Annotated in this window: 51 protein-coding genes and 1 pseudogene (1 of these 52 running past the window's edge); 24 read left to right on the top strand and 28 right to left on the bottom strand. The window is 59.9% G+C overall.

Translation table 11 applies throughout. The features are described 5' to 3' along the window. From GIW79_RS17410 to GIW79_RS17390, 5 genes are all read left to right on the top strand, one after another. Positions 1-318, top strand: the end of a protein-coding gene (locus tag GIW79_RS17410) for a cytochrome P450 (RefSeq protein WP_057975888.1). Its footprint begins 1,908 nt before the window's first position; the window shows 318 of its 2,226 coding nt (coding positions 1,909-2,226); its start codon lies off the left edge, out of view; the stop codon is at positions 316-318. Further along, positions 315-1,112 (top strand): class I SAM-dependent methyltransferase, encoded by a 798-nt coding sequence (locus tag GIW79_RS17405; RefSeq protein WP_054896525.1) that lies wholly within the window; start codon positions 315-317, stop codon positions 1,110-1,112. The genes GIW79_RS17410 and GIW79_RS17405 overlap by 4 nt, the downstream gene beginning before the upstream one ends. A 49-nt stretch (positions 1,113-1,161) precedes the next feature. Beyond that, positions 1,162-1,731 (top strand): isopentenyl-diphosphate Delta-isomerase, encoded by a 570-nt coding sequence (gene idi / locus GIW79_RS17400; RefSeq protein WP_054896524.1) that lies wholly within the window; start codon positions 1,162-1,164, stop codon positions 1,729-1,731. Positions 1,732-1,857: 126 nt separating this feature from the next. After that, positions 1,858-3,216 (top strand): M10 family metallopeptidase C-terminal domain-containing protein, encoded by a 1,359-nt coding sequence (locus GIW79_RS17395; protein WP_054896523.1) that lies wholly within the window; start codon positions 1,858-1,860, stop codon positions 3,214-3,216. 114 nt (positions 3,217-3,330) lie between these two features. Then, complete coding sequence (locus GIW79_RS17390; protein WP_054919033.1) at positions 3,331-4,002, top strand: DUF3313 domain-containing protein; 672 nt, start codon at positions 3,331-3,333, stop codon at positions 4,000-4,002. Positions 4,003-4,058: 56 nt separating this feature from the next. Here GIW79_RS17390 and GIW79_RS17385 read toward each other — a convergent pair whose 3' ends face one another. Then, the gene (locus GIW79_RS17385; RefSeq protein ID WP_089041740.1) at positions 4,059-5,459 is read right to left on the bottom strand and encodes a DUF1254 domain-containing protein; all 1,401 of its coding nucleotides are present in this window, start codon (positions 5,457-5,459) and stop codon (positions 4,059-4,061) included. 114 nt (positions 5,460-5,573) lie between these two features. Continuing rightward, positions 5,574-5,927, bottom strand: coding sequence for a response regulator (locus GIW79_RS17380; protein ID WP_236454225.1), 354 nt, complete (start codon positions 5,925-5,927; stop codon positions 5,574-5,576). Positions 5,928-6,189: 262 nt separating this feature from the next. Between GIW79_RS17380 and GIW79_RS17375 the strand changes: the two genes are divergently transcribed. The 5 genes from GIW79_RS17375 to GIW79_RS17355 all read left to right on the top strand — a co-directional run bounded on the left by GIW79_RS17375 (position 6,190) and on the right by GIW79_RS17355 (position 12,757). Continuing rightward, positions 6,190-9,687, top strand: coding sequence for a response regulator (locus tag GIW79_RS17375; RefSeq protein WP_236454228.1), 3,498 nt, complete (start codon positions 6,190-6,192; stop codon positions 9,685-9,687). After that, positions 9,688-10,518, top strand: coding sequence for a CheR family methyltransferase (locus tag GIW79_RS17370; RefSeq protein ID WP_019817062.1), 831 nt, complete (start codon positions 9,688-9,690; stop codon positions 10,516-10,518). Further along, complete coding sequence (locus GIW79_RS17365; protein WP_054896518.1) at positions 10,515-11,114, top strand: chemotaxis protein CheB; 600 nt, start codon at positions 10,515-10,517, stop codon at positions 11,112-11,114. The genes GIW79_RS17370 and GIW79_RS17365 overlap by 4 nt, the downstream gene beginning before the upstream one ends. Further along, positions 11,108-12,301: a hybrid sensor histidine kinase/response regulator gene (locus GIW79_RS17360; protein ID WP_034127459.1), complete on the top strand. Its 1,194-nt coding sequence runs from the start codon at positions 11,108-11,110 to the stop codon at positions 12,299-12,301. The genes GIW79_RS17365 and GIW79_RS17360 overlap by 7 nt, the downstream gene beginning before the upstream one ends. Before the next feature lie 78 nt (positions 12,302-12,379). Beyond that, positions 12,380-12,757 carry a response regulator gene (locus GIW79_RS17355; RefSeq protein WP_032897270.1) on the top strand — a complete coding sequence of 126 codons (378 nt, stop codon included), beginning with the start codon at positions 12,380-12,382 and terminating at the stop codon, positions 12,755-12,757. 61 nt (positions 12,758-12,818) lie between these two features. Here the strand turns inward: GIW79_RS17355 and GIW79_RS17350 are convergent, their stop codons facing one another. The 4 genes from GIW79_RS17350 to GIW79_RS17335 form a co-directional block, all read right to left on the bottom strand. Further along, the gene (locus GIW79_RS17350) at positions 12,819-14,489 is read right to left on the bottom strand and encodes an ATP-binding protein (RefSeq protein ID WP_034127458.1); all 1,671 of its coding nucleotides are present in this window, start codon (positions 14,487-14,489) and stop codon (positions 12,819-12,821) included. Continuing rightward, positions 14,489-15,988, bottom strand: coding sequence for an ATPase domain-containing protein (locus GIW79_RS17345; protein WP_034127457.1), 1,500 nt, complete (start codon positions 15,986-15,988; stop codon positions 14,489-14,491). The genes GIW79_RS17350 and GIW79_RS17345 overlap by 1 nt, the downstream gene beginning before the upstream one ends. Before the next feature lie 157 nt (positions 15,989-16,145). Continuing rightward, positions 16,146-17,204 (bottom strand): tetratricopeptide repeat protein, encoded by a 1,059-nt coding sequence (locus tag GIW79_RS17340; protein ID WP_054919022.1) that lies wholly within the window; start codon positions 17,202-17,204, stop codon positions 16,146-16,148. Positions 17,205-17,274: 70 nt separating this feature from the next. Next, the gene (locus GIW79_RS17335) at positions 17,275-18,168 is read right to left on the bottom strand and encodes a bestrophin family protein (RefSeq protein ID WP_054919016.1); all 894 of its coding nucleotides are present in this window, start codon (positions 18,166-18,168) and stop codon (positions 17,275-17,277) included. Positions 18,169-18,542: 374 nt separating this feature from the next. Between GIW79_RS17335 and GIW79_RS17330 the strand changes: the two genes are divergently transcribed. Genes GIW79_RS17330 through GIW79_RS17310 form a run of 5 tightly spaced genes read left to right on the top strand, consistent with a single transcriptional unit; the run spans position 18,543 to position 24,100 of the window. Next, positions 18,543-20,192, top strand: coding sequence for an AMP-binding protein (locus GIW79_RS17330; RefSeq protein ID WP_197900558.1), 1,650 nt, complete (start codon positions 18,543-18,545; stop codon positions 20,190-20,192). Between the two features lie 21 nt (positions 20,193-20,213). Then, entirely contained in the window at positions 20,214-20,981 is a 768-nt protein-coding gene (locus GIW79_RS17325; RefSeq protein WP_054896513.1) for an SDR family NAD(P)-dependent oxidoreductase, read from the top strand. Positions 20,982-20,993: 12 nt separating this feature from the next. Further along, on the top strand, positions 20,994-22,178 hold the full coding sequence (locus GIW79_RS17320) for an acetyl-CoA C-acyltransferase (RefSeq protein WP_054896512.1): 1,185 nt from the start codon (positions 20,994-20,996) through the stop codon (positions 22,176-22,178). A 9-nt stretch (positions 22,179-22,187) separates the two neighbouring features. Continuing rightward, the gene (locus GIW79_RS17315) at positions 22,188-23,315 is read left to right on the top strand and encodes an acyl-CoA dehydrogenase (protein ID WP_034127453.1); all 1,128 of its coding nucleotides are present in this window, start codon (positions 22,188-22,190) and stop codon (positions 23,313-23,315) included. A gap of 11 nt (positions 23,316-23,326) precedes the next feature. Further along, positions 23,327-24,100, top strand: a complete 774-nt coding sequence (locus GIW79_RS17310; RefSeq protein WP_054896511.1) for an enoyl-CoA hydratase — start codon at positions 23,327-23,329, stop codon at positions 24,098-24,100. Positions 24,101-24,349: 249 nt separating this feature from the next. Here the strand turns inward: GIW79_RS17310 and GIW79_RS17305 are convergent, their stop codons facing one another. The 12 genes from GIW79_RS17305 to arnC all read right to left on the bottom strand — a co-directional run bounded on the left by GIW79_RS17305 (position 24,350) and on the right by arnC (position 37,439). Continuing rightward, positions 24,350-25,501, bottom strand: coding sequence for an acyl-CoA dehydrogenase family protein (locus GIW79_RS17305; protein ID WP_034127451.1), 1,152 nt, complete (start codon positions 25,499-25,501; stop codon positions 24,350-24,352). Positions 25,502-25,504: 3 nt separating this feature from the next. After that, positions 25,505-26,608 (bottom strand): enoyl-CoA hydratase/isomerase family protein, encoded by a 1,104-nt coding sequence (locus GIW79_RS17300; RefSeq protein WP_236454234.1) that lies wholly within the window; start codon positions 26,606-26,608, stop codon positions 25,505-25,507. A gap of 130 nt (positions 26,609-26,738) precedes the next feature. Next, positions 26,739-27,449 (bottom strand): HPP family protein, encoded by a 711-nt coding sequence (locus GIW79_RS17295; protein ID WP_054896508.1) that lies wholly within the window; start codon positions 27,447-27,449, stop codon positions 26,739-26,741. Positions 27,450-27,615: 166 nt separating this feature from the next. Further along, positions 27,616-27,804, bottom strand: a complete 189-nt coding sequence (locus GIW79_RS17290; RefSeq protein ID WP_254989728.1) for a type VI secretion system contractile sheath small subunit — start codon at positions 27,802-27,804, stop codon at positions 27,616-27,618. A gap of 320 nt (positions 27,805-28,124) precedes the next feature. After that, positions 28,125-29,747 carry an ArnT family glycosyltransferase gene (locus GIW79_RS17285; protein WP_236454237.1) on the bottom strand — a complete coding sequence of 541 codons (1,623 nt, stop codon included), beginning with the start codon at positions 29,745-29,747 and terminating at the stop codon, positions 28,125-28,127. Next, positions 29,748-31,130 (bottom strand): UDP-glucose dehydrogenase family protein, encoded by a 1,383-nt coding sequence (locus tag GIW79_RS17280; protein ID WP_034127447.1) that lies wholly within the window; start codon positions 31,128-31,130, stop codon positions 29,748-29,750. Further along, positions 31,127-31,540, bottom strand: coding sequence for a 4-amino-4-deoxy-L-arabinose-phosphoundecaprenol flippase subunit ArnF (arnF, locus tag GIW79_RS17275; RefSeq protein ID WP_198791282.1), 414 nt, complete (start codon positions 31,538-31,540; stop codon positions 31,127-31,129). The genes GIW79_RS17280 and arnF overlap by 4 nt, the downstream gene beginning before the upstream one ends. After that, entirely contained in the window at positions 31,537-31,884 is a 348-nt protein-coding gene (arnE, locus tag GIW79_RS17270) for a 4-amino-4-deoxy-L-arabinose-phosphoundecaprenol flippase subunit ArnE (protein WP_198791281.1), read from the bottom strand. Before arnE ends, arnF begins: the two co-directional genes overlap by 4 nt. After that, positions 31,881-33,536, bottom strand: a complete 1,656-nt coding sequence (gene arnT / locus GIW79_RS17265) for a lipid IV(A) 4-amino-4-deoxy-L-arabinosyltransferase (protein WP_054896503.1) — start codon at positions 33,534-33,536, stop codon at positions 31,881-31,883. The genes arnE and arnT overlap by 4 nt, the downstream gene beginning before the upstream one ends. Further along, positions 33,533-34,417 carry a 4-deoxy-4-formamido-L-arabinose-phosphoundecaprenol deformylase gene (gene arnD / locus GIW79_RS17260; protein ID WP_236454240.1) on the bottom strand — a complete coding sequence of 295 codons (885 nt, stop codon included), beginning with the start codon at positions 34,415-34,417 and terminating at the stop codon, positions 33,533-33,535. The genes arnT and arnD overlap by 4 nt, the downstream gene beginning before the upstream one ends. Beyond that, a complete protein-coding gene (arnA, locus tag GIW79_RS17255; protein ID WP_054896501.1) occupies positions 34,417-36,408 on the bottom strand; it encodes a bifunctional UDP-4-amino-4-deoxy-L-arabinose formyltransferase/UDP-glucuronic acid oxidase ArnA in 1,992 nt (663 codons plus the stop codon). Before arnA ends, arnD begins: the two co-directional genes overlap by 1 nt. Next, entirely contained in the window at positions 36,405-37,439 is a 1,035-nt protein-coding gene (arnC, locus tag GIW79_RS17250) for an undecaprenyl-phosphate 4-deoxy-4-formamido-L-arabinose transferase (RefSeq protein ID WP_054896500.1), read from the bottom strand. Before arnC ends, arnA begins: the two co-directional genes overlap by 4 nt. A 411-nt stretch (positions 37,440-37,850) precedes the next feature. On the opposite strand from arnC, the gene GIW79_RS17245 reads away from it, so the two are divergent. Both GIW79_RS17245 and GIW79_RS17240 read left to right on the top strand, forming a co-directional pair. Further along, positions 37,851-38,663, top strand: coding sequence for a M949_RS01915 family surface polysaccharide biosynthesis protein (locus GIW79_RS17245; protein WP_236454242.1), 813 nt, complete (start codon positions 37,851-37,853; stop codon positions 38,661-38,663). A 108-nt stretch (positions 38,664-38,771) separates the two neighbouring features. Then, positions 38,772-39,686, top strand: coding sequence for a site-specific integrase (locus GIW79_RS17240; RefSeq protein ID WP_034127441.1), 915 nt, complete (start codon positions 38,772-38,774; stop codon positions 39,684-39,686). Positions 39,687-39,770: 84 nt separating this feature from the next. On the opposite strand, the gene GIW79_RS17235 is transcribed toward GIW79_RS17240, so the two are convergent. Next, positions 39,771-40,982 carry a multidrug effflux MFS transporter gene (locus tag GIW79_RS17235; protein ID WP_236454245.1) on the bottom strand — a complete coding sequence of 404 codons (1,212 nt, stop codon included), beginning with the start codon at positions 40,980-40,982 and terminating at the stop codon, positions 39,771-39,773. Between the two features lie 157 nt (positions 40,983-41,139). On the opposite strand from GIW79_RS17235, the pseudogene GIW79_RS29830 reads away from it, so the two are divergent. Then, a pseudogene (locus GIW79_RS29830) lies at positions 41,140-41,895 on the top strand (MCP four helix bundle domain-containing protein); the annotation flags it as partial. After that, positions 41,890-42,753, top strand: coding sequence for a methyl-accepting chemotaxis protein (locus tag GIW79_RS29825; protein ID WP_370694803.1), 864 nt, complete (start codon positions 41,890-41,892; stop codon positions 42,751-42,753). The pseudogene GIW79_RS29830 and the gene GIW79_RS29825, both read left to right, overlap by 6 nt. A 118-nt stretch (positions 42,754-42,871) precedes the next feature. Here GIW79_RS29825 and GIW79_RS17225 read toward each other — a convergent pair whose 3' ends face one another. Further along, complete coding sequence (locus GIW79_RS17225) at positions 42,872-43,210, bottom strand: hypothetical protein (RefSeq protein ID WP_057975923.1); 339 nt, start codon at positions 43,208-43,210, stop codon at positions 42,872-42,874. Positions 43,211-43,956: 746 nt separating this feature from the next. Between GIW79_RS17225 and GIW79_RS17220 the strand changes: the two genes are divergently transcribed. The 5 genes from GIW79_RS17220 (at position 43,957) to GIW79_RS17200 (ending at position 48,300) form a co-directional block, all read left to right on the top strand. Beyond that, positions 43,957-44,790 (top strand): phytanoyl-CoA dioxygenase family protein, encoded by an 834-nt coding sequence (locus GIW79_RS17220; protein ID WP_054896447.1) that lies wholly within the window; start codon positions 43,957-43,959, stop codon positions 44,788-44,790. Between the two features lie 13 nt (positions 44,791-44,803). Continuing rightward, a complete protein-coding gene (locus GIW79_RS17215; protein ID WP_054896446.1) occupies positions 44,804-45,220 on the top strand; it encodes a RidA family protein in 417 nt (138 codons plus the stop codon). A gap of 90 nt (positions 45,221-45,310) precedes the next feature. Next, positions 45,311-45,973 (top strand): TetR/AcrR family transcriptional regulator, encoded by a 663-nt coding sequence (locus GIW79_RS17210; protein ID WP_054896445.1) that lies wholly within the window; start codon positions 45,311-45,313, stop codon positions 45,971-45,973. Between the two features lie 186 nt (positions 45,974-46,159). After that, the gene (locus tag GIW79_RS17205; RefSeq protein WP_054918971.1) at positions 46,160-47,644 is read left to right on the top strand and encodes a flavin monoamine oxidase family protein; all 1,485 of its coding nucleotides are present in this window, start codon (positions 46,160-46,162) and stop codon (positions 47,642-47,644) included. After that, a complete protein-coding gene (locus tag GIW79_RS17200; protein WP_236454250.1) occupies positions 47,644-48,300 on the top strand; it encodes a c-type cytochrome in 657 nt (218 codons plus the stop codon). Before GIW79_RS17205 ends, GIW79_RS17200 begins: the two co-directional genes overlap by 1 nt. An 88-nt stretch (positions 48,301-48,388) precedes the next feature. Here GIW79_RS17200 and GIW79_RS17195 read toward each other — a convergent pair whose 3' ends face one another. The 8 genes from GIW79_RS17195 to GIW79_RS17160 form a co-directional block, all read right to left on the bottom strand. After that, on the bottom strand, positions 48,389-49,051 hold the full coding sequence (locus GIW79_RS17195) for a hypothetical protein (protein WP_236454252.1): 663 nt from the start codon (positions 49,049-49,051) through the stop codon (positions 48,389-48,391). A 39-nt stretch (positions 49,052-49,090) separates the two neighbouring features. After that, the gene (locus GIW79_RS17190; RefSeq protein WP_089041693.1) at positions 49,091-49,747 is read right to left on the bottom strand and encodes a c-type cytochrome; all 657 of its coding nucleotides are present in this window, start codon (positions 49,745-49,747) and stop codon (positions 49,091-49,093) included. Between the two features lie 9 nt (positions 49,748-49,756). After that, on the bottom strand, positions 49,757-51,229 hold the full coding sequence (locus GIW79_RS17185; protein ID WP_054896440.1) for a flavin monoamine oxidase family protein: 1,473 nt from the start codon (positions 51,227-51,229) through the stop codon (positions 49,757-49,759). A 191-nt stretch (positions 51,230-51,420) separates the two neighbouring features. Continuing rightward, the gene (locus tag GIW79_RS17180) at positions 51,421-52,788 is read right to left on the bottom strand and encodes an NAD(P)/FAD-dependent oxidoreductase (RefSeq protein ID WP_054896439.1); all 1,368 of its coding nucleotides are present in this window, start codon (positions 52,786-52,788) and stop codon (positions 51,421-51,423) included. An 11-nt stretch (positions 52,789-52,799) separates the two neighbouring features. Further along, the gene (locus GIW79_RS17175) at positions 52,800-54,038 is read right to left on the bottom strand and encodes a thiolase family protein (protein WP_089041691.1); all 1,239 of its coding nucleotides are present in this window, start codon (positions 54,036-54,038) and stop codon (positions 52,800-52,802) included. Between the two features lie 13 nt (positions 54,039-54,051). Beyond that, positions 54,052-55,611 carry an AMP-binding protein gene (locus GIW79_RS17170; protein ID WP_054896437.1) on the bottom strand — a complete coding sequence of 520 codons (1,560 nt, stop codon included), beginning with the start codon at positions 55,609-55,611 and terminating at the stop codon, positions 54,052-54,054. A 10-nt stretch (positions 55,612-55,621) separates the two neighbouring features. Beyond that, positions 55,622-56,755, bottom strand: coding sequence for a saccharopine dehydrogenase family protein (locus tag GIW79_RS17165; RefSeq protein ID WP_054896436.1), 1,134 nt, complete (start codon positions 56,753-56,755; stop codon positions 55,622-55,624). A 54-nt stretch (positions 56,756-56,809) separates the two neighbouring features. Continuing rightward, positions 56,810-57,671, bottom strand: an 862-nt coding sequence (locus tag GIW79_RS17160; RefSeq protein WP_236477392.1) for an acyl-CoA dehydrogenase family protein, incomplete at its 5' end; no start/stop codon positions are given.

Genomic DNA, 57,671 nt, shown 5'->3' with positions numbered 1-57,671 from the left:
CCGCTGCAACTGCCCTCGGGAACAATTCCGGGTGGCGCAACCCTGGCCTGCCTGATCGGTTCAGCCAACCGTGATCCGGCCCGGTTCAGCGACCCGGACACCTTCAATATGTTGCGCGCCGAACAGGCGACCAGCCATTTCGCTTTCGGAGCGGGGCGCCACTTCTGCCTGGGCTCCATGCTCGCCCGGATGGAGATCACGATCGGTGCGCGCATGCTGCTGCAGACCTTTCCCAACCTGCGCTGGGCTCCGGGGTTCAAGCCCGAAGAGCGCGGGTTTCTCAATCGCTGCCCTGATCAATTGGAGGTCGTGCTTTGACCACATCTGTTTCCACCGAGCAACCCGGCTACACCCGCAGCTATCTCGCGGACCAACACGCAGGCCAATTGGCGAGGTTGCAAACCCTGGAGCGCGCCTTTGACCCGTTAAGCCATAAGGTTTTTGAACGATTGGATCTGCCGGACGCGCCCGCCATCCTTGATCTGGGCGCCGGTGCCGGATCGCTCGCCGGCTGGTTGAGCCAGCGATATCCCGACGCAACGGTTACCGCCACGGATATCGATACCCGCTTCCTGGTCGATATCCCCGGCATCAAGGTGATGACCCACAATGTCACGACCGATGATTTTCCTGCCGCATCGTTTGACGTGGTGCACGCCCGGGCGTTGCTGTGCCACCTCACTGACCGCGAGGAGATAGTGACGCGAGCCGCCACTTGGTTACGTCCCGGAGGCTGGTTGGTGATCGAAGATGTGAGCCTGCAACCGAGCCTCAGAACGACGAACCCGTTGTTGCGCAAAGTAGCCCAGGCCGGAATCACACTGTTGGAGCAGTCCATCGGGTCTGACATGTTCTGGGCCGATCGACTGCCTGATCGGCTACGTGACCGGGGGCTTGTCAACGTGGGGCATCGCACCCTCGAAGGCCGAATCGGCGACAACAGCCCGGCAGATGCCTTCTGGGCGGCAACCACCGCGCAGGCAGGGCCTGCATTGTTGGAACTTGGGTTACTCACCCAGGCAGAGCTGGATGCCATGGTCATGCTGCGTGCCGATCCAGCGTTCACCGACGCCGCGTTGACCTTGGTCAGTGCCTGGGGACAAATTCTTTAGCTCGATACTGTGTGGCGTGCGCGCCTCATTGCACAAAAGGAGATCCAGCATGATCCACGAGGTAGTGTTAGTCGACGCACAGGATGTACAGATTGGCGTGTGCGATAAACGCGATGCTCACCTGGGAGCTGGGCAGCTTCATCGCGCTTTTTCAGTGCACTTGATTGACAGCCGTGGGCGTCATCTGCTTCAGCGTCGGGCGGCGGATAAAATGCTCTGGGCAGGTTTCTGGTCGAATGCCTGCTGCAGTCATCCGGCACCTGGAGAGACTATTCTGGATGCCGCCTCTCGTCGTCTGCGTGAAGAGCTAGGCGTCTGGGCTTCGTGTCGAGCTCTCTATTACTTTGAGTATCATGCTTTGTTTGGCTCGATCGGCGCCGAGCATGAACTCTGTCATGTGCTGGTTGCTCAATCTGACGCTGAGGTCTCGCCCGTCCCAGAGGAAGTCAGCGATATCAAGTGGCTGACCCGCGCCGAAATAACGGCCCAGCTTGCAGAGCCCCGAGCGCCATTCACGCCCTGGTTTCGGATGCAGTGGCAGCGCCTTCTATCAGAGCATCCTTCGTTCGATGCGCCCAGGGCCGAGGCCACGCTCCCACCGCTGGGTCGCGGAGCATGAGGTAGATAGGCGTCGGCTGCCAGGTGAGTTTTTGGAACTGTTTTGCGTAGGAATACCACTGATACGCAGGTCGCCGGCCTGCCGTCAGGCGAGTAGACAAATGCCAAGTTCCCATAGGACTACCTCATGAATATTGATCCGAACATTGCGTTGGCAAGAGCATGCGCCACCAGCGTTGCACACAGGACTGTCGTTGAAATTGCTCATGCTGACGACCGCGGCGATAAGATTAAACATCGCCAAGTTTCATTGTCCATGGACCAAGTATTAAAAGGGTCAAAAGGTGCAGCCGGATTTGCCGGTTCACTGGGTTCCGGGGACCCTGCGGAGGTGACGTATGAGTTCGCCAATCGTCCCGAAACGGGGGGCACGACCAGCCAGTTCACAGAAGCACAAAAAGGCGTGATCCGTGAGACCCTGAATAATTTCAGCGATACTGCAAATATTCGGTTCAAAGAGTCTGTCAATGCACAATCCCATCATATGCAGATCAAGGTTGATGGCGGTAGCTTCAAGTGGCAGGCCCCCTGGTATACGCCCGTGTCCGATGACGAGCCCGGCAAGGTGCAGGTATCGCTGAACCAGCGCCATGCCGATGAGCTGGTAAAACCCAATAGTTTTGGGCGTCACATCATTGCAAAGGCTGTGGCCTTTAAATTAGGTCTTCCTGACCCAGCGTCTGCAGTATCGAGAAGCAACTACGCGGAAAATACGTCGGCTTACACGGTAAGGAGTCCTTTTCTGGAAACCCGCTCAGACCATCGCTTTAATAAGTTCCATGGTGATAAGACTCAGTATTCAAGTGCGCTGATGATGGATGATATTGCAGTCACGCAAGATAAATTTGGTGCGAACCTCCAAACGCGGACCGGGGATACGACGTATGGCTTTAACTCCAATGCTGATCGTGACGTATTCAAACTGCAGTCGAGCGACGACTTGCCGGTGTTTTGCGTGTGGGACGCCGATGGTAATGACACCTTCGATTTCTCCGCCTTCAGGCAAGATCAGGTTCTCAACTTGAAATCGGGCAGCTTCTCTAATGTTGGGGGAGGCCTAGGCAACGTTTCGATCGCCAATGGCGTCACCATCGAACGGGCTATTGGCGGTGCGGGCAATGACATTTTAATTGGCAATGACGTCGGTAACGAACTGGAGGGCGGCGAGGGCGATGACATTCTTTATGTCAAGGCGAACTCGGGTTTTAACCGGCTGACAGGCGGGCCGGGTAAAAATACCTTCGTTATCGGCGCGAACGACTCATCTGCCAGCTTCGCAAACACCGTAATAATGGATTTCGTCAGCGGCAAGGATAAATTGGATATTTCAGCCCTGCGCGCAGCCCACCCTCGACTCACCTTCACCCACGAATATTATCGCAGCCATAATCTCACCTTTTTGCGTTTCGATTTCGATGGCGACAAAAAAGAAGACTTCATGGTGAACATATATGGGCGAATCGCGGATTCCGATTTCCGCTTCTGACCTGAATGTTTAACGCATGTACTGGCTGGCGCCGAGCGAAATCAGGTGTGCTGCCCAAGTATTGGCTATACCTATAGCTCATTCTTACGATGATGGTCGCCAGGGAGTTCACTAATGAAGCTAAGGCTAATAATCGGCACAGTGTGCGTCGCCTCGCTCGGTTTGGTTGGTTGCGCCAGCAAAGTGGTGCAACCGAATGAATATTCAGGGTTCCTTTCCAACTACAGCCAGCTCAAGGAAGCCAAGTCACCGTCGGGGGCCGAGGTGATGCGCTGGGTTGATCCACAGCTGGACCTGAGCCACTACACCGCGGTCTACATCGAGCCTACCCAGTTTTACCCCAAGCCCCAGGCCACTTCCCGAATTCCCGAGAGCACGTTGCGGGGCATCAATGACTATTACAACCAGGCGCTCAAGCGCGAGCTGGGTCAGTCACTGCCCGTGGCCAATGCCCCAGGCCCAGGGGTGATTGTTGTGAGAGCGGCGATTACCGCCGTGAGCAGCAAGACCGAGAGTCTCAAGCCATATGAGTTTATTCCCGTCGCCCTGGTGGCCGCGGCAGTGAGCACGGGCACTGGCATTCGCGACCAGGAGACCACCCTGGGCACCGAGGCGCAGTTCCTCGATGGCGCCACTCATAAAGTGCTGGCCCAAGTGGTGCGCAAAGGTACCGGCAAGCCGCTGGCTAATGACTCCCAAGTGATGAAGGCCGACGATGTGAAAAGCGTTATCGACGGTTGGGCGTCGGACCTGCACCAGTCCTACGTGAAACTGAAAAAACACTGAGCCAAAAAAAAGCGCGGCGGGTCATCACCCGCCACGCTTTTTTTATTTCGCAAAGATTATTTTAGCGGCGTCAACGCTGGTACCTTCCACTGGCCGCTAGCGACTTCAGGCTTGGGCAGATAAATGCGCAAGACCGCGTAAAACGGGCCGGGAGGGGCCGGCAACCAGTTGCTCTGCTCAGCCTTGGGTGGCTCGTGGTGTTGCAATGCCAGGGTCAAGCCACCATCGGCATCGAGCTTGAGGGTCGGTAGCATCTGCGAGTTGATCAGGTAGCGCTTCTTGTGATTCGGCACCAGCAATTTGGTCTTTGCGTCATACATCGTCAGCGACCAGAACGCATCAGCCGGCGGCAACTGATCCTTGGCAAAATGCACGGTGTAGCTGTGGCGTGCACCATTGGCCGGCTTGCCCTCGCTGTCAATGACGTAGCTCAAGTGCGCGGCTTCATCACTGGAGTTGCCAAACATCCCCAGCTCGGCACCGGCGTAGCGGTACAGGTAGTTGTTTTGCAGGTGATCGCGGCTGCCGTACAGGTCTGCGCCGGTTACTTGGTGGGTGTCGACCTTGGCCTTCTTGAACGCGGCGAATTCTGCGCGGCCATCGGCGATGCCGTCTTCCAGAGCCTTGCGCTGCTCGGCGGTCAACTGGTTGACTTTGAACGGCGCGCCCGGGGCAATACCGATCCTGGCAAAGCGCGCCAGCAGGTCTTTTTCACTGTCCTGGGGCGCGGCAAAGGCCAGCATGAAGTTCAGGTAGCGAAACAGCTGCGGGCCTTCGGTCATGGTCGCCATCGGCTTGGGCCATTGGATCTTCGGCACGTTGGCGGGGGCGGGTTGCTTCACATAACTGCTCAGCGCCTGCACCTTGTAGCCGCTCTGGATCTGCTTGACCTTGCCCAGGTCTTTGTCATCAAACAGTTGCGTGCGGTAAAGCGCGTAAGCGATGTTGCTTTCGCTGTAGACCACACGGTCGATGTCCACCGGCTGCTGACCTTTCCAGTCTGGCCCGGCGATCATGTAGTGGCCGCCGTTATTGCCGGTACTGCGTGTGCCCAGGTAGGCGAAATTCTGCGTATAGAGGTCGATCAACTGCACCGAGTAATAGCGGTTGTCTTCAATCTTGGGCAGGGTCAGCACCAGCGGCTCTTTGCGCAGGTCCATCCACACGAACGAGTACGGTGTGTCGACGTTCGGGGTGGTAACTGCGTTGTCCTTGGGGGTGAGCACCTGGGCGCTGTTTTCGATACGGTTGAACGGCGCCTTGAAGTGGGCACCGCCTTTATCAACGGCCTGGGTGTAGAGCGTCTTGTACATCTGCACCACCGGGAAGCCGTACAAGTAGGCTTCCTTGGCAATGGCCCTGGCTTCGCTGGGGCTTGCGGTGAAGTCAGCCCAGGCGCCTGAGCTCATGAGTATCGAGAGGCTCGCCAACAGCAGGCGCGTCGGTTTTCCAATCATGTTGTTGCGTCCTTCCTGAGTGCTATCTGAGAGCGTGGCGTGAAGGCGCTGAGTTTCCTGTTTTATTGGCCGGTCGTCACGTTAATCTCTGCAAAGGACCATGAGGAAGGGGCGTTAGAGCATGGATTTGACTTTGTCACGCAACTGATCGATCGAAAACGGCTTGCCAATCACCTGCATGCCGTCGGGCACATCAATGTTTTCGGCATAGCCGCTGGCAAACAGGATAGGCAGGGTCGCGCGCAGTTCGCGGACTTTGTTCGCCAGTTGTTTGCCGTCCATGTCGGGCAGGCCAACGTCGGTCATCATCAGGTCGATGATCTTGTCGGTATTTTGCACTAGCGCCAGTGCTTCCCCAGCATCCGCGGCTTCGAGCACCGTGAACTCCAACTCTTCGAGGACATCGACGATCAGCATGCGCACGATGGCGTCGTCTTCGACTACAAGGATGGTGGAGGTGTGAGACATAGTGGACTTTCCTGAACAGTGAGAGCGCTGGGCTTAAAGGCAACTAGATTGTGAGTAATAACAATGCCAGCAAGTTCCGAAGCAATTGCTGGCATTGTGACCTTAGCGGCGCAAAAAGTCCCGTCCGCTTGCGTGCTGACTCACCAAGGTGCAGGCGCCATGAGCTAGACCGCATCCGCTGCCAATCAACGCACAAACATAGCGTTGAGCGACGTTATTCGGGCAAACTTGCGGTTTTCCCGCATTTGGCCAAGGCATGCCCATGACACCCGCGTCGTCCGTCGATGAAAAAAGCTTTCGTACCTTGCTGAGCCGTAACGTGGCCCTGCCCTTGGGCGTGGGCGTGCTCAGCGCGGTGTTTTTCGTCTGCCTGATTACCTATTTGCTCTCGGTGATCCAGTGGGTGGAGCACACCGACCGCGTCATTAACAACCTCAATGAGACGTCCAAACTGACGGTTGACCTGGAAACGGGTATGCGCGGGTTCCTGATCACCGGTGACGAGCACTTCCTTGATCCGTACGAAGTGGCCAAGCCGCGGATCATTGCCGACCTGCGCAATTTGCAGGATCTTGTGGCCGACAACCCGCAGCAGGTCGACCGACTCAAGCGCTTGGAAACCTTGCAAACCGAATGGAACAACTACGCACAGTCGATGATTGAGCTGCAGCGCAACAGCGGTGATTACCGGGGCGCGGTCAAGGCGGGCCGGGGCAAGCGGCTCACCGATGAAATTCGCAAGGAATATGAGGACGCGGTGGCGATGGAACAACAGTTCCGTATCACCCGTAACGCAGAGGTTACCCGCACGACGGTGATCAGTGTCACGTTGTACCTGGCGTTTGTACTGGGGCTGAGTGGTTTTCTGGCCTACATCGGCAGGAAGAATTTAATTTCACTTTCAAAGAGTTACAGCGCAAACCTCGCGTCACAACAGAAGATTGCACGGCGCCTGGAGCAAACCGCCTGGCTGCGCAATGGCCAGACCGAGCTGGCCGAGCAAGTGCTGGGCCAACTGACCCTGAACATGCTGGGACGCAATATCCTGCAGTTCTTCGCCCAGTACATGGGCTCGGCCGTCGCGGCGCTGTACGTGCGCGAAGAACACGGCGGCCTCAAGCGTGTGGCCACGTATGGCTTCTCCCGCGAGCAGGAACAACAGGAACAGTCGATCTACAGCGACGAAGGCATCGTCGGGCAGGCCGCCCAGCGCGATCGCCTGATTCGCCTGGACGATGTGCCGGTGGATTACTTCAAGGTCAGTTCCGGCCTCGGTGAAGGGGCCGCCCGCAGCGTATTGGTGGCGCCAACCAGCGATGATGACCGTGTCAATGGCGTGGTCGAGCTGGGTTTCCTGCGCCCGCTGGATGAGCGTGATATCGAACTGCTGGAGCTGATTGCCGGCAATATCGGCACCTCCATCGAAGCCGCGCGTTATCGCCAACGCTTGCAGGAAGTGCTGGCCGAGACCCAGCAGCTCAACGAAGAACTGCAAGTGCAACAGGAAGAGCTCAAGACCGCCAACGAAGAGCTGGAAGAACAGTCGCGCATCCTCAAGGAATCCCAGGCCCACCTGGAAACCCAGCAGGCTGAGCTGGAGCAGACCAACGAGCAACTCGCCGAACAGACCCAGACCCTGGCCGAACAGCGCGACGCCATGGACCGCAAGAACATCGAGCTGAACCAGGCCCAACTGGAGCTGGAAGACCGCGCCGATGAGCTGCAGCGTTCCAGCAAGTACAAGTCCGAATTCCTTGCCAACATGTCTCACGAGCTGCGCACACCGCTGAACAGCTCGCTGATCCTGGCCAAACTGCTGGCAGATAACCCCCAGGAAAACCTCAGCGCCGAGCAGGTCAAGTTCGCCGAATCGATCTATTCAGCCGGCAACGACTTGCTCAACCTGATCAACGACATCCTGGATATTTCCAAGGTCGAAGCCGGCAAGCTGGAAGTGCGCCCGGAAAACGCTAGCGTCGAACGCCTGGTGGATGGCCTGCGCGGCATGTTCGAGCCGCTGGCAATGGACCGCAAACTGGGCTTCCAGGTGGACGTGCAGCAAGGCTCGCCAACCCTGCTGTTTACTGATCGCCAACGCCTGGAGCAGATCCTCAAGAACCTGTTGTCCAACGCCATCAAGTTCACCGAACAGGGCGAGGTCAGCCTGTCGGTGTCACGCGCGCCGGGGGAGGGCATTGCCTTTACCGTGCGCGATTCCGGCATAGGTATCGCCCCGGATCAGCAGGAAAGCATCTTCGAAGCCTTCCGTCAGGCCGACGGCACCACCAATCGCCGTTACGGCGGTACTGGCCTGGGCTTGTCGATTTCCCGTGACCTGGCCACCTTGCTGGGCGGCTATATCAGTGTGACCAGCGAACCGGGCAAAGGCAGTATTTTCACGCTTGTACTGCCTGAACAGTACGTCGAACGCGACGAGGACGCAGCGCCGATCGAGCCTCCCCGCCAAGTGGTGGTCGCGCCGGCACCGGCGCCCGTCAAGGTGTCGCCATTGCCGGTGGCCGACGCCAAGCTGATCCCACGCTTTGCCGACGACCGCGAAAAAGCACCGTTCAGCACCCGCTGCATCCTGGTGGTGGAAGACGAGCCGAATTTTGCGCGAATCCTGTTCGACCTCGCTCACGAACTGGGTTACCACTGCCTGGTCGCCCACGGTGCCGACGAGGGCTACAGCCTTGCCGAGCAGTACATCCCCGACGCGATCCTGCTGGACATGCGCCTGCCAGACCATTCCGGGCTGACCGTGCTGCAACGCCTCAAGGAACACGCCAACACGCGCCATATCCCCGTGCATGTGATTTCCGTGGAAGATCGCGTCGAAGCTGCCATGCACATGGGCGCCATCGGTTATGCCGTCAAGCCCACTACCCGCGAAGAGCTCAAGGACGTGTTTGCGCGCCTGGAAGCCAAATTGACCCAGAAGGTCAAACGCATCCTGCTGGTGGAAGACGATGACCTGCAGCGCGACAGCATTGCCCGCCTGATCGGTGACGATGACATCGAGATCACCGCCGTAGGCTTTGCCCAGGAAGCCCTCGACCTGCTGCGCACCACCATCTACGACTGCATGATCATCGACCTCAAGCTGCCGGACATGCTCGGCAACGAACTGCTCAAGCGCATGGCCACCGAGGACATCTGCTCGTTCCCGCCAGTAATCGTCTACACCGGGCGTAACCTGACCCGGGATGAAGAGGCCGAACTGCGCAAGTATTCACGCTCGATCATCATCAAGGGGGCGCGCTCGCCCGAGCGTCTGCTGGATGAAGTCACGCTGTTTCTGCACAAAGTCGAATCCCAGTTGTCCCATGACCGCCAGAAGATGCTCAAGACTGCCCGCAGCCGCGATAAGGTCTTCGAGGGGCGCAAGATCCTGCTGGTGGACGACGACGTACGCAATATCTTCGCCCTGACCAGCGCCCTGGAGCACAAAGGCGCTGTGGTGGTGATCGGGCGTAACGGCCAGGAAGCCATCGACAAGCTCAATGAAGTGTACGATATCGACCTGGTGCTGATGGATGTGATGATGCCGGAGATGGACGGTTACGAGGCCACTGCCTTGATCCGCCAGGACCCACGCTGGAAAAAACTGCCAATCATTGCCGTGACGGCCAAGGCCATGAAGGACGATCAGGAACGTTGCCTGGCAGCAGGCTCAAACGATTACCTGGCCAAGCCGATTGACCTGGACCGCCTGTTCTCACTGATTCGCGTATGGCTACCGAAGATGGAACGCATTTAAGTGGAGCAGTGTTTCTTGGATAAGAGCAGCGATATTGAGCTGCGCCTGTTGATCGAGGCGATTTACCTCAAGTACAGCTATGACTTTCGCGACTACTCGGGCGCGTCGGTCAAACGCCGTGTGGCCCATGCCTTGCGTCAGTTCGACTGCGCGACCATTTCCGCACTGCAAGAGCGCGTGTTGCACGACCCGGCCGCGTTCATGCAGTTGCTGCAGTTCTTGACCATTCCGGTGAGCGAGATGTTTCGCGACCCGTCGCACTTCCTCGCGATTCGCCAGGAAGTCGTGCCGCTGCTCAAGACCTACCCGTCGATCAAGATCTGGATTGCCGGCTGCAGCACGGGCGAGGAGGTGTACTCCATGGCCATCCTGCTTCGTGAAGAAGGCTTGCTGGAACGCACCATCATCTACGCCACGGACATCAACCCCGCGTCGCTGGACAAAGCCAAGCAGGGCATCTTTTCCCTGGAGAACGTGCGCGCCTACACCGCCAATTATCAGCAGGCCGGCGGGCAACGGTCATTTGCCGACTACTACACAGCGGCTTACGATTACGCGATCTTCGACAAGACATTGCGCGAGAACGTGACCTTTGCCGACCACAGCCTTGCGACCGACAGCGTATTCTCAGAAACTCAATTAATTTCATGTCGTAACGTATTGATTTATTTCAATAAAAAATTGCAAGATCGAGCGTTTGGCTTGTTTCATGAGTCGCTGTGTCATCGCGGCTTTTTGGTGCTGGGCAGCAAGGAAACCCTGGATTTTTCCGCCTACAGCAAGCAATTCGAGCCCTTGGTCAAGCAGGAACGGATTTACCGAAAATCATGAGCGACGCGCCAGACACCCCGATTTCGGGGATCGAAGCCATCGTCGTCGGCGCTTCCGCCGGCGGCGTTGAGGCGTTGCTGAGTATTTTCGGCCAGTTGCCGAGCACCTTCGCGCTGCCGATCATTGCCGTGCTGCACCTGCCGGACGAGCGCCGCAGCCAACTGGCAGAAGTCTTTGCCCGGCGCCTGAACATCCCGGTCAAGGAGGCCAGGGACAAAGAAGCGCTGGAGGCGGGCACCTTGTACTTTGCCGGGCCCGGTTATCACCTCTCGGTAGAGCAGGACCGCAGCCTGTCCCTGAGCCAGGAAGACCGGGTGCACCATTCCAGACCCGCCATCGACTACCTGTTTTCCTCGGCGGCCGATGTGTATGGGCCGCGCCTGCTCGCCATTTTGTTGACTGGCGCCAACCAGGACGGCGCAAGCGGGCTGGCCCACGTCAAGCAATCGGGTGGCATTACCATCGTGCAGGACCCACAAGAGGCACGCATTGCCGTCATGCCCCTGGCGGCCCTGGCCTTGCACACACCTGACCATATTCTTTCCTTGAGCCGAATCGGCTCATTGCTGGCTTCCCTGGAACCCTTCCCATGTTAAGTACTGTCCAGGCCAAACTGCTGATCGTCGACGATCTGCCGGAAAACCTGCTGGCCCTCGAGGCGCTGATCAAGCGTGAGGATCGCCAGGTCTTCAAGGCATTGAGTGCCGACGAGGCGTTGTCCCTGTTGCTGGAACATGAATTCGCCATGGCGATCCTCGACGTGCAGATGCCTGGCATGAACGGTTTCGAACTGGCCGAACTGATGCGCGGCACCGAAAAGACCAAGAACATCCCCATCGTGTTCGTCAGCGCCGCTGGCCGCGAACTCAACTACGCCTTCAAGGGCTATGAAAGCGGCGCGGTGGACTTCCTGCACAAGCCGCTGGATATCCATGCGGTCAAGAGCAAGGTCAATGTGTTCGTCGACCTGTATCGCCAAAGCAAGGCGATGAAGCTGCAAGTTGAAGAGCTGGAGCGCAGCCGCCGTGAGCAGGAGCTGTTGCTCACTCGCCTGCAGGCCACCCAGGCCGAGCTGGAACAGGCGGTGCGCATGCGTGACGACTTCATGTCGATTGTTGCCCACGAAGTGCGTACGCCCCTCAACGGGCTGATTCTGGAGACCCAACTGCGCAAGATGCACCTGGCCCGGGACAACGCCGCGGCGTTTACCCTGGACAAGATGCGCGCCATGGTTGACCGCGATGAGCGCCAGATCCAGAGCTTGATCCGCCTGATCGAGGACATGCTCGACGTGTCGCGTATCCGTACCGGCAAGCTGTCGATTCGCCCGGCACGCATCGACCTGGCGCAACTGGTACGCAACCTGGTGGATAACTTCGCGCCGCAAGTGGCAGCCGCCGAGTCGTCCATGCAATTGCAGGCCGAAAGCCCGGTGCAAGGCTGCTGGGATGAGTTCCGTATCGAGCAGGTGATCACCAACCTGCTGACCAACGCCCTGCGCTACGGAGCCAAGAGCCCGGTGCAGGTGCGGGTGTATACCGAGCATGGCGAAGCGCGGGTAGAGGTACGCGACCATGGCATTGGTATCAGCGAGGAGAACCAGAAGCGTATTTTCCAACAGTTCGAACGGGTTTCGGCCAACCATTCCGCAGCCGGCCTGGGCCTGGGCCTGTTTATTTCCGAGCAGATCGTGGCGGCCCATGGCGGCACGATTGAGGTCGAGAGTCAGATAGGTGAGGGCGCCCTGTTCCGGGTATGCCTGCCTTTGGAAGTGGCCGAGTGAAATCAATCGTCACCCCGACGCAACCTCTGCGTGACCCCATGGTCGTAACTGCAGCAATTGACCGGACAAAGGCTTCCCATGAGTGAAGATGCACAAGATGTCGTACTGATCGTCGAGGACGACGAATCCATTATGTTTGTGCTGGGCGAGTACCTGGCAGGCTTGGGCTACCGGGTCTTGAAGGCGATCGACGGGGAGCAGGCCTTCGAAATCCTTGCGACCAAACCGCACCTGGACTTGATGGTGACCGATTACCGCCTGCCGGGTGGGATCTCGGGCGTGCAAATTGCCGAGCCGGCAATCAAATTGCGTCCGGAGCTGAAGGTGATCTTTATCAGCGGGTACCCGCAGGAAATTCTGGACTGCCACAGCCCCATCACGCGCAATGCGCCGATCCTGGCAAAGCCGTTCGATCTGGATACGCTGCAGGAGCATATCCAGCGGTTATTGGCGTAATACCGCACAACTTGAGACTCTGCGCATCTCGACGCTCTTCTTTTTAGGTGGCGTGACCGCCTCAGGCCCTGATCATTTCTCGGACCTTGGCGGTCAATAAATCGAAGGTAAACGGCTTGGTGATCAACTGCATGCCCGGATCCAGGAATCCCCCTCGCACGGCGGCATGCTCGGCATAGCCGGTGATGAACAATACCTTGAGTTGAGGACGAATCTGCCGGCCGATTTCCGCCAGTTGCCGGCCGTTCATACCGGGTAGGCCGACATCGCTGATCATCAGGTCAATGCGCTGTTCGGATTCAATAATCGGCACCGCCGTATTCGCATCCCCAGCCTCGATAAACCCATACCCCAGTTCTTTGAGCACAGCGCTGACCAGCACCCGAACCGCGGGGTCATCCTCGACAATCAACACCGTTTCCCCAGCATTGGCAAACGGCAGCAGTGTCGGGTTGAGCGGCGCCTGTGCCTGGGGCTCACCGATGAAGCGCGGCAGAAACAGGCTGACCGTCGTGCCTTGGTTGACTTCGCTGTGGATGGTCACATGCCCACGAGACTGACGAGCGAAGCCGTAGATCATCGACAACCCAAGACCGGTGCCTTGGCCGATGGGTTTGGTGGTAAAAAACGGATCGAACACGCGGCCCATCAGATGTTGCGGTATGCCGCAACCGTTGTCGCTGACACTCAGCTCTACGTAGTCGCCCGGGGTCAAGGTGCCGTAGGCGGCGGTAAAGACACTGTCGAGGTGGCGATTGGTGGTCTCCACGGTCAGCGTGCCACCCGTGGGCATGGCGTCGCGCGCGTTGATCACCAGGTTGAGCAAGGCGCTTTCGAGCTGGTTCGGGTCGGCTTCGGCGGTCCACAGGGCATCGCTCAGACGCATGTCCAGGCTGATGCTTTCGTTGATGCTGCGTTGCAGCAACTCGCCCATGGCTGCCACCAGTTGATTGATCTGCACGGGCTTGGAGTCAAGTGATTGTCGGCGCGAAAACGCCAGCAACCGGTGTGTGAGGCTGGCCGCGCGATTGGCGGAGGTCACACCCAGGTCGATCAGGCTGTCCAGGTCATCCAGCTTGCCTCGGGATACCCGCCTGCGCAGCAGTTCCAGGCTGCCGATAATGCCCGTGAGCATATTGTTGAAGTCATGGGCGATACCGCCGGTCAACTGGCCGACGGCTTCCATTTTCTGCGACTGGCGCAAAGCCTCTTCGTTATGGCGCAGTTGAGCCGTGCGTTCTTCCACTTGCTGTTCAAGCGTTTCCAGGGTGCGCTGCAGCCGCAGTTCACTCTCGCTCAAGTCAATCAACCGGTCCCGTGCTTCGTATTGGCGACGCCGACCGCGCAGCGCGGCGCTCACCAGGCTGATCAGGGTAATGGGGTGGAAAGGCCGCTCCAGAAACGTCACGTTGCCCAGCAAGCCACTGAGCCGGGTGGAGCCGTTCTGCTCTTTGCCGCCATGATGGGTCATCAGCACGATCGGCAGGTCGGACCACGCCGGCTGCTGGTGCAATTGCTCGAGCAGTGGTTCAAGGTCTACGCCACGCAGCGCCTCGGCGGCAATGATGAGCAGGCCGGCGCCTTGCGCCAGTTCTTCGCACACTTGCCCCAGGTTGCTGGCGACGATCCCGCTGTAGCCGGCTTCGTTAAGCATCATCAGCGCCAATGAACCATCGCGGCCCATGGGCGCCAGCACGATGGCGCGCTCGGAGATGGGGGAGAGGGCCGGCACTAGCCCTCATCCTTGAGCAGAGGGGAGCCGGCGCCCATATAGGTTGGAATGCCGCGCAGCACACCCTGGAAGTTATCCAGGGGAACACCCACGGTCATGCCACGGCTGCCGATGCGATATTCGCGGATAGTCGACTCATGGGAGCCAGTCCTTTTCTTGATGATCGAAATGGCCCGGCGAACTTTGCCCAGAGCCTCGAAGTAACGCAGCAGGATCACGGTGTCAGCCAGGTAGGTGATGTCGACCGGGGTCTGCATATCGCCCACCAGGCCGTGCTGGGCCACCGTCATGAAGGTCGCGGCACCGCGGCGGTTGAGGTACAGCAACAGCTCATGCATATGGAGGATCAACGCGTTTTCTTCAGGCATTGCGGCCTGGTAGCCGTTGATACTGTCGATGACCACCGTCTTGATGCCGCGCTCATCCACGCAGCGACGAACCCGGTGCGAAAATTCGCCGGGGGAGAGTTCAGCGGCGTCTACCTGTTCGATCAGCAGGTTGCCGGTGTCCCGTAGCGCGGCGAGATCAATGCCCATGTTTTTCATGCGCTCGAACAGCAGGCCCAGTTCTTCATCGAAGATAAACAGCGCAGCCTTTTCGCCTCGCGCCACGGCGGCGGCGGCGAAGATCATCGAGATCAGCGACTTGCCGGTGCCCGCCGGGCCGAGAATCAGGCTGCTGGAGCCGGTCTCGATACCACCGCCGAGCAAAGAGTCCAACTCCTCGATGCCACTGCTCAACGTTTGACGGTTATAACCACCGCGATGCTCGGCCGCTACGAGGCGCGGGAACACGTGAATGCCGTCGCCCATGATGGTGAAATCATGAAAGCCGCCACGGTATTTCTGGCCACGGTATTTCACTACGCGGATACGCCGACGCTCGGCACCGTAGGTGGGGGTCAGTTCTTCCAGGCGAATCACGCCGTGGGCCACGCTGTGCACGGTTTTATCCAGGGACTCGGTGGTCAGGTCGTCCAGCAGCAGTACGGTGGCGTCATAGCGTACGAAGTAGTGCTTGATCGCCAGGATCTGCCGGCGATAGCGCAAGGAGCTTTGCGCCAAAAGGCGGATCTCAGACAGGCTGTCGACCACCACGCGGGTCGGCTTGACCCGTTCTACCACTTCAAAGATCTGGCGGGTGGCTTCACCCAGTTCCAGGTCGGAGGAATACAGCAGACTTTGCTGGTGATCGGCGTTGAGCAGGCTTTCCGGAGGGGTCAGCTCGAAGATATGAATATGCTCATCCAGGTCCCAGCCGTGGGATTTGGCACCCTGGCGCAGTTCGTGCTCGGTTTCGGACAGGGTGATATATAAGCAACGTTCGCCGTTCTGCGCACCGGCCCGCAGAAAATGCAGGGCCACGGTGGTTTTACCGGTGCCGGGTTCGCCTTCGAGCAAAAACACGTGGCTTCGCGATAGCCCCCCGGCAAGAATGTCATCAAGACCTTCGACGCCGGTGGCCGCCTTTTCACTCAACAGCTGTTTGGATGTACTCAAGAAGTGCCCTCAGGTCACGTACAAGTAGAGGGGCACGCCGAATGGGACGCGCCATATTCACTTGACCGTAGTGGCCACTGGCGGTTCAACGTTTTGAATGATTTGGACGAAGAGAGGCCGATTTTACAAGTTTTTGCAGTGCTGAACTGATCGCAGATCAGAGGCCCTGCTGTAGCGCCGGATCATCCGGGTTCTGTTGCTCCAGTTGAGCGAGCAGCACTTGGACGTTCTGCAACTGGCCGGTCTCTTTCCAGTAGTTGACCAGCAGCACGCGGGCTTTGCGGTTGGCGGGGTGACGCTGGACGATTTCTTCCAACTGGCGCTGGGCCGCCTCTACTTCGTCCTGGGCGTGCAGGGTCGTGGCCAGGTCGTAGCGATAATCCGGGTTGTCCGGCGCAAGCTCCACCGCCTTGGACAAGCCGAGCAGGGCGTAGGGCCGCTCGCCATGGTGCAGCAGCCACATGCCCAGAGCATGTTGCAGGTAGGCCGATTCGGGGTGCGCAGCCAATTGTCGGGCCAGCAGTTGACGCGACTCGTCAGTCTTTCCTTGTTTGTCCAGCAGTTCGATTTGCGATACCACCGCTTGCAGGTTGTCCGGCTGCAAGCGCATTGCCTGCTCCAGGGCGTTTTGCGCCTCCGGCAGCAGGGCGCTGTGGATGTACAGGCGCGCCAATTGAATCCAGCCTTCAGCCGTTTCGGGCTGGGCCTTCAGCGTTGTCACGAATTCGTCGAGCACCTGCTGCAGTGGGCCAAAGTACAAACCCAGGGTATCGGGCGACAGGCCGAGCAAGGCGTTGGCGGCGGCAAAGCGCACCGATTGTTCCGGATCGTCCAGCACCGGGCCGAGCAGTAAGGTGCGCTGGCCAGTGGGCACCAAGCCGACGATGCTGTGAATCGCGGCTTCGCGCACCAGCGCCGACTTATCGGCGAGGTCTTTATCGGCCAGTTTCAGCGCCTGGGGGCTGGGGTAATTGGGCAGCTCGGCGTGCAAGGCGGCGCGGCGCTCGGGCGACAGGTCCGGCCGGCCGAGCTGTTGGTACAACACACGTGCGGCGCCTGGCTCGCCATTATGCGCCTGCTTCAAGGCCTTGGAATAGCCATGGGCGATGGCCGGGGGGACGGCCACTGCCGGGGTACGGGAGAAAAACCAGGTGATCAGTACGATCAGCAACAGGGCGCACAGGCCGATGATGGAGTAACGGCGAGACTTTGACATGCAGGCGTCCGAAAGCTTGGGCAGCAAAGTTCCAAGCTTCGGTCAGTGCGAGGCGAGTGTCAAACCCGCGTCAGGTCAGCACGTAGTCCGCTGGCTCCAACGCTGGCGGCAGGTTGACTTCACCCAAGGCGGAGAGGATCTCGCGCTCCAATGTCCGCAGGATAGCGTCACACGGCAAGTCGTTTTCGTCGAAGCCGAAGGGGTCTTCCAATTCATCGCCAATCGCATCCAGGCCAAAGAAGGTGTAGCTGACAATCGCGGTGAACACTGGCGTCAACCAGCCAAGAGGCTCGGCCATGGCGAATGGCAGCAAGATGCAGAACAGGTAAATGGTGCGGTGCAACAGCAGGGTGTAGGGAAAGGGCAGTGGTGTGGTCTTGATGCGCTCGCATGCCGCCTGCACCTGGCTCAGGCTGACCAGCCGGGCTTCCAGTTGGGTGTAGCGCCATTCGCTGATCACGCCCTGTTGTGCCAGGACCGAAAAGCGCGCACCGACTGCTTGCAGCACGCTGTCCGGCAGGTTGGGGTGGCTCGCTGGCACGCTGATCCACGGGTGTATCGCCCGGGCTTGATCTTCATGGCGCAAATGCGCGACCAAGCCATGGGCAAAACCGCACAGGCCGCGCAGCAGGCCAGCACGCTCGGCGGTGTCCCCCAGCACCTGGGTCTCGCGAATCAGCGAGCGCACGTCAATGACCATTTGCCCCAGTTGCTTGCGGCCCTCCCACCAACGGTCGTAGCAGGCGTTGTTGCGAAAACTCATGAAGATCGACAGTGACAGGCCCAACAAGGTGAAGGGCGTAGCGTTGACCTTGGAAAAATAGGCGGGGTGCAGGGTTTCCACCAGCACGATGACCGAGGCCAACAGCGTGACCAGCAGGCTGCGCCAGGCAATGCGCTTGGCAATGGAGCCTTTGAGGGAGAACAGGATACCCAGGACGTTGGGTTTAGGGCGAACGATCATGGAGGGCTTCTGTGGCGGAGCAGGCTGTCAGATTAGAAGCTGCTATGCATCGCGTCCAATCACTTGGATCGACCGTCTGATCAGTCAACTCAATGACTAACGTGTGAACCGGCAGTACATAACCCTGTGGGAGCAGGCTTGCCTGCGAAAGCGGTGGTGCAGTGACAGTCGGGGTGACTGACCCACCGCCTTCGCGGGCAAGCCCGCTCCCACAGAAAAGCGAAAAAGCCCCCGTGTTCACTACGGACTGGCCAAACCAGTCAGCCAAGTTGAAGGCTTTGACCATTGCCGCTGCGCCGCTCTGGAGCGACTATTTCAGCGGTTTATCGAGTTGTAAACGTCCTGAAAATAAAAACACAGAAGGATAGGAAGCGATGCGTGAGTATTTGGCTGCCACTACCGAGTTTGATTACCAGCATACCGCCGACGCCGCACTGGCCGGCAATCTGCAGGCGCTCAATGCCTGTGTTGAATGCTGTGACCGTCACGCGCTGCCGGGGCGCATCGCGTTGTTCTGGGAAGGCAAGGACGGGCGCAGCGCCACCTCTACCTTTACCGAACTGCAGGAGCAGGCCGCACGTTTCGCCAACTTCCTGCTGGCCCAGGGCGTCAAGCGCGGTGACAAAGTGGCGGGCCTGTTGCCTCGCACTGCCGAATTGTTGGTGGTCGTGCTGGCAACGTGGCGCATCGGCGCGGTCTATCAGCCGCTGTTTACCGCGTTCGGACCCAAGGCGATTGAACATCGCTTGAACAGCTCTGGCGCAGCGCTGGTAGTCACCGATGCAGTGAACCGTCCCAAGCTGGCGGAGGTCGCCGACTGCCCGACCATCGTCACAGTCGCCGGGGCCAAAGGCGAAGGTATCGTGCGGGGCGACTACAGCTTCTGGGCCGAACTGCCCAATTACTCTTCTCACTGCGAGCCGGTGCTGCTGGGCGCAGAGGAGCCGTTCCTGCTGATGTTCACCTCCGGCACCACCGGCCCGTCCAAGGCGCTGTCGGTACCGCTCAAGGCCATCGTCGCGTTCCAGGGCTATATGCGCGACGCCGTGGACTTGCGCCCCGAGGACGCGTTCTGGAACGTTGCCGACCCTGGGTGGGCCTATGGCATCTATTTCGGCGTGACCGGGCCGTTGTCCATGGGGCACCCGATTACCTTCTACGATGGCCCGTTCACTTTGGAAAGCACCTGCCGGGTCATCAATAAATACGCGATCACCAACCTGACCGGTTCGCCCACGGCGTATCGGCTGTTGATTGCCGGTGGCGAACAGTTCGCCCGTTCGATCAAGGGCAAGCTGCGCATCGTCAGCAGCGCCGGCGAGCCATTGAACCCGGAGGTGATCCGCTGGTTCGCCGACAACCTGGGCGTGACCATCCACGACCATTACGGCCAGACCGAGCTGGGCATGGTGCTGTGCAATCACCATGGTTTGGCGCATCCGGTGCATGTCGGCTCGGCGGGTTTTGCCTCGCCAGGGCATCGCATCGTGGTGCTGGATGACAACCATCAGGAGCTGCCAGCCGGCCAACCCGGCATCCTTGCCATCGACCGCGAGCAATCGCCTATGTGCTGGTTTGCCGGGTACGACGGCGTGAAAACCAACGCGTTCGTCGGCAAGTACTACCTCAGCGGCGACACCGTGGAGCTGAACCCGGACGGCAGCATCAGCTTTGTCGGGCGCAGCGACGACGTGATCACTACATCCGGCTACCGCGTGGGGCCCTTCGATGTGGAAAGCGCGTTGGTGGAACACCCTGCGGTGGTCGAGGCTGCCGTGGTCGGCAAGCCTTGCCCGGAGCGCACCGAGCTGGTCAAAGCCTTTGTGGTGATCAGTGAGCAATACCGTGCCACCCCGGAGCTGGCTGAAGAGTTGCGCCTGCATGTGCGTCAGCGCCTGGCCGCCCATGCGTACCCGCGGGAAATCGAATTTGTCAGCGACTTGCCCAAGACCCCGAGCGGCAAGCTGCAACGCTTTATTTTGCGCAATCAGGAAATAGCCAAGGCCCAGGCGGCCGTGGCGTGATCCCTTTAAAAGGAAACAACGATGCAGATTGAAAACAAGGTATTCCTGGTCAGCGGCGGCGCGTCGGGCCTCGGCGCGGCCACGGCTGAAATGCTGGTCGCCGCAGGTGCCAAGGTGATGCTGGTGGACTTGAACGCTGACGCCGTGGCCGCCAAGGCCGAGCAACTGGGCGACAACGCCCGCAGTGCCGTAGCAGACATCAGCCAGGAAGCCGCTGCAGAAGCGGCGGTGAAGGCAGCGGTCGAGGCCTTTGGTGGCTTGCATGGCCTGGTCAACTGCGCGGGTGTGGTGCGCGGCGAGAAGATCCTCGGCAAGAATGGCCCGCACGGCCTGGCAAGCTTTGCCCAGGTGATCAACGTCAACCTGGTCGGCAGCTTCAACCTGTTGCGCCTGGCCGCTGCGGCTATCGCTGAAACCGAGGCGAATGCCGACGGCGAGCGCGGCGTTATCATCAATACCGCCTCGGTGGCGGCATTCGATGGGCAGATCGGCCAGGCTGCGTACGCCGCCTCCAAGGGCGCGATCGCCAGCCTCACCTTGCCTGCCGCACGGGAACTGGCGCGCTTTGGTATCCGCGTGATGACCATTGCACCGGGCATTTTCGAAACCCCGATGATGGCCGGCATGACCGACGAAGTCCGCAACTCCCTGGCTGCCGGCGTGCCGTTCCCGCCACGCTTGGGCAAACCCGCTGAATATGCCGCGCTGGTACGCCACATCATTGAAAACAGCATGCTCAATGGCGAGGTGATCCGTCTCGACGGTGCCTTGCGCATGGCCGCCAAATAAGGAGCAATTGCCATGAACGACCCTATTGTTATTGTCAGCGCCGTGCGCACGCCCATGGGCGGTTTCCAGGGCGACCTCAAAAGCCTGACCGCACCGCAGCTGGGCGCAGCCGCCATTCGTGCGGCGGTCGAGCGTGCCGGTATCGCCACCGATGCTGTTGACGAAGTGCTGTTTGGCTGTGTGCTGCCCGCCGGGCTTGGACAGGCGCCTGCCCGCCAGGCTGCCCTGGGCGCCGGGTTGGACAAGGGCACGCGCTGCACCACCCTCAACAAAATGTGCGGTTCCGGTATGGAAGCGACGATTCTGGCCCACGACTCGCTGCGCGCTGGCAGCGTGGATGTGGTGATCGCAGGCGGCATGGAAAGCATGTCCAACGCCCCGTACCTGCTGGATCGTGCGCGCAGCGGCTACCGCATGGGCCACGGCAAGGTGCTGGACCATATGTTCCTCGACGGCCTCGAAGATGCTTACGACAAGGGGCGCCTGATGGGCACCTTTGCCGAGGACTGCGCCGAGCACAATGGTTTTACCCGGGAAGCCCAGGACGCGTTTGCCATCGCTTCCCTGACCCGCGCACAAGAGGCCATCACCCACGGCAGCTTTGCCAGTGAAATCGTCCCGGTGCAGGTCACCGTGGGCAAGGAACAAAAAACCATCCTTCACGATGAGCAACCGCCGAAAGCCAGGCTGGACAAGATTGCCAGCCTTAAACCGGCGTTCCGTGACGGCGGTACAGTGACGGCAGCCAACTCCAGCTCGATCTCCGATGGCGCCGCGGCGTTGTTGCTGATGCGTGAGTCCGAGGCGCTCAAGCGCGGCCTCAAGCCGTTGGCAGTGATCCACGGGCACGCCGCGTTTGCCGATGAGCCTGGGCTGTTTCCGGTGGCGCCGGTGGGGGCGATTCGCAAACTGATGAGCAAGACCGGCTGGGGCCTCGACGAGGTCGACCTGTTCGAAATCAACGAGGCCTTCGCCGTGGTCAGCCTGGTGACCATGAGCAAGCTGGAGATTCCCCACGACAAGGTCAACGTGCATGGTGGCGCCTGTGCATTGGGCCACCCCATTGGTGCCTCCGGCGCACGCATCCTGGTGACGTTGCTCGCGGCCCTGCGCCAGAAGGGCCTCAAGCGTGGCGTCGCCGCTATCTGCATTGGCGGCGGTGAAGCCACGGCCATGGCCGTTGAATGCCTGTATTGAGGATGACCTATGTTGCCCAATGACGAACAACTGCAGATCAGCGACGCCGCCCGGCAATTTGCCCAGGAACGTTTGAAACCCTTCGCCGCCGAGTGGGACCGCGAGCATCGTTTTCCCAAGGAGGCCATTGGGGAAATGGCCGAACTGGGATTTTTCGGCATGCTGGTCCCGGAACAGTGGGGCGGTTGCGACACCGGCTACCTGGCCTACGCCATGGCCCTGGAAGAAATCGCCGCGGGCGACGGTGCCTGCTCCACGATCATGAGCGTGCACAACTCGGTGGGTTGCGTACCGATCCTCAAGTTTGGCAATGACCAGCAGAAAGAGCAGTTCCTCACGCCCCTGGCCAGCGGCGCCATGCTCGGTGCCTTCGCGCTGACCGAACCCCAGGCCGGCTCCGACGCCAGCAGCCTGAAAACCCGTGCGCGCCTTGAAGGCGACCACTATGTACTCAACGGCTGCAAACAGTTCATCACCTCCGGGCAAAACGCCGGGATCGTGATTGTGTTTGCGGTCACTGACCCCGCCGCAGGCAAGCGTGGAATCAGCGCGTTTATTGTGCCCACCGATTCGCCCGGTTATACCGTGGCACGGGTGGAAGACAAGCTGGGGCAGCATGCCTCGGACACTTGTCAGATCCTGTTTGAAGACGTGAAAGTACCGGTGGCCAACCGTCTGGGCGAGGAGGGCGAGGGCTACAAAATCGCCTTGGCCAACCTGGAAGGTGGCCGCGTGGGCATCGCCTCCCAGTCGGTGGGCATGGCCCGCGCCGCCTTCGAAGCGGCCCGCGACTATGCCCGTGAGCGTGAAAGCTTTGGCAAGCCGTTGATCGAACACCAGGCCGTGGCCTTTCGCCTGGCCGACATGGCCACCCAGATCGCCGTCGCCCGGCAGATGGTGCATTACGCCGCCGCCCTGCGTGACAGTGGCAAGCCGGCGCTGGTGGAAGCGTCCATGGCCAAGCTGTTTGCGTCCGAAATGGCCGAGAAAGTCTGCTCGGCCGCCTTGCAAACCTTGGGCGGTTACGGTTACCTGAACGACTTCCCCCTTGAGCGGATCTACCGCGACGTGCGGGTCTGCCAGATTTACGAAGGCACCAGCGATATTCAACGCATGGTCATCTCACGCAATCTTTAAGGAGCCGATACATGAGTTACGAAACCATCCTGCTTGACGTCCAGGGCCGTGTCGGGCTGATCACGCTCAACCGTCCCAGCGCACTGAACGCCTTGAATGCACAACTGGTCAGTGAGCTGAACCAGGCGCTGGACAGCCTGGAAGCCAACCCTGAAATTGGCTGCATCGTGCTGACTGGCTCGAAAAAAGCCTTCGCGGCCGGTGCCGACATCAAGGAAATGGCCGAGCTGACCTACCCGCAGATCTATATGGACGACTTGTTCAGCGACAGCGATCGCGTGGCCAATCGCCGCAAGCCGATCATCGCCGCCGTGAATGGCTTCGCCCTGGGCGGTGGCTGCGAACTGGCCCTGATGTGTGACTTTATCCTTGCCGGCGACACCGCCAAGTTCGGCCAGCCGGAAATCAACCTGGGCGTGCTGCCGGGCATGGGCGGCACCCAGCGCCTGACCCGTGCAGTGGGCAAGGCCAAGGCCATGGAGATGTGCCTGACCGGGCGTTTTATTGACGCGGTAGAGGCCGAGCGCTGCGGCATTGTCGCGCGTATTGTGCCCGCCGATGAGTTGCTGGAAGAAGCGCTGAAAGTGGCCGCCCTGATCGCGGGTAAATCCGTACCGATCAGCATGATGGTCAAGGAAAGCGTGAACCGTGCGTTTGAAGTCAGCCTGTCCGAAGGCGTGCGCTTTGAGCGCCGGGTGTTTCACGCGGCGTTCGCGACCCAGGATCAGAAGGAAGGCATGGCCGCATTCGTGGCCAAGCGGGCGCCGGAATTCAAGGATAAGTAACCCTGCCAACCCCCGCATAGCAAAGGTGGGAGCCGGCTTGCCTGCGATGGCATCGCCTCGGTTTAACTGATGTACCGAGGTGTCTGCATCGCAGGCAAGCCATAATGCCAGACGGTCAAGGCATTTTTGTAGGAGCGAGCTTGCTCGCGAGAAGCTCACAGACGCCGCGGTCAGTCAGCAAGCACGTGTTATCGTTGACGTTTTTCGCGAGCAAGCTCGCTCCTACAGAAGCCGATGGTGTCATGTCCGTTAGAGCTGGTAGTTTTTCAACTCCCTGGCAATCACCATCCGCTGAATCTCGCTGGTGCCTTCGTAAATCTGCGTGATCCGTGCATCCCGGTAGTAGCGCTCCACCGGGTAATCCTCCAGATACCCATACCCTCCATGAATCTGCATTGCCTTGGAGCAGACCCGCTCGGCCATTTCCGAGGCGAACAGCTTGGCCTGGGAGGCTTCGGACAAGCATGGTTTGCCTGCAGTGCGCAGGCGTGCGGCGTGGAGGATCAGCAGGCGCGCAGCGTTGAGCTGGGTTTGCATGTCGGCCAGCAGGTTGGCCACGCTCTGGTGTTCGATGATTGCCTTGTCGAACTGCACCCGATCACGGGCGTAGGCCAGCGCGGCTTCAAACGCGGCGCGGGCGATGCCCAGGGCCTGGGCGGCGATACCAATGCGGCCGCCTTCCAGGTTGGAGAGGGCGATGGCCAGCCCCTTGCCGCGCTCACCCAACAGATTGGCTTCGGGAACCTTGCATTGGTTGAGGGTGACGGCGCAGGTGTCTGACGCACGAATGCCCATCTTGTGCTCGGTGCGGTCGACCACGAAACCTGGGGTATCGGTGGGCACCAGGAACGCCGAAATACCTTTCTTGCCCAAGTCCGGATCGGTCACGGCGAACACGATGGCCAACTTGGCCCGCTTGCCGTTGCTGACAAACTGCTTGGCGCCATTGATGACCCATTGGCCATCACGCAGCTCGGCACGGGTGCGCAGGTTATGGGCTTCGGAACCGGCCTGGGGTTCGGTCAGGCAGAAGCAACCGATGGCCTGGCCACTGGCGAGTTCGGCCAGCCAGGTGTGTTTCTGTTCGGTTGTGCCGTAGTTGAGGATCGGCCCGCAACCCACTGAATTATGGATGCTCATCAACGCGCCCGTCGCAGCGTCACCGGCGGATATTTCCTCCACGGCTAGGGCATAGGCGACGTAATCGACATAGGTGCCACCCCATTCTTCCGGGACGACCATGCCTAGCAGGCCCAGCTCGCCCATCTTCGCCACCAGGGCGTCGTCGATCCAGCCGGCTTTTTCCCAGGCTTGGGCATGGGGGGCGATTTCGCCTCGGGCAAAATCCCGCGCCATGTCGCGGATCATCACTTGTTCTTCAGTGTATTCAAGATCTTGCATGGCTTATTTCCCAATCTGCACGAAGTCGCGGAAGAAGCTGTCCACATGGCTGGCATCCAGCGCATGGAGGGTGGGCGGGTTCCACTTCGGAGTCTTGTCCTTGTCGATGATCAGTGCGCGAACCCCTTCGATCAGGTCGCCGCGCTCGAACCATTGGCGATCCAGATGCAGTTCGAGGGCAAAGCACTGTTCCAGTGGCAAGTGGCGGCCACGGCGCAGCATCTCCAGGGTCACGGCCATGGCCAGGGGCGAGCGGGTCTGCATGAGGTTGGCGGTGGTCAGCGCCCAGTCATGGCTATCGGCCACGGTGACTTGTTGCAGTTGCTCGACGATGCTGGGCACGTCCGGCAACCCGAAAAAGTGGTCAATGGCCGGGCGCAAGGCCGCCAAGGGGGCGTCGGGCAATTGCTGCACGGCGAGCTTGGCGAGTGCGCCTTGCAGGTCCTTGAGCGGCGAGTCATGCCATTGCAGGCCGTCGAGTTTCTGATCCAGCTCAACCCACTTGGCGCTGTCGATGTACCAGTCTGCCAATCCGCAGTACAACGCATCGGCCGCACGGATCTGCACGCCAGTCACCCCAAGGTAAGTACCCAACTCACCCGGAATGCGTGAGAGGAAATAGCTGCCGCCGACATCCGGGAAGTAGCCGATGGCCACTTCCGGCATCGCCAGGCGGCTGCGTTCGGTGACTACCCGCAGGTCCGCACCTTGCACCAGGCCCATGCCACCGCCGAGGACGAAGCCGTCCATCAACGCCAGTACGGGTTTGCGGTAGTGGTGAATGGCCAGGTCGAGGGCATATTCCTCGACGAAGAAGTCCTGGTGCAGGGTGTCGCCTTGCTTGAAGCTGTCGTACAGCGAGCGGATGTCGCCGCCGGCGCAAAAGGCTTTCTCACCGGCGCCGCGCAGTACCACGGCGTAGACCTCGGCGTCGTCGGCCCAGGCCTGCAAATGCGCGGTTAACTGGCGGACCATGTCCAGGGTGATGGCGTTCAAGCCAGCGGGACGATTGAGGGTGAGGTGGCCGATATGGTTGCGCACGCTTGCCAGGACAGCGTCCTGCTGGACCTCGGCGCGGCTTGCTTGGGATGAAACCTGAGCAGTCATCTCTAACTCCCTGCTTTTATTGTCTTTATCAAGATGTTCGCGGGTGAACTCTCTCGTGATCGTACCAGTGCAAATTTGCCCAGTACAACCCGGAATCCTGCAGGTCGTTGTTGCATTTATGCAGTGCCGGTCAAACCACCCGGCTGGCCAGTACCTCACCGATACTGCGACGTCGGGCATGGCCCTCGGCGGCGTGGATCAGTTGCTCCAACTCTGTCGGTTCGACATCGTAGAACTGCTCCATCTCGGCCAACGCGAGCTTGAGGTCGGCTGCCGTGATGCTCGGCTCGCTCACGGCATTGGCAGAGCCCAGGATAACCGGGGCTGGCTCGGCAAGGCCCTTGGGATAACGCGTGCGCGTGGCATTGTTATAGGCCAGCGCGCAGGCGAGCAGGGCGCCGGCGCCGAGCATCACCGGCGCAAGCTCGTACCAGCCGAGGTTGACCGATGCCGGATCGGCCAGCACCAGGGTCATGGCCAGGCCGCCGGCCGGTGGGTGCAGGCAACGCAGCCAGCAGATGAGAATCACGGTCATGCCCGCCGCCAGGCAGGCGCTGCCCAAGGTGCGCCCCAGGACGCGGGCGACCAACAACGCGACGATGCCTGCACACAGGTAACTGCCCATGATTGACCAGGGTTGGGCCAGCGCCCCCGACGACACGGCAAACAACAGTACGGCCGATGCGCCCAGAGGGCCGAGCAGGTGCAGGGCCACCTCCATGCCGAACACCTGGGCACAGGCCCAGACACTGAACATCGTGCCCAGGGCCATGCCGATGGCTGCACGGCTCCATTCGGCGGGACGGGTGTTGATTGCAGCGGGTAACCAGCGAGCGAGCATTGAGAGACGGTCCATAAACAGCGGGCGAAAAAAAAGGCCTGCCTGGTTTCCCGGAACAGCCCTTTGAAGGTTCCAACATTTGGGGGAAGGAACCTGTGCAGTGTGCAGTGCTTGATAACGCGGCGCCAATGCATATTAATGAGGGTTAAATGCAAAATAAATGCAGCTAAAAGGCCTCGCCGTAGGTAATCGGCCCGGAGTCTGCGGGTGTAGCCGGATTGATCTTGCCCAGCACGCGACTATGGGTTTCTTCATTGAACAGACGCGCTTGCAGGTCTTCGCGCAGCCTTGGATCGTCGGCCAGCGGCCCCTTCAACGCCACCAGTGCGTCACGCAACGCCATCAAGCGATCCAGCCTGGGTAAAGGGAGGGTTAACAGGTTTTCTCGCACGGCATTGTCCTCTCGATGAAGTAAGCCATCGCGCGCGGGCAGCCTACAACGTCCTTGTTGTCATGAAGTGCCCTGGCCCAAGCGTTTCAGGGCAGTCCTGGCGGTCGGGTGGTAGATAGTAAGTGCACGTGGCAGCGAGTCTACAGTTGGGCTCCGAGCACCGGAAGGGAAAGTGCATCAGCCATTACGCAAACAAATGTAGGTGTTTTCTTGGTACCTATGATGAAAGTCGCCCACTCGTGGAGGAGTGGGCGTTCTTTCTTACAGTGCAGCGGGCAAAGCACTCAAGGCGTCGTGGCTTTTGCCAAGTGCAGCAACACATACGGATTTTTGTCGAACGCTGCGGTGAGCGTCGGCGTGATTGAGCGCAGGCGCGGATCGTCCAGTGCCTGGAAGTCAGCCTGGCTCATGACCAACCATGCCGGCGCCTGGACCGGTTTCAATTCGGCAGGCAGTTGGGTAAACAGCGGCACCTTGTCGCAATCGAAGTTGACCATGAACTTGATAGCTTTCGCGTCTTTGCCCAGTGCATGCAACACCAGCGGCGCTGGTTGCTGCTGAACGTGTGCCTTGACGGCAAGGCTGAAGGTGCGGGTGTCGTACACCTGACGTTCCAGGGGTTCAACCACCATGATGTAGGTGGTCCAGAGGGCGAGCACGGCGGCCAAGGCGGGGCCGTAGGTGCGCAGCCGCGAGCGGAGCAATGCCAGCAGGGCCAGCACCTGTAGCGTGCCGAGCACGACGAAGATCAGCTCAAGGTCGGCCAGCGGTTCCGGGTAGCGCCGCCGCGCCACCATCAAGCCAATGGCCAACAGCGTTGGCAACAGCGTCCAGATGCCCAGCATCAAGGCGCGTAGCCACGCAAACTGTCGCCCTTGCGTGACCGCGAAGGGGTACGCGGCAATGATCGCGGCCATCGGCAGCATCGGCAGGATGTAGCGCGCTTTCTTGGCTTGGGGTACCGACAGGCCCAGCATCACCAGCACAGCCGCTGCCGCGCAGTAGAGCACTAGCTTCAAGGCCGGGGCCGGTGCGCGTCGACCGTCCATCAGCACCGCCAGCAGCACTAACAATGCCAGTGGATAGGCCAGGGCGTAGTTGCCCAGGGAGCTGGTGAAGTAATACAGCACGCCGCCGGAGCCTTCGCTGCCATCCATGCGCCCCAGGAACTGCATGCGAATCACGTCATGCATGAAGTCTTCGCCGCCGCTGAGCTTGGCCAGCAGCAGCAACAGACCGACGCACGCCGCCAGCAGCGCCAGTGCCAGCAGGCCGAAGCTGAACAGCTGGCGCCACTGGCGGTTGATCAGGTAATAGCTGCACAACACGCCCGTAGGGATCACCAGGCCGATCGGGCCACGGATGGCAAACCCCAGCAGCAACAGCAAAAACACCCAATGCAGGCGCTTGGCGGCAGCGAAATGATCATGGGCATAGCCTAGGTAGAACACCGCCAACGCCACGGCGGCGAGCATCTGGTCGAGGGAGACTGCACGGGTTTCGCTGATGAACGTACTGCTGAGCAGCAGCATCGCAATACTCAGCAGGCCCCAACGTGGCGAGTAGGGCGCCGTGAGGCGATAGACCAGCACCACGATCAGCGCCGAAGCGACCGCCGTGGGCAGCCACGCCGTCAGGCTGGTGACCTGGCCCAAGGGTACCGACAGCAGCCACGTCAACAGGGTCGATGTCGCCAGGTAATCGGCATACGGCTGACCATAGGTGGTGGGAAAGAAACTCGGGCCATGGCGCAGCATTTCCTGGGCAAACAGCACAAAGCGCGAATCAAAGCCGATGATCGCCTGGTGCCAGTTGCCGACGATAAACAGCAGCAGCGCCAAGAGCCCAAGCCCCAGGGACTGGCGACGGATCGTTGCGCGCTGCCCGGACGGTAAGGCGATGTTCACTTAGCAAGCGTCCTTGACCTGTTCCACCCAGTTTTGCTGGGGGATCGGTAACTCGCAGGAGTCGCCGCGGCCGATGGGGAAGTACTTGAAGCCTTTGCGCGTCAGGCGCTCGCCGTCGTACAGGTTACGGCCGTCGAAGATCACCGGGGTTTTCAGGCGCTGGTGAATCAGGTCAAAGTCCGGCGCCTTGAATTGCTGCCATTCAGTGCACACGATCAACGCATCGGCGCCGCCCAAGGTGGATTCCGGGGTGCCCATCAGCATCAGGCGCGGGTCATCGCCGTAGATGCGTTGGGTTTCCTGCATGGCTTCAGGGTCGAAGGCGCGCACATTGGCCCCGGCAGCCCACAGGGCTTCCATCAGCACGCGGCTGGGGGCGTCACGCATGTCATCGGTGTTGGGCTTGAAGGCCAGGCCCCACAAAGCAAACGTCTTGCCCTTGAGGTTGCCCTGGAAGAACGCGTTGATGCGCTCGAACAGCTTGCTCTTCTGGCGCTGGTTGATGGCTTCCACGGCTTCGAGCAGGTCGCTGGAGCAGTTGGCCTGCTTGGCGCTGTGGATCAGGGCGCGCATGTCTTTGGGGAAGCACGAGCCGCCATAACCGCAGCCAGGGTAGATAAAGTGGTAGCCGATGCGTGAGTCGGCACCGATGCCCAGGCGCACCGACTCAATGTCGGCACCCAGGTGTTCAGCCAACTCGGCGATCTGGTTGATGAAGCTGATCTTGGTGGCCAGCATGCAGTTGGCGGCGTACTTGGTCAGTTCGGCGCTGCGCAGGTCCATGAAGATGATGCGATCGTGGTTGCGGTTGAAGGGCGCGTACAGGTCGCGCATCACGTCGCGCACCTCTTCACGCTCGCAGCCGATGATGATCCGGTCCGGGCGGCGGCAGTCGGCAACGGCGGAGCCTTCCTTGAGGAATTCCGGGTTGGAGACGATATCGAACTGCAGCTCACGGCCGGCGGCGCGCAGGTTATTGAGGATGTGGTCGCGCAATGTGTCGCCAGTTCCGACCGGTACAGTGGATTTTTCCACCAGGATCACCGGCGCCACGCGATGGCGGGCTACCGCATCACCCACCGACAGCACGTATTTCAGGTCGGCAGAGCCGTCTTCATCCGACGGCGTGCCCACGGCAATAAACAACACTTCACCGTGCTCGACGGCGAGTTTTTCGTCGTGGGTAAAGCGCAGGCGCCCGCTTTCCAGGTTGTCCTTGACCATGGCTGCCAGGCCCGGCTCGAAGATGGTCACATGCCCCTTCTGCAGCGATTCGACCTTGTGCTTGTCAACGTCCATGCAAATGACATCGTGACCGACTTCGGCTAATACCGTGGCCTGGACCAGACCAACGTAACCACTACCAAATACACTGATTTTCATGGGGTATTCCTGGGACTTGAGGTGCTAGCACGACGAGAGTTGATAACCAGTACGCCGAGGATGACCAAGGCCACCCCCAAGGTTTTTGAAAGCGAAAAAGTTTCGTTGAACGCCGGCAGGCTGGCGGCCAGCAAATACACCAGCGCGTAGCTGATACTGAGCAGCGAATAGGCGCGGCCCAGGGGTAAGTGCTTCAGTGCGCCGAGCCAGCACAGCATCGACAGCGCATAGGCGATGATCGCCAGGATCACCACGCCCAAGGCGCCCAGGTCGATGCTGTTATCCGTGAAGGCAGCCAGCCATTGGGTGGGAAGCGGCAGGCGCGTCATGCTCCAGCGCATGCCCAGTTGGGCACCACTCACCAGGCCGACACTGCCCAAAGCCAGGGCGAAACCCCGCACGCGACTCATACCTGGCGCCCCAGCAAGACCACGCCGGCAATCACCAGCCCCACGCCCAGCCAATGACGAGCATCAATGGGTTCATGAAACACAAAGCGCGCCATCAGCGTGACCAGCACAAAATTCAGGCTGAGCATGGGGTAGGCAATGCCGACTTCCAGGCGCTGCAACACCAGCAGCCACACCAGCAAGCCCAGGCCCAGGCACACCAGCGCCGACCACAACCACGGCGAGCGCAGTTTCAGTGCCCAGCCGTCTGGCACGCCGCGCCAGCTTTCCACGGCGAATTTTTGCGAGACTTGGCCCATGCAGGTCAGCAGGCAGGCCGTGAGCAGTAGCAGCAGGGTGATCATGGCGCGACCTGGGGGAAAATCAGGATCACGATCTTGCCTTGCGCATAACGCTTGCCGTCAGTGGGCAGCAGTGCGAGTTCTTCTTTTTCGCCGGTGCTATTGACGCGCATCACCACGCCCACCGCGCCGGTACGCCGGGTTTCGGCCATCCACGCCTGGATGCGGTTACGGTCGACCAGACGCGGGGCCGTATCCTCGTAAGCCAGGCCGTACTTGACCTCACCCGAGGTGTTGTACAGCGTGATATCGGGACGTTTGAGGCGCCAGGACAGCGCCGAGGCGGCGCCCAGGTCGTTGCTCAGCAGGGCAACGCTGGGTTGCAATTCGTCGATGTGATCAATGATGAACTGGTCCGGGGTCTTGTTGTAAACCACCGAATGAGGCAACGCCGCAGGCACCAGCAGCACCAGCAATCCACTGCCGATCAGCGGCGCGGCCCACAATGCCAAAGGGCGCGCCGCTTGCAGCAGATTGACCACGATCCAACCGAACAAAAAGATGAACACCAGCACCAGGCTGAGGGTTTCTTCTCCCGGTTCGTATACCGGCTTCTTCAACTGGAACCAGCTGAGGGCCAGCAAGACCAGCACGCCGATCACCAGGTTCAACCAGCCATTGATGCGCAGCACGCGGCCGTGGCCTTGAGCCAGTTTGTCGCTCAGGGCCGAGCCCATCAGCAAGGCCAGGGGGAGCATGCACGGCATGATGTAGGAGGGCAGCTTGCCTTTGGCCAGGCTGAAAAAGGCCAGGGGCATCAACAGCCACAGTAGCAGGAACGCGGTTTTCGGCACGCGACGTTGCAGCCAGGCCTGCTTGAACGCGGACGGCAATAGCGCAACCCACGGCAGCGCGAACCCTACCAGCAGCGGCAAGTAATACCAGAAAGGTTCGGCGTGCTGGGCGTCTTCACCGGCAAAGCGTTGGATGTGCTCGTGCCAGAAAAAGAAATGCCAGTAGTCCGGCTCTTGCAGGTGCACAGCCAGGGCCCACGGCACGCTGACAGCAATCGCCACCACCACGGCAACAGGGCCAAATTTGCACAACTCGCCAAAACGTTTTTGCCAGACGGCGTAGGGCAGGGCGACCAGCACCGGCAGCAACCAGGCCAGGAAACCCTTGGTCATGAAGCCCATGCCGCACGCCAGGCCCAGCAAGGCCCAGGACCACAAGCGCGCACGCCGCGTGGTGCTGTCGAAACAGAACCACAAGGCCACGCCTGTCAGGTTGACCCAGAAGGTGAACTGCGGGTCCAGGTTGGCATAGCCGCCCAGCGCGGCCACGCTGACGAAGCTCATGTAGAGCAGCGTGCTAACCAGGCTTTTTTGCGGGTCGTTCCACAACCGGCGAGAGACTAGATACACCAGCAGAATGCTCAAACCGGTGCTCAACGCCGAGGCAAACCGTACGCCGAACAGGTTCTGGCCGAAGATCGCCTGGCCCAGCGCGATCATCCAGTAGCCGGCCGCAGGTTTTTCAAAGTAGCGAATCCCCATGAAGTGCGGCGAGGCCCACTTGCCGGTCATCAGCATTTCCTGGCTGATTTGTGCATAGCGGGTTTCATCGGGAATCCACAGGCCATGGGTGGCCAACGGCAGCAGGTAGAACACCGCAAACGCGAGCAGGAGCAGGGGCAAGGCCCAGCGGCGGATCATGCCTGCTGTACTCCAAGCCAGCCCTCGCGGCCGCTCAAGGCGCCGCGTACCAACTGTTGCTGGGGCAGGGTGGTCACATCCGTGGGCAACAGTTCGCCCAAGGGTTTGAAATCAATGCCGCGCTGCCCTGCCTGGGCGAGCAACTGGCGAAAATCATTGGCCATCAGAATCCCTTCTACTTCCGCGTGGATCGTGTAGACGTTCAGCTTCGACGCGCTGAAGCGCTCGAGAATGAAGCGGTTGAAATCGTTGGCAGCCACCACCGGCCCGACGACTTCGTCGAAGGTCGGCAGGTCTACCGGAATTTGTGGGGTGCCTGCGCTGCCATCGGCCAGGGTTGGTCGAAACAGGCTGGAGCCCCGGCAATCGCTGTTGTAGCGAAAGTTGAAGCCTTGCTTGGCTTGCACCACACGCTCATCGGCACGCCAGCCAGCGGCCGCTGAACAGTCGATGCGCTCGCCGAGGATGTCGCTCAAGGTGTCTACGCCGCGTCGAATCTGCTCGACCAGTTGGGCCTTGCTCCAACGCCCGGTGTTGGCCTGCCAGCCATGGTGATCCCAGGCGTGCAGGCCGACTTCATGCCCGGCCGCCTTGGCCTGGCGCATCAAATGCCCCAGGTCTCGGCCAATCGGCTTGCCTGGCCAGGCAGTGCCGGCCAACAAGATGTCCCAGCCATACAGGCCGGCCGCGTTGGAGCGCAGCATCTTCCACAGGAACTGCGGGCGGATCAGGCGCCACAAGTGACGCCCCATGTTGTCCGGCCCGACACTGAAGAAGAACGTCGCTTTGACCCCGGCTTCGGCCAGGGAGTCGAGCAACCGTGGCACACCTTCACGGGTGCCGCGGTAGGTGTCGACGTCGATGCGAAGACCTGCCTGCATTACTTTTTATCCGCAATTTCAAGCATGGCTTCACGCAAGAAGAAATCGAGCGTGTTGCCGATGGTTTCGCTCATCTGCACGCTCGGCTCCCAGTTCAGCAGGCGCTTGGCGTTTTCGATGCTCGGCTTGCGGTGCGCCACGTCCTGGTAGCCTGTGCCGTAGAACGCCTTGCTCTCGACGTCGCGGAAACCGGCGAACGGCGGGAAGTTGTGGCGCAGTGGGTGAGCCTCGAACTGACGCAGCAGTTCTTCGCCCAGCTGGCGAATGCTGGCTTCGTTTTCGGGGTTGCCGATGTTGATGATCTGGCCGTCGCAGACGCCATTGTCGTTATCAATGATGCGCGCCAGGGCTTCGATGCCGTCGGCAATGTCGGTGAAGCAACGCTTCTGCTCACCACCGTCGAACAGACGGATCGGCGTGCCTTCCACCAGGTTCAGGATCAGCTGGGTAATGGCGCGGGAGCTGCCGATACGCGCCGAGTCCAGACGGTCCAGGCGCGGGCCCATCCAGTTGAATGGACGGAACAGGGTGAACTTCAAGCCCTTGTCGCCGTAGGCCCAGATCACGCGGTCCAGCAGTTGCTTGGAGACGGAGTAGATCCAGCGTTGCTTGTTGACCGGGCCCACCACCAGGTTGGAGGTGTCTTCGTCGAAATATTGGTCTTGGCACATGCCATAGACTTCGGAGGTCGACGGGAAAATCACGCGCTTGTTGTACTTGACGCAGTAGCGCACCAGCTTGAGGTTTTCTTCGAAGTCCAGTTCGAACACGCGCAGCGGGTTACGGGTGTATTCGATCGGCGTGGCGATGGCCACCAGCGGCAGCACCACGTCGCATTTCTTGATGTGGTACTCGATCCACTCGGTGTGGATGCTGATGTCGCCTTCCACGTAATGGAAGTTCGGGTGGCTGCGCAGGCGCTCGATGGCGTCGGAGCCGATGTCCAGGCCATAGACTTCGTAGCGGTCGTCACGCAGCAGGCGCTCGGACAGGTGGTTACCGATAAAACCGTTCACGCCCAGGATCAGCACACGGGTACGGCGCGGCTTGCGGCCCGACTCGGCGCCGCGCAGCACGGAACCGTCTACCAGGCCCAGTTCATCGGCCAGGGACGGGCCGGCCAGGTACAGGCCGTTTTCGTTGCGCTGGCCGAACTTGACCACCAGGGAATCTTCACCGCAGGCAATGCGCAGCGGGTTGACGCTGATTACACGGCCAGGCGCCAAACCTTCGTTGCCCTTGACCACGTCGGCTTGCCACACGATCAGCTTGTGCTCGCCCACGGCGCAGAAGGCGCCGGGGTACGGCTGGGTCACTGCGCGTACCAGGTTGAACAGTTGCTCGGCAGGTTTTTTCCAGTCCAGCTTGCCATCGGCGGCGGTGCGACGACCGAAGTAGGTGGCTTTGCTCTCGTCCTGGGCGGTTTCGCTCAGCTTGCCCTGGGCCAGCTGTGGCAGAGCATCGCGCAACAGGGCAGTGGCCGCCTCACGCAGCTTGGCGTGCAGGCTCAGGCCGGTATCGCTGCGCTCGATGGTGACTTTTTGCTGGGCCAGGATGGCGCCGGCATCGGCACGCTTGACCATGCGATGCAGGGTCACGCCGGTTTCGGTTTCGCCGTTGACCAGCACCCAGTTGGCCGGGGCGCGGCCACGGTATTTAGGCAGCAACGAGCCGTGCAGGTTGAACGCGCCTTTGCGGGCGGTGGCCAACAGCGGCTCGCTCAGCAGGTTGCGGTAGTAGAACGAGAAGATGTACTCCGGGTTCAGCTTGGCGATGCGTTCGATCCACAGCGGGTGGTTGGCGTCTTCCGGTGCATGTACCGGGATGCCATTGCGGGCGCAAAGTTGGGCGACGGAACCGTAGAAGTTGTTTTCCTTGGGGTCATCGGCATGGGTGAACACGGCGGCAATGTCGTAACCGGCGCTGAGCAGCGCTTCAATGCCTGCGCAGCCAATATCGTGGTAGGCGAATACAACAGCTTTTGAACTCATGACTGGACCTGATCCGAAGAAGAAGTAGAAGTATGGGAAGACACCAGGCCGTCGACCACGACGACTGGAGCCGGTGCTGCCGGTTGGTTGCGCAGCACTTTTTCAATAAAGAAGCGTGGGCGGGCACGTACATCGCTGTACATGCGGCCCAGGTATTCGCCCAGCAGGCCCATGCCGATGAACTGGCCACCGGTGAACACAAACAACACCGCAAACAGCACGAACAGGCCATCACCGGCCCAGTCGGCGCCGAAGGCCAGGCGCATGACGATCAGGGCAAAGGCAAACAGCACGCCCAGCGCCGCCAGGCTGAAACCGACGATGGACAGCAGGCGCAAGGGCGTGGTGGTCATGCAGGTCAGCAGGTCGAACATCAGGCTGATCAGGCGCATGGTGCTGTATTTGGATTCGCCGTGCTCACGTTCGGCGTGGTGCACCAGGATTTCCGTGGTGTGGCGGGCGAAGCCGTTGGCCAGGATAGGAATGAACGTGCTGCGCTCACGGCAGGCGAGCATGGCGTCGACGATGGTGCGGCGGTAGGCACGCAACATGCAGCCGTAGTCGGTCATGGCCACGCCGGTAGAACGTTGCACGGCGAGGTTGATCAAGCGCGACGGCCAGCGGCGGAAGGCCGAGTCCTGGCGGTTATTCCGCACGGTGGCAACCACGTCGTAGCCCAGGGCAGCTTGCTCGACCAGGCGCGGGATCTCTTCCGGCGGGTTCTGCAGGTCGGCGTCAAGGGTGATCACCACTTCGCCACGGCACTGTTCAAAGCCGGCCATGATCGCCGCGTGCTGGCCGTAGTTGCGGTTAAGGATCACCGCTACCACATTGCTGCCGTCTTCCGCGGCGGCGTCTTCGAGCAGTTGGGCCGAGTTGTCGCGGCTACCGTCATCCACCAGGATGATTTCGTATTCGTAGGCCAGATGCTTGCAGGCTGCCGTGGTGCGACGCAGCAACTCAGGCAGGCTTTCTTGTTCGTTGTAGACCGGGATAACGATCGACACGCAATGAATAGGGTAGGGTTTCAAAGATTCATGACCTCGGGCTAAAGCGACTTCAAGCGTGAAAACGGCAGCGTTCATTGGGCAAAACTACAGCCCGCAGGTTACAAAACGGGGCTAAAGATGATGCGTTTTCAATAGGTTAGTCGATAATCCACGGATTGCTCTCAAGTGTTGCCTACAAGGTTAAGCGCAAAAATGTGCAACGAATATGAAAGGCGGATGAAAAACTCGTTTATTTGACAGGCAGACAGCTAGGGTTCAGCTAAGTAATCAAGGCGTTACATGTAGGTCTCACAGGGCGACATCGGAGCTTCGTACAAGACGCTTGGTTCAATCTGAGCGAGGCGATCAGCCCAATGCTCGCCCTTCAACAATCTTCTCTGCATTAGCGCTCAAGTGCCGGTAAAGTAAGCCCTCTCTTGCCAGGGTACTCGGATGAATAGCGTGCAGCTTTTACGCGGCCAGTTGCGGCCAGCGCTGATGGGATTGTTGATGACGGTGGCCTGTGTCACCAGCGTGCGGGCCGATCAAGGCGTCGCGCTGACCGCACTGGACCAGGTGCCGGACGGGGTGGAAGTGCGCGGCAAGCAGGTCGCGGCTTATACCTGGGATGACCGCCAAGGCAAAAACCTGCTGGTACTCGCCGAGCAAGTCGGTGAGCGCGATGACGATGGTACCCAATCGGCCTTTGTCTACGCGGCGCAATACGTGCTGGGTGGCGAGCGCCCCAAGCGCGTGTGGATGCTGTACGACGATGTACAGCACTGCGAATTCGACGCAGGGCTGCGCTTTGACCGGGCTGCCACCAAGGTCACCGACCTGCTGGGCGACGGCAATACCCAGGCCACGGTCGGTTATTCGCGGGCCTGCACCAGTGATGTCAGCCCCAACGAATTCAAGTTGATCATGCATGCCGGCAAGTCCGAGAAGTATCGTCTGCGTGGCCTTGACCGCGTGGGCGCCAGTTGGTGGGACGAGGACGCTGGTGCCTTGCGCGGCATGCCCCTGCCCACCGACTGCAGCGTCGCGGCGCAGCAAGCGCTGGTAAGCCAATACAAGGAGCAGGGCACCGAACTGCCACTGCCAGGTTGCTATGGTGACGAGAAGGACTTTGCCAAGGCGCCGGACAATTACCTCGCCTTTATGCGCCAGCATTGGTTCGCGCTGATGCAGCAACAGGACGCTGACTGGAGCCAATCCCAGGCCCAACCCCAGGCAGCCAGCGAAGACGACGAATCGGCCCCGTGATTTTGTGCCCGGGCCGGTCCTGGGTTAGACTCGGCCTTCGCCAATCCACTAAATACATCGACTAATCAAATAGTTGGTCGGTGTATTTAATCCAAAGGCTGATCTACCTTGACCGAGTCCATTTGCAACCCACTGACCCTATATCTCACCCGCCTGGCGCCTTCCAGCCAACTGACCATGCGCTACGTGCTGCAGGATGCCGCCGACCGCTTGGGTTTCGAAGACCTCAACCTCGAAGAGATTGACTGGCACCTGCTGCAGCCTGAACACGTCATCGCACTGGTGGCTGCCTTGCGCGAGGACGGCTTAGCGCCGAACACTTCGTCGCTGTATGTGAATGCGGTGCGCGGGGTCATGAATGAAGCGTGGCGCATGAGCTTGATCAGCCAGGACCACCTGTTGAAGATGCGCTCGGTCAAGGCTACACCCGGTACGCGCCTGAGCCAGGGCCGCAATCTGCGCCGCACCTTGATCCGCGAGATGCTCGACGTCTGCGCCGCCGACCCTCGGCCCCAGGGCCTGCGGGATGCAGCGGTGATCGGCCTGTTATATGGCTCGGGCATGCGCAAGTCGGAGTCGGTGAACCTGGACTTGGCACAGGTCAACTTTGACGAGCGCAGCCTGCGCGTGATCGGCAAGGGCAACAAAGAGTTGGTCAAGTACGCGCCGGACTGGGCGTTTGCCAAGCTGCAAGCCTGGCTGGCGTTTCGTCGCGAGCACCTCAAGGAAGGCGAGCAGGACGACAGCTTCCTGTTCAACCGCATCCGGCGAGGCAGCCATATCACCCGAGAGCGGATCACCAAGCATGCGATTTACTACATCGCACGCCAGCGCGGTGATCAGGTGGGGGTCAAGATCATGCCCCATGATTTCCGTCGTTCGTTTATCACCCGGGTGATCGAGGAGCATGATTTGTCGATTGCGCAGAAACTGGCGCATCACACCAACATCCAGACCACTGCCAGCTATGACGTGCGTGACGACAATGAGCGGCGGCGGGCGGTGGATCGATTTGATTTGTAGGTGGTAGCCTGAGACACACCACGATCCAAATGTGGGAGCTGGGTTGCCTGCGAAGAGGGCCTCACAGGCGACCAGGATGTTGGATCAGGAGGGTGGCGGCACGCTTGAGGCTAGGTGAGCTGGCAAGCGGCGCAAGGTCCACAGCGTGGTAACCATCGCGGCAAGCGCACACAGCGCAATGCCGATCAACATCGGCGCTGGAGTATGATCGGCGAACACGCCCACCAAGGTCATCGCCACAGCCGCTGTGACCATCTGGATCGCACCCAGCAGTGCAGACGCAGAACCCGCCACCGCACCATGATCCTCCAGCGACAGCACCCCGGCCGCCGGCAATAGCAGGCCAAGAAAGCCAAAACCGATAAACAGCAGGCCCATCATCAAGGCCAGGCTGTCACCCCACAGCGTAGTAGCCGCCAGCAAGCTCATGACCGCCGCCACGCCCACCACCGACCAGCGAATCAACGGCGCCAGGCCAAAGCGGGCGCTGAGGCGGGCGGTCAATTGGCTCATGGCGAAAAACGAGGCCGCGTTGAGCGCAAAGCACAGGCTGAACTGGGTCGGTGTCAGGCCAAAAAACTCGATGTACACGAAGGGCGCGCTGCCGATGAACACGAAGAAGGTGGCCAGACCAAACCCGCACACCACCGACAAGCCCGTAAAGACCGGGTCGCGGAGGAGGGCGCCATAACTGCCGAACGCCTGGCCCAGTGTCTTGCCCAGGCGGCGCTCGGCCGGGTGGGTTTCTGGCAGTTGTACTGCGGTCATCACCAGACACAGCACGGCCACCACCGCCAACACGGCAAACACTTCGCGCCAGCTCCAGATCGAAATCACCAGGCTACCGGCCAGTGGCGCGAGGATCGGCGAAACACTCATCACCAGCATCAACAAAGCCATCAGACGCGCCGCTTCATGGCCGGTGTACAGGTCACGGACAATCGCCCGTGGGATCACCATGCCCGCACAGGCACCGAACGCTTGTATGGCTCGAAAGCCGATCAGCACTTCGATCGTCGGGGCCAGTGCGCAGCCGACGCTGCCAATGGCAAAGATCACCAAACCTGCATAAATCGGTGGTTTACGCCCGAACACATCGCTGAGTGGGCCGTAGAACAACTGGCACACGCCGATAATCATGAAGAACACCGTCAAACTCATCTGCACGGCCGCCGGCGAGGCCTGGAGGCTGGCGCCCAGGGTCGGCAGCGCCGGCAGGTAGATGTCGATGGCAAACGGGCCGACGGCGGTGATCAAGCCCAGCAACAGGGCGAGACGGGCGATACGTTGAGGCATTTGGCAGATCCAGGTAGAGCAACGGACGGTCAGCTTAAGGGAACCGCGCAGATCCGCAAACTTAGGCTTCACTAACAAGCAACAGCTGCCGATACAGCTAGCAGCGACATTGAAACGGTTGGGCTCCCAACCGGCGGTCCTGGCACGGGGTACCACTATGACGATCAAATTACGCTTGGTGCTGTTGATTGCGACCGGGTTGCTCACCGCTTTGATCATGAGCCTGGCTGGCTACCTGGGCAATACGCGGATGGCCGATGCGGTACAGGACAACGACGTCAGCATGACGGTACTGCGCAACCACATGGAAGCCGACATGATGCACGACGCCCTGCGTGCGGATGTACTGTCGGCGATGTTGGTCGGGCTGGGCAAAAGCACCAGTACGCCGGCTGAGGTCAACAGCTCGATCAAGGAGCATGCCGAGCATTTTCGCGAGGTGCTGGCGGACAATCTCAAGCTGCCGTTGGACGCCTCGATCAAGGCCAGCCTGGAAAAAATCAAACCCAGCCTGGACACCTACATCAGTGCCGGCGAGCGCATCGTCGCGCTGGCCCTGGAGAATCCAGAGGCCGCACGAGGGGAACTGCAGACCTTCAATGCCGCGTTCAGCCAGTTGGAAGAACAAATGGCGGCGTTGAGCGAACTGATCGAAAACAATACCCAACTCACCAGCACCGGTACCCGGCAAACCATCAGTAACGCTAACCGGACCTTGATTATTGTATTGGGGGCGAGCCTGCTGTTGCTGCTGGCACAAGGACGTTGGGTGACCCTGAGCATCATGGGGCCGTTGCGCACCGCCAGCCGTATTGCCCAGAGCATTGCCCATGGCAACCTGAGCGAGCCGATTGCCGAACCCAAGAACCAGGACGAAGCCAGTGCACTGATTCGCAGCCTGGCGACGATGCAGCGGGATTTGCGCGGCATGATCGAAGTGGTTCGCAGCAATGCCCATGGCGTCAATGGCATGAGCGAGCGCCTCAGCCAGGGTTGCCATGAAGTGGCAGGCAGCAGCCAGCAACAAAGCGTCGCCGCCAGCACCATGGCCGCCGCCGCGAGCGAAATGACCGCGAGTATCGAAGAAATCACCCGTCACGCCCAACGTGCCCTGGACATGGCCAGTCAGGCTGAAACCCTGGCCAAGGACGGCGGCCGGGTTATCCACCAGGTGGTCAGCGACATGGATGGCATCGCCCGTTCTGCCCAACAGTCAGCCCAAGTGATTCGCACGCTGGACAAGGAGTCCGAGGCGATCTACAGCATTATCCAGGTGATCAAGGGGATTGCCGACCAGACCAACCTGCTGGCCCTGAACGCCGCCATCGAAGCCGCCCGCGCCGGTGAACAAGGGCGCGGCTTTGCGGTGGTCGCCGATGAAGTGCGCAGCCTGGCCGGACGCACCAGCGCCTCCACCCAGGAAATCGCCAGCATGGTCGGGAGTATCCAGCAAAACACCCGTGAAGCGGTGATCAGCATGGAGGAGGGCGTTGCCCAAGTGGACAAGGGCATGGCGGTGACTGCCGAAGTGGAACGCGCCATTCGCGAGATCCTCCAGGCCACGCTGAGCACCACTGAATTGGTCAACGATATTTCCCGCACTATTAGTGAGCAGAGCCTGGCCAGTAATGAGATTGCTCATCAGGTGGAGAGGATTGCGGGAATGTCGGAAAGTAACAGTCGGGTGATTGGCGAGACGGCGTCGACGACGGATGAATTGTCGAGTTTGGCGGGGAAGCTTTCGCAGTCGGTGGATCGGTTTAGGCTTTGATGGATAACGATCAGATATAACTAAACTAAATAGTTATTTAGTTTAGTTATAATGCATGTAAATCTATGGAGGCGGAGGGACCAGAATTCATGGTCCCTCCATCTAATTTACGCGTGTGTCACCAGGTTCGTTGGGTAACACGGCCCAGACTGTGGTCGAATTCGCCTTGGCTCACCGTAACCGGTGCACCAATGCTCAAATCATCCGAATCTCGCTGCCAAAGCCTGAAAATCGGTTTGCCGGCCAGCTCCAAAACTACTAGGTCATCCTGGGTGGGTGGACCGACAATACTGTATTCCTCAGTGATGCCTGGGTATCCAAAGCTAACTGAAGCTGTGCCTTGATCAAAATCAGCGATTCGTTTTGGCTCAACATGAGCATCGACTTCAAGTGTGAAAATGTCCTTTTCCATTGAGTCTAATTTGTTGGTGCGCGTGAAGGACAACTTGAATTTCATCCATGACCTCAATTATCGGTAGCTGTGGTTTGAGCGTGTAGATTCTCATGACGTGCTCGGATAAGCCAACCGTGACGGAGTTGTCGTCAGGTGTCGCGAGCCTGTTTGACTTACGCTTTACTGATATCCAGGTACGGGTGGCTGCCAAGTGATCGAAGCCTGTGCCAGGCTCGAAATCTCATCACCAGAGCCCCCCAGTCCCGTAAATGATGGTACGCATAATGTATATTATGTTAAACGACAGACCATGTTAGAAATGTTCATAAGCCACGTAAGTCACTGATTCGACAAATTCTTTTTTACGCCTACTCTCTCAATGAGCCATGTCCATAGTGCTCATGACGAGTCCTCTTCAGGTCAACGACTACCGCTGCTCGGGCAAGCTGGTGACGCGCGCCGTTGCCCATGCTTGTCCGCTCATGTACGTCCAACTCAAACTCAGGCGCCGCGTTTTCAATACTGCGGCGGCGCATCTACGAGCGATCCAGGCTTTCTATAGCTACGCAAAAAGCCGATGCCTGGATAAGGGCTGTGCGCTCAGACAAGGTGATGCTTGGCACCGAGTGGGGACTGCGCAGCTGAAACCCTCATCTTTGATCGTGACGGCGCCGTTGCTGGTATGCACAGATCTTCAAGATTCTGTCATCGTAATGGCTCTTCATAATTAACATAACTGCCGTTGTGTTTAATTTTGAGGGCTGCTAGCATCGAAATTGCCACGTGGCATTTTCGAGGAGAAAGCTCTCATGCAACTCTCTGTGCGAAAGGCGTTCCTGGAAGACGGGGCCGTCCTGATCAAAGGTTTTCTGAACAAAGATCAATTGGCTGAGTGCCGGGCAGCCTATGACTGGGCAGTCGAGAATCACGGCCCTCATGCAACCCGAATGTTCGACGGGACTGAGCAACAGTCCCATGTTGACAATGCCAACCCCGTCGCCAAAGCCCGTCTTGAAGAACTCGTAACCTCCCTGCCCTTTGGCCAGCTGTTTGCGCAGCTCTGGGGCTCGGAAAACGTGTGGTACTTCGCCGAAGAGGTGTTTCTCAAAGCAGGTGGGCGCGGATCTCGCACGCTTTGGCATCAGGACACGTCTTATCTACCATGGGCCGGAAGCCACTGGGCCAATGCCTGGATCAGTTTTGAATCAGTGCCGAAGAAAAACGCTTTGGAAATCGTTCGAGGTTCGCACAAAGGACCACGCTACGACGGCACTACGTTTCGCGATCCTAACGATCCGACTCAACCGCTGCATGGCGGCGACGCATTACCACGCCTGCCGGATATCGAGGCGCTGCGCCAAAACGATCCCGAATCATTCGACATCATTTCGTGGGCTACCGAGCCTGGCGATATCGTCTTGCTGCATCCGGGTTCACTGCATGGTGGCGCTCCAGTGGATGAAGCTTTCCCGGATCGTCACACCTTCGTTTTCCGTTTCTTTGGCGACGACGCCACCTTCCATCCTTTACCAGAAAACAGCGCGAGCGGTTACCCGCAGCAAGGCGTGCTGTTTACTGAAGAGCTGTCGACCCTGAAAGCGGGAGACGGCTTCCGCCACCCAACGTTCCGCCAATTAATATAAAAGGAGCATTGCCATGAACACTCAAGTCCTGCAGCGTCAGTCCTTCAACCCTGGTCACACCCAGGCAATCTACGACAACTTCCACTTTTCCCAGGCAACACGCGTCGGCAACATGATCTGGGTGTCCGGCCAGGTCGGTATCGACGAGGCCATGGTTCCCGCCGAAGGCATCCAGGCGCAATCCCATCTGGCGTTTCAGTCTTTGCGGACCATCCTCGAAGCTGCCGGCGCAAGCCTGGCTGATGTCGTCGAGTTGATGACGTTTCATACCGATCTGCAGGGCGAAGTGCACGCCTTTGGACAGGTAAAGGACGAATACTTCCCTGAACGTTATCCAGCCTGGACCGCTGTCGGCATTTCACAACTGGCAATGCCGGGCTTGCGCGTGGAGGTTCGGGCCGTCGCGGTGATTGGCAGCGGTCGAATCTGAACGATTGCATGATCGCGACGTGCCAAGCCAAAATGGCGTTCGCAGCCGCTGCCGGCTCAACGCCTTCAACCAACGGAATCACTTTCTCTCATGCATGATGCTCAAGCGCCTTCCACGGATAGTCAGCACTCCAAAGACAGTGATTCAGCGCCCGCCCCACGTCGCGGCCGCCCGGTAGGTAACCGTCTGGAAAAACGCGGTGAACTGTTGACTGCAGCCATCGAAGTCATTGCGCAGGAGGGTTATGCCGGGACGTCTCTGCGCAAAGTTGCCAGCCATGCCGGCTGCACCACGGGCGCCGTGACCTATTACTTTGCCAATAAAGAAGAAATGATCACGGCGGCGGCGCAGAGTCTGTTTGACGAGTTCGATCACTTGCTGGATGCCGATCAGGAAAAAGTCGATATCAGGGCAATGATCGAGCAGTGGTTGAACCTGACTCAAGCCAACGACTCGGCGCGTTGGCTGGCCCTGTTTCAGATGCTTGCACACGCCCGGCACGAACCGGTGTTTGCCGACGTAATCCAGAAACGTTACTCGCGCTTTCGCGAGGATCTCGCAAGCATTCTGGGCAAAGGACAAACCCAGGGCATCATTCGCAAGGACATTGCTGCCGATCTGCTCGCCGATCAGCTCAGCGCGCTGAGTGACGGCTGGATGATGATGTTGCCAATCGAGCCAGAGCGATTTGAAGCCAAACGCAGCAAGGCCTTGATGGATGCGGTCATCACGCTGATCAGCCCCGCTCGCTAAACCCTACCCTGCCCTCAGGCATCCAGAAGATTCGCTTCATTTGCGCAGCGAATCCTGCTTGATGGCGCCCGCCTATCTCTCACCCCCTCGGTTAATCGCCATTGCGCCGATTTCACTTTGCTGAATTCCTGTTCCGTCATATATTTGAATAACATCTGTGATTATAACTAAAAGACGGAGGTGACGATGGATGCGGATCTCGATGAACTGTCGACGCAATCACGACAGCGACGATTGTTATTGCAAGCGGTTGGAGGCTCGGCCCTCGCCGGAGGGCTCGGTGTCACCGGGCGTGCGATGGCGCAAACCCAACCTTTAGACACCTCGATACTGGATGTGGTGATCATTGGCGCAGGCCTGTCCGGGCTTACGTCTGCCAGAGACCTCCAGGCCGCTGGCTGCGAGTCGTTTGTCGTGCTTGAAGCCCGCGATCGCGTCGGTGGTCGCACCCTTAACCATGACCTAGGCAATGGCGTAATCTGCGAGGCCGGTGGGCAATGGATCGGCCCCGGTCAAACGTCAATCGCCGATCTGGCCAGACAGCTTGATGTCGCAACCTTCCCTACGTACTACAAGGGCAAGGCGGTCTATCTGATAGACGAGGTAACAGTCCAAGAGGACGTCAGCGATGGTCCGAATTCCAATACTGACATCGTCGCAAAACTGAACAAACTCGCCGAAGGCGTCCCCAGCAAAGCGCCGTGGAAAGCCAAGGATGCGGGTGAGCTGGACAAACTCTCGATTGGCCAATGGCTGGCCGGGCAAGGCATCAGCAATGTCGACAAGATCGGCTTCAACATGTCCGTGAGCCTCACCTTCGGTACCACGCCGGCCGGCATGGGGCTCCTGCATTACCTGGCGATGATCAACTCCTCTGACTGCCGTCTCGAAAAGCTCGAAGGTGTCCAAGGGGGTGCACAGGAATCACGTTTGGTAGGCGGCTCGCAAATCCTCAGCTTGAAGATGGCGCAAGCTCTCGGAGAAAAAGTCCGATTGGCGTGCCCAGTGCGCAAGATTGTCGGTTGGGATCGTGATGTCGTCGAGTTGCATACCGATCAGGGCATCATGCGCACGCGGCAGGTGATTGCCGCGCTGAGCCCGGCGCTGTGCAATCAGATCGTCTTCGATCCACCCCTGCCCTCCGGGCGTGCCGAGCTGCATCGGCATTGGCCGGCCCATGCACCGATGCGCAAGACCGTGCACGTCTATGAGCGCCCGTTCTGGCGCGACCAAGGCCTCAACGGCCAGATCGTGCAAGTGGAAGGTCCGCTGATCTGGGCCTTTGACAATTCGCCGGAGGACGCCAGCCTGGGTGTGCTCAGCGGCTTCGTCAGAACTGGCCAATTACCCCATGACCCCAAAACCGCGCAGGACACCTTGTCGGCGATCTACGCCAGCGCCATGGGCGAACAAGCCCTGCACCCGATTCAGTTTCATGATCTGGACTGGGGCAAGATCGACCCGTGGAGTTTGAGTTGTATTTCCCCCATGCCTCCCGGTTTCTGGACGCAATGGGGCGAGTATCTGACGCCGGCGGTCGGCCGCATGATCTGGTCGGGTACCGAGACTGCGCAGATCTGGGCCGGGGCAATGGACGGTGCAGTCCGCGCCGGACATCGCGCGGCAATGGAAGCGCTCCAGGCGTTACTTCAACCTCGGAGGAACGCCTGATGAAGCGGATTATGATGGTTGGAGCCATCGTCGTGAGCGCAGCGTTGGCCGGATCAATTGCGATGTATGGACCGGAACTGTGGGCGGGCTATCGTTTCATGCAGGCCGTGGATCAGCACGACGCTGCATACCAGGCCAATGGCGGTGCGTGGCCACAGTTACAGGACACCTGCGCGCTTTGCCATGGCGCTAACGGTCAACCGCGCGACGCTCAATACGCAGCGCTTGCAGGGCAGACCGCAGCGTACATCGAAAACCAGTTGCACGCGTTTGCCGAAGGACGTCGCCACAGCGCACAGATGGAGCCACTGGCGGCCAATCTGACGGACGAGCAGATCAAACGTCTGGCCGCCTATTTTTCCGAACAGAAACCTGGTGTGACTGAAGTCCCGACGAAGGATGATGCGCTGGACCAGCGCAGTCAGCGTGTGGTCGCCGCCAACGGGTGTGCAGCCTGCCACGGCGAAAAACTCTCTGGCGGCCCCCTGGCTCCGCGTATCGCCGGACAAGGGCAGCTTTATCTGAGCGATCAATTGAGCGCTTTCAAGTGTGGCCAACGCACCGATCCGACGCAGGCCATGAATGCCATGGCGGGCACCCTGTCCGATGAAGACATCAAGGCCGTGGCGCATTATCTGGCCAAGCTGAACCCTTGATCCTGCACGGGCAAGGATGCCCCCCGTCCTTCTCTGCATCACGCAAAAAAGCCGCCAGAACGGCGGCTTCGAACACTTCAACTACCCCTCAGCGCGTTTGCAGAGCTGCCATTGCGCCCTTCGCGCGCTCCAGCGCGCAATACGCGTAATACAGGTGCACCAGCAGATAAGCCCAGGTCGTCAGTGCAAGCACGTAGAAGTTCAGCAGTACATTGCTATCGTCGCCGGGGATCTTGTAGAAGTCGTAGATGCACGCAATGGTCAGTGAGGCGAGCATGCCAAACATCACTCCGATCGCGTGCAGTGACTCTCCAACGGTTGCCAGGCGTACTGCGAAATACACCAGGTAGACCGAAAATATCATCCACATCAGCACGTAGAAATACGGTAGGAGCGGGACCAGAACCTTGGCCGAGATCAACGCGAGTGTGCCCAGCAGAGCGCCGGCAAACATCATGAGTTCCTTGCCCACAGACGGCTTGTAGGCATGCGTCACCGCCATCAGCCCGAGCGCGGTAATCAGCGGAATCCCAAAGGCTCTGGAGAACGCGTCGCAAAAGTATGAAATCAGGTACGCATGCTCCGATCCCGTCAGGAAAAAAACCAGGAAGTTTGTTGCGGAAAAGGCAACCACAAACCACTCCAGAGCCAGTAGCAGGTTTCTTTTCTTCAGAAACCTGATGCCGAAGGTCAGCCCATTGGCAAGCAGCAAGAAACAGGCAAGGCACAGCACAATATTTCTCGGTTCCATAACGATAGCCTCGGTACAGCTGACAGATAATTTGATGGATTAGCGGGGTTGAGGAACGAGTGCGGCCAGATAAGCCGCAATCGCTTGGCGCTCCTGCGCTGACAGCGCTGCGGCCATGGCTTGCATGGCACCACTGGGCTCAATGCGCTCGGCGCTGGCAAAAGCGTTGAGCTGGGCCAAAAGGTAGTCCTGCCCTTGTGCAGCCAGGCGTGGGAAGGCGTCTTGGCCCATCAGTTGGGCACCATGGCAGGCGGTGCAGCCTCGGGTTTGCACCAGTTGTTTGCCCTGATCCCTCAGCCCCTCGTCAGGACTGACAGCCGCATGGGCAACGACCGATTGCCGGGCATAAAAATTCGCCAGTAGATCAATATCATCCGGGCTGAGGGTCATCGCCAACGGCCCCATGTTGGGCGCAAGCCGTTGTCCGCTCGCAAAATTGCGCAACTGGGCAGACAGATACGCGGCGGGTTGCCCGGCCAGGCTCGGATACCTCGAGTTCATCGAGTTACCGTGGCTGCCATGGCAACCGGTGCAGGCATCGGTCAGATGGGGCCAGTTTCCGCGTTCGGCCTGGTAGGCCTCAGTGGAGGTGGTGATGTAACTCTGCAGCCGATACAGATCGAGCAGATCGCGGCCAAAAATCGCCAATAGCACCGCAATGACCACGATGACGCCAAGCGCTATGATTTTTTTCATTGCCGCCTCCTACACCCTACGTAATGCGTTGAGCACCTGTAAGGCGCTGTGGCGTCCGGCGCGCACGGCACCGTCCATGTAACCTGCCCAGATGTCAGCGGTTTCGGTGCCCGACCAGAACAGATTGCCGCAGGGCGGACGCAGTGCCTCGCCGTGTGTCGACCAGAAACCGGGGGGAATCGGCGACACGCACGTAATGGTCCACGGGTCGGCATGCGCCCAGTCATGATCGTGATAGGAAACCGGCTCGAGCGCTGCGTCCCCCAGGGCACGTGCATAGATTTCGGTCTGCATACGCTTCGCGGCCTCTAGGTCGGTGGGGGCTGCGGCATTCAAAATGAACGCATTGATCACACCGATTTCGCCGTTTGGCGGCGAGTTGTCGTATGCCCAGATGACCGGCCCACCGACCTGAATGATATGGCCGTTCAAGCCTTTGTCGCGCCAGAAAGGCCGCGGGTAGACCATTGTGGTCTTGCGTGCCGGCGAGTGCGCCGGCCAGGCTCGCTGCAGGGCGGCGCGGGTTTCGGGCAGCGGTGGATCGTACTGCAGGCGTTGGCACAGTGCTGGATGAATCGCCATGATCACGCGCCGGGCGCGGATCTCGCCCTGATCCGTTTGCAGTCTGACGATGTCGCCGTTCCAGTCAGCAATTTTGCGCACCGGGCACGACAAGCGAACCTTGTCACCCAGCAATTGCGCCATTTTGCTGCTGAGAACCTGTGAACCGCCGACGACCCGCGTCCCTTGCGCGCTGTCCTTGATCGAGTCGAGCCGCATGTATTCGCTGCCGGCCGAATTGATCATCGACAGAAAATGCAGAAAGCCCATCTTCGCTGGTGTGACGCCGCAGGTCAGGAGAAAGCTGGCATTCCACCCTGCGCGGTCTTCCGGTTTGATGTTTTGCTGAGCCAGCCAGTCGCCTGCCGAGAGCTTGTCCAGTTCGGCCAGTCGGGGGGATTTCCATGGCGCGCCGCACGGCACATCACGCGACAGCTCGCTGAGTTTTGCCGAGACGCTTTCGTCGGTACCGAAGGTGCCTTTCAAATCGACGGCGACACGTCCATCGCCACCGAGGATCACGGTTTCCCCCTCATAGAAACTGGGAAAGGTGCCGACCTCAAGCTCACGGGCCAGGTCCGCTACGGCGGTTTGTCCGGGGCCGATCCACTGGCCTCCGGCCTCGGAGATATAGCCGGAACCCAAGTCATGATTTAGCGTACGGCCACCGACACGATCACGCGCTTCAAGCACCAGCAGCGACTCGCAACCCGCCAGATGCAGATCACGAGCGGCGGTCAAACCAGCCAGGCCGGCACCGATGATCACCACATCAAACACATCGTCCGGGTTGTCTTTGAGCAGCGCATCGGCGGCAGTGGCCAGGCCAATGTTCAAACCGATCGATCCCACGGCGGCAGTGGCACCGGCCAGTTTGAGTAGTTGCCTGCGCTTCAAATCAGGAGGGGCGTCAGTGCTCATGTTCGTTGCCTCACATCACGTTATTGTTGAATTGAACGCCCGTGGCCGAGCGTGGGTGCGGCAGTAAAAAAGGGGTGACGAAAACGCAAACATTCGTTTGTCTTTCTGCAGGCGAACGCCTACCGGCCCCAGGACTTCAAGGTCAGCGTCATCATGCAAACTCAGCGTGTTGGTTCTATAAGCCTCAGCCGTCAGGCATGAGGGCGCGCAACTTTGCGGTTGGTGTATTCGTCCAGCAGATGTGCCCCTCCCAGCGCCACATTCACGGCGCACCACTGCAGCGGTTCGGGCAGGGTTTTCGGGGTTTTATGCCGCAACGCGGCGAGCAGCGGATGCTCGATACCGCCGATTCTTTCCGCCAGCAGGTGACCGATCAGCGACTGCGATGCGACGCCGTGTCCGGAGCAACCCGCGGTATAGAGAATGTTGTGGTGCGACCCGGTTTCGCCCACCACCGGCAACGCGTCGTAGGCCATGCTGACGTAACCACTCCAGCACGCTTGAATGCCGACACCGCGTAACGTCGGGAAACGCACGCCAAGGTTGTCTTGCAACGCGCGGTAGGTCACCTCATCGGGAATGTTCGGGGTTTTCGAGCCGTAGGCATAACCCAGCCGTTTAGTGGTCATCAGCAGCGTATTGCGTGCGGTCAGGCGATGGCTTTCCATCACCAGGTGCGGCGTGGTCAACCCTTCCCGCCCTGCCCAGCCCAGCGATGCCAACTGCTGTGGTGTCAATGGCTCGGTTTCGACCGCCGACACTCGAAATGGAACGACTTTGTCGCGCAGAAGACCGAGTTGCGGCGTATAGGCATTGGTGGCCAGCACCACTATCGGCGCGCTCGCTTGCCCGCGTGGCGTCCGGCAGGTGATCGTCGACCCGTCGGAGTACGACTCAAGCTTGGTGTTTTCATACAGCCTCACTCCCGCCTGAAGTGCAGCGCGGCGCAGGCCCATCACATATTTGCCAGGGTCCAGCGTACCGCCGTGGCGTTGCAGGCAGCCAAACAGAAAGGCCGGTGGAATGCCCCGCGCGCGCATTTGTGCCTGATCCAGAAACTCGGTTTGCGAACCCAATTCGTGGCCCACGGCCATGCTTTTGCGCAGCCTTTTCTCCTGCGACGGATGGATGCCCGCCCTAATGATGCCCGATGCGTTGTAGTCGCAGTCGATCTCCAATTCGCGTAAGCGACCTTCGACGTAGGCGACAGCTTCGTCATAGAATTTGACGATTTTTTGCGCTTTTTCCTTGCCAACACGTTTCAAGAATAACTCGAACTCAATGCCGACGCTGCCGCCCAGATAGCCGGCATTCCGCCCGCTGGCGCCGAAACCGGCAAACGCCTGCTCCAGCACCACAACCTTGGCCCCTAACGCCGTCAGTTCCAGGGCGGTGGACAGCCCGGCGAAACCGCCACCGATCACGATGACGTCCGCGCTGACATCGCCCTCAAGCTCGGGTTGCAGATCAGCCGGAGTTTCGACCCAGCCACCCAGCCGACGGAAATGCCCGCCGGCGAAGTGGCTTTCCAGCTCTCGTGATTGGTAGGTCATGGACATGTGATGTGCTCCTATTGACTCAGGATGTGAATAGCGACGGCTGCTTCCTCTACACCTTGCAGACCGCCACCGTTTTCCTGGATGGCATGCCGCGCACCGGGTACCTGGCGTGCACCGGCCTCCCCGCGCAACTGGGTGGTCAGCTCGTACAACTGACCGATCCCTGTTGCACCCAGCGGATGGCCCTTAGATTCCAGGCCGCCAGAGGGATTGATCGGCAGGCGACCACCCAGGGTGAAATCGCCGCGTTCGGCACACACCCCACCCTCCCCCAGCGGCGCAAGCCCGAGGTTTTCCGCCTGGATGATTTCGCCCATGGCCGAGGCGTCGTGCACTTCGGCCACGTGCATGTCCTGCGGGCCAAGGCCGGCGATTTCGTAGGCTTCACGCGCTGCCAACAGGCTGACGTGCTTGTGCGGCTCGTCGAGCCCACGCAGGGTGAAGCTGCGGATCACGCTGGCGGCGATCCGCACACAACGTTTCGGGTCGGCACCAATGCGTTTCAATCCCGCCTCGGTACAGAGAATCGCGGCGGCCGCGCCGTCGGATAACGGCGCACACATCGGCAGCGTGATCGGATAAGTGATCGGCGGCGCGGCGAGCACTTCTTCAATGGTGAAGGTCTTGCGAAATTGCGAATACGGGTTGTGCACCGAGTGTTGATGGTTCTTGGCGCACACCGCTGCAATCTGTCGCTGAGTGGTGCCGTAGGTCTTCATGTGCCAGCGACACATGGCGGCATAGATGGCCATGAACTTGCTGTATGGACGATCGGATTCCGAGCCCGGCGGCACCACGATGCCCTCGCCCATTTTCACCAGCGTCGCGTAGTTTTCCTCGGCGGTGGAAACGTCCCAGCCGGTTTCGAACAGGGCCAGCGCCCGCGCCTTGTCCGGCACGTTCATTTTCTCCGCGCCCAACGCCAGGGCTACGTCGGTAGCCCCCGAGCGCAAGCTCTGCACTGCCAGATGAACCGCGGTACTGCCCGAGGCGCAGGCGTTTTCGACGTTGTACACCGGCACCCCTTCGAGGCCGATCTTGCTGCACAGCACCTGCCCGGGAATCGACAGTTGCCCTTGCAGATGACCGTTGGTGATCCCGGCGTAGAACACCGCACCGATATCGGCGCGCAGGGCACCGGAATCGGCGAGTGCGCCTTGCAAGGCCTCCAGCGCCAGATCCTGAAGGCTTCGGTCCAAGTGGCGACCGAACTCGGTCATGGCAATGCCGGCGATGTAAATAGGTTCCATCAGATCATTTCCCTCAGATACGCCGCTCAACGTTTTGCCAGTAATGGGCACGCAGATCTTTTTTCAGTACTTTGCCGACCGGGCTGCGTGGCAATGCATCAATGAAATCCACGGTTTTCGGCGACTTGACCGAACCGAGCCGGGTCTTGCACAGCTCGATCAACTCCTCAGCAGTGACGGTATGCCCGGCGCTCAACTCGACCACGGCCTTCACGCCCTCGCCCCATTGCTCATCTGGCACACCGATGACGGCGCAGTCCTGCACCGCCGGATGACTCCACAGCACTTGCTCGACTTCACTGGGATAAACGTTAAATCCGCCGGAGATGATCATGTCTTTCTTGCGGTCGGTAATGTGCAGGTAGCCGTGCACATCGAAATGGCCGATGTCGCCGGTGTGCAGCCAGCCATCGACGATGGTTTCTGCGGTTTTCTGCGGATCCTTGTAGTAGCCCTTCATCACCAGATCGCCGCGCACACAGATTTCTCCGGTTTGGCCCTGGCCGAGAATGTCTCCGGCGTCGCTGAGAATTTCCACCCGAACCAGCGGATTAGGACGGCCTACCGATGACAAACGCTCGTCCGTTGCAAGACGTCCACCGTGCAAATGTTCGGCGGGCGGCAGGTTGGAAATCGAGGCCGGCGCTTCCGTCTGACCGTAACCGCCGGCCATTACCGGGCCAAAGGTCTCGATGGCTTGCTTGAGCTTGTCCACCGACATCGGTGCCGCGCCGTACAGGAAATACTTCAACGAGCTGAAATCGACCTTCTGCGCCAGATCCGGAACATCCAGCAGTCGATAGATAACCGTCGGCGGTAGAAAGGTCTCGGTGACCTTGTATTTCGGAATCATTGCCAGCATCAGTGCAGGATCCGGCTTAGTAATGATCACCACGGTGCCTCCGCGCGAGGTGCACGGCAGGGACAGCGTGCCGGCGGTATGCGTCATCGGCGCCGCCGCCAGGTTGACCGGCGGATGCTCATCGGCATATGGGAAATTGATCATAAAGTGCGCGCAGAACGTTTGGATGCTGCGATGAGTGTTCATCACCCCTTTCGGCAGCCCCGTGGTGCCGCCGGTTGGCGAGAGCGCCACGACATCATCGAGTTGATACTCGACCTTCGGTGCCGTGGCCGGCTGATCCGCGATCCAGGACTTGAGCGACGGCGCCCCGGGCAAGTGCTCGTCGATGCAGATCCACAACCGGATTTTCGGCAGGCTCGAACGCAACGCGTCGACGATCGGCGCGAACTCTCGTTGAAAAAACAGCACCTCGCAGTCGAAGGCATCGAGCACGTGACGGTTCTCTTCGGCGCTGTTGCGTGCGCCGATGGGAATCCAGCACAGGTTGGCGCGCCAGAGCCCCAGGGTGCAGGTCCAGGCCACCGCATCGTTGGCCGACCAGACTGCGCCCTTGGTGCCGCCGGGCAGGTCGGCGGCTAACAGCGCGTTGGCGATCCGGCTAGACAGGTTGCGGACTTCGGTGAAGGTGAACACCCGATCGTCCTGGATGTACGCCGCGCCGTGCGGATTGATCCGCCAGCCACGGTCGAAGAAATCAATAATCGCCATGTTATTCACTTCACAGTTGAGTAACGGTTGCGCGGGCCAGGCCACGCTGCTCGAGGAAGCCCAGCAGATAGCGATGACCGAAGGCTTTCGAGGCCGAGGCGAAACCGGTTCTGGCGGTGTCGTTATTCAACAGTTTGACCACGGCTGCGGCGTGCAAGGCCCCGGTGGCGATGTAAGGCGTGATGCCATGCACGGTGGCACGCACGGCCGTCAGTTGACCACGACCGATTGCGAAGTCAACGGTGCGTTGCAGAGTGCTGCGTTCACGCGGTGGCATGCTCGGGGTGGTCGATTGCACGAGGCTCTGGATCACCGCGTCCTGCTGTTCTTTGGGCAGGTGCTTGTATTCGGCTTCCCACTTCTCACCCAGGCCGTGGACCATTTTCATCACCGGGTTGTCGTAGAAGCCGACACAGGACATGCAACTGCGTACCCGGCCATCCTCTTCGTAAAATACCGGTAGTGAAGTGCCGCCCCAAGGCAGGCAGAACACAGCTTCCAGCAGATCAGGACAAACCACGTTGAAGCTTGTGTTCGGCGCATAAGGCACCAGTTCCTTCTCCCACAGGTAGGCGCCGGGGTAACGGACGCCCTCGAAAATGGTCGCCGTTGAACCGACAGTCACCCCAGCGGCACCGGTGCGTGGGCCGCGGGTCAGTGTCGCGGTTTCCAGCGAATCGACGCCCGGTGTTTCCAGGGCCAATTCGGCGGCGATCTCGGCGTAGGTGTACATGTACGCCAGCGATGGCGACAGCAGCAGCCCGGCCTGGCGATACAGCTCGCCGAACTGATCACGCAAGGCTCGAATGTGCGCCTGCTCTCCGGCTGGATCCAGATAATGGCAGCCAGCTTTCAAGGCCGCTTCTACGGCAGTCAGGCCAAAATTGATGAACGGGCCGACCGTGTTGCACACCACGCGCGCACCTTTGAAAACCGAGACCAGCGCGTCGACCTCGTGGGCGCATTCAATGATTTCGTAAGTGGCCGACTCCAGGCCGACGACGCGTTGTGCCATCATTTCCTGAGCACGGGCGGCGTTGCGAGCGACGGCGGTGAACGGGATGTGCTGGTCGATCAACCAGTCCATGATCAGCATGCCGGTGTAACCACTGGCGCCATAGACAACGACAGGATATTTGGCCATCGGGATTTACCTCATTTGTTATTGTTGGATGAGTGATGTCGGGTGCATTCAGAATCAGTTGTTAGCCCAGCCTTCGGCGTACAGCTGCTGGGCGAGCAGCCCCAGGCGCATGGTCAGGACCCGGTTTTCGCCGTCCTCGATCAATGACGACTGGGTGTCACGCAAGAGTTTTTCGATCGGGTATTCACGGGTGGTGCCATTGCCACCGAACAGGCGGAAAGCTTCCTGCACAACGGCCATCGCCTCTTCGGTCACCGTGACTTTGGCGGAGGCGGTGGCGTACGGATGGGTTTGCGGCGACAGGCGCGCGAAGCTCAGCGAACGTCGGGCGACCGCACGGGCCGTTTCGACCCGACGCAACATGTCACCCAGGCGCAGACGGGTCATCTGGTGGTCGATCAATGGGTGCCCGCCCTGGCGGCGCTCATGGCAGTACTGCAGGGCCATTTCGAAGGCGGCTCGTGCGACACCGGTAAACACCTGGCCCATGTGGGTGCCAGCGAACGACCAGGAAGAACTGACGGCGCCGTAGTAGTTGTCGCGCTCGGCGATAGCAAAGCGCCGAGGCACTCGTACGCTGTCGAAGTAGATTTCGCCTTGAGGCAAGGATCGCTGCCCGATTTTGTCCAGCGGCTTGCCTTTGGACACGCCCTTCAGATCAAGCGGAATAATCAGCGCAATCCCGTGCGGCCGGCCGTTCTCATCGTAAAAACCGTCACCGTAATCGGCGCAGATCAAGCCCAGTGCCACTTGGGCAATGACGCCGTTGGAGACCCACGCCGAGCTCTGGCCGTTGAGGATGACTTCATCGCCAACCACTTTGGCAGTCAGGTTGCCGATATTGCCGAGCTTGCCCGCTGGCCAGTCTCGCGCCATGTCGAAGATCTGGTTGTCGCTGCCACGGTCGGGTTGGGTG

It is taken from the genome of Pseudomonas sp. PA-7-1E (genome assembly GCF_021605325.1).
Classification (GTDB): Bacteria; Pseudomonadota; Gammaproteobacteria; order Pseudomonadales; family Pseudomonadaceae; genus Aquipseudomonas; species Aquipseudomonas fluorescens_BV.
This window is presented reverse-complemented; position numbering and strand designations above follow the sequence as displayed.

Coding starts and splice junctions, on each gene's coding strand:
- GIW79_RS17210 (WP_054896445.1), top strand. CDS start 45,311: ATGCATGATGCTCAAGCGCCTTCCACGGATAGTCAGCACTCCAAAGAC.
- GIW79_RS29825 (WP_370694803.1), top strand. CDS start 41,890: ATGCAGCGGGATTTGCGCGGCATGATCGAAGTGGTTCGCAGCAATGCC.
- GIW79_RS17295 (WP_054896508.1), bottom strand. CDS start 27,449: ATGCTCGCTCGCTGGTTACCCGCTGCAATCAACACCCGTCCCGCCGAA.
- GIW79_RS17310 (WP_054896511.1), top strand. CDS start 23,327: ATGAGTTACGAAACCATCCTGCTTGACGTCCAGGGCCGTGTCGGGCTG.
- GIW79_RS17335 (WP_054919016.1), bottom strand. CDS start 18,168: ATGATCGTTCGCCCTAAACCCAACGTCCTGGGTATCCTGTTCTCCCTC.
- arnT (WP_054896503.1), bottom strand. CDS start 33,536: ATGATCCGCCGCTGGGCCTTGCCCCTGCTCCTGCTCGCGTTTGCGGTG.
- GIW79_RS17280 (WP_034127447.1), bottom strand. CDS start 31,130: ATGAAAATCAGTGTATTTGGTAGTGGTTACGTTGGTCTGGTCCAGGCC.
- GIW79_RS17360 (WP_034127459.1), top strand. CDS start 11,108: ATGTTAAGTACTGTCCAGGCCAAACTGCTGATCGTCGACGATCTGCCG.
- GIW79_RS17220 (WP_054896447.1), top strand. CDS start 43,957: ATGCAACTCTCTGTGCGAAAGGCGTTCCTGGAAGACGGGGCCGTCCTG.
- GIW79_RS17205 (WP_054918971.1), top strand. CDS start 46,160: ATGGATGCGGATCTCGATGAACTGTCGACGCAATCACGACAGCGACGA.
- arnA (WP_054896501.1), bottom strand. CDS start 36,408: ATGAGTTCAAAAGCTGTTGTATTCGCCTACCACGATATTGGCTGCGCA.
- GIW79_RS17315 (WP_034127453.1), top strand. CDS start 22,188: ATGTTGCCCAATGACGAACAACTGCAGATCAGCGACGCCGCCCGGCAA.
- GIW79_RS17195 (WP_236454252.1), bottom strand. CDS start 49,051: ATGGAACCGAGAAATATTGTGCTGTGCCTTGCCTGTTTCTTGCTGCTT.
- arnE (WP_198791281.1), bottom strand. CDS start 31,884: ATGATCACCCTGCTGCTACTGCTCACGGCCTGCCTGCTGACCTGCATG.
- GIW79_RS17200 (WP_236454250.1), top strand. CDS start 47,644: ATGAAGCGGATTATGATGGTTGGAGCCATCGTCGTGAGCGCAGCGTTG.
- GIW79_RS17395 (WP_054896523.1), top strand. CDS start 1,858: ATGAATATTGATCCGAACATTGCGTTGGCAAGAGCATGCGCCACCAGC.
- GIW79_RS17180 (WP_054896439.1), bottom strand. CDS start 52,788: ATGTCCATGACCTACCAATCACGAGAGCTGGAAAGCCACTTCGCCGGC.
- GIW79_RS17385 (WP_089041740.1), bottom strand. CDS start 5,459: ATGATTGGAAAACCGACGCGCCTGCTGTTGGCGAGCCTCTCGATACTC.
- GIW79_RS17390 (WP_054919033.1), top strand. CDS start 3,331: ATGAAGCTAAGGCTAATAATCGGCACAGTGTGCGTCGCCTCGCTCGGT.
- arnD (WP_236454240.1), bottom strand. CDS start 34,417: ATGCAGGCAGGTCTTCGCATCGACGTCGACACCTACCGCGGCACCCGT.
- GIW79_RS17175 (WP_089041691.1), bottom strand. CDS start 54,038: ATGGAACCTATTTACATCGCCGGCATTGCCATGACCGAGTTCGGTCGC.
- GIW79_RS17215 (WP_054896446.1), top strand. CDS start 44,804: ATGAACACTCAAGTCCTGCAGCGTCAGTCCTTCAACCCTGGTCACACC.
- GIW79_RS17340 (WP_054919022.1), bottom strand. CDS start 17,204: ATGTCAAAGTCTCGCCGTTACTCCATCATCGGCCTGTGCGCCCTGTTG.
- arnF (WP_198791282.1), bottom strand. CDS start 31,540: ATGAGTCGCGTGCGGGGTTTCGCCCTGGCTTTGGGCAGTGTCGGCCTG.
- GIW79_RS17380 (WP_236454225.1), bottom strand. CDS start 5,927: ATGTCTCACACCTCCACCATCCTTGTAGTCGAAGACGACGCCATCGTG.
- GIW79_RS17330 (WP_197900558.1), top strand. CDS start 18,543: ATGCGTGAGTATTTGGCTGCCACTACCGAGTTTGATTACCAGCATACC.
- GIW79_RS17320 (WP_054896512.1), top strand. CDS start 20,994: ATGAACGACCCTATTGTTATTGTCAGCGCCGTGCGCACGCCCATGGGC.
- GIW79_RS17190 (WP_089041693.1), bottom strand. CDS start 49,747: ATGAAAAAAATCATAGCGCTTGGCGTCATCGTGGTCATTGCGGTGCTA.
- GIW79_RS17375 (WP_236454228.1), top strand. CDS start 6,190: ATGACACCCGCGTCGTCCGTCGATGAAAAAAGCTTTCGTACCTTGCTG.
- GIW79_RS17325 (WP_054896513.1), top strand. CDS start 20,214: ATGCAGATTGAAAACAAGGTATTCCTGGTCAGCGGCGGCGCGTCGGGC.
- GIW79_RS17165 (WP_054896436.1), bottom strand. CDS start 56,755: ATGGCCAAATATCCTGTCGTTGTCTATGGCGCCAGTGGTTACACCGGC.
- GIW79_RS17235 (WP_236454245.1), bottom strand. CDS start 40,982: ATGCCTCAACGTATCGCCCGTCTCGCCCTGTTGCTGGGCTTGATCACC.
- GIW79_RS17355 (WP_032897270.1), top strand. CDS start 12,380: ATGAGTGAAGATGCACAAGATGTCGTACTGATCGTCGAGGACGACGAA.
- GIW79_RS17245 (WP_236454242.1), top strand. CDS start 37,851: ATGAATAGCGTGCAGCTTTTACGCGGCCAGTTGCGGCCAGCGCTGATG.
- GIW79_RS17365 (WP_054896518.1), top strand. CDS start 10,515: ATGAGCGACGCGCCAGACACCCCGATTTCGGGGATCGAAGCCATCGTC.
- idi (WP_054896524.1), top strand. CDS start 1,162: ATGATCCACGAGGTAGTGTTAGTCGACGCACAGGATGTACAGATTGGC.
- GIW79_RS17170 (WP_054896437.1), bottom strand. CDS start 55,611: ATGGCGATTATTGATTTCTTCGACCGTGGCTGGCGGATCAATCCGCAC.
- GIW79_RS17305 (WP_034127451.1), bottom strand. CDS start 25,501: ATGCAAGATCTTGAATACACTGAAGAACAAGTGATGATCCGCGACATG.
- GIW79_RS17225 (WP_057975923.1), bottom strand. CDS start 43,210: ATGAAATTCAAGTTGTCCTTCACGCGCACCAACAAATTAGACTCAATG.
- GIW79_RS17300 (WP_236454234.1), bottom strand. CDS start 26,608: ATGACTGCTCAGGTTTCATCCCAAGCAAGCCGCGCCGAGGTCCAGCAG.
- GIW79_RS17185 (WP_054896440.1), bottom strand. CDS start 51,229: ATGAGCACTGACGCCCCTCCTGATTTGAAGCGCAGGCAACTACTCAAA.